Below are 57,671 nucleotides of genomic sequence, written 5' to 3'. Positions count from 1 at the left end.
CCCCCCTCCATCAGCGCATTTATTTACGGATATCGAAGTATTAGAACATGTACCCTGCCCGCGATGCGAAGGGGTAAATACTGACTTAAAAAATCCATTTGGCCCTACCTTATGCCGATCTATACATTATTGTAATGATTGCAAGGAGGCCTTTGAACAGTTTAAGCCCATTTCATAATGCTTTGCGACCGAAATCTTAGTAAATGTTACGCAGCTTATAAAAAGATGATGTTTCGCACCAACATTTTTCTACTTTAGCCCGTATTGTAATCAAACCAGAGCCCGATTCAATGTTTAAAATCGCTTTCGTAGGCAGTACAAGTTTGCTTTTAGCATGTTTGCTAAGCTGTAAAGAGCAGAAGTCAGACAGTGCAGAAGTACATTTTACCAAAGAAGATTCGATTACAGATCGTTATCTGGTGCTGCAGGACAGCCTTTTGTATGTCTGGAATCTCATGATCAATGATGATAATCAAAAACTGAAGGCCATGAGTAATGTACTTCATGAATTATCCGTTGGAAAGCAGGCCAATGAAGAAGACATTGATGTACTTCAGAAACGTTTGGAACAACTTTTACGTATCCGGTTTACACAAAGAACAATGTCAAATCCGGATGTTATTGAAGAATATGATTTTGCCTCTAATAACATTATGTCAGAAATCATTTCACTGACGACCGGATCGCCCAATTACGGGCAAAACACCACTTTGCAAAATCTGGTTGAAATCATTAACCTGGCCGACCAACGCACCCTCTTGTACCGCGCTGATTATGATGCTATAGCCAGAAGTTACAATAGCTTTCTGGAACGAAATCAAAAGTCATTGAAAACAATTGATGCTTCTTGTTCACTAGAAAAGAAAGCACTTTTTGAAATTTCGCCAAGCGAATAATTCATTTACTCACCCCGAGCGGGGTGAGTAAACAAATATCCTGTATTAATTTATTTAGAACGTCTCTCTCTGCCACCGGCTGAAGGACGTCTGTCATTTCTATCACTTGAGTAAGAACGTTTTCTTGAATCTGAGGAACGCGATTCGCCACTCCCAGACCTTGAATCAGAACGAGACTCTCCACCATATGATCTTCCTCTTGAAGAAGATGAGGAGGAGGAAGAATAAGAGCGTTCGCGTGAACCACCTGAGCGGCCACCACGGCTTGCACCGCCTTCGCCTCCTCCTGCAGTAATTTCAACACGCACCATACGGCCTTTATATTCCATACCATGCAAGTTGTCTTGCACCAGTTTAGAAACCTCCTTGTTTACTTCAATGAAAGAGTAAGCACCCTTTAAGTCAATACGACCAATCGCATCGCCTTTTACACCACAACGGTCACACACCATGCCTAAGAATTTACCGGCATCAAGGCCATCCATTTTTCCAAGGTTGATGAACAAACGGTCTCCGTTTGTAAAACGCTCTCCGCGTTCTGCACGATCACCGCGATCGCTGCGTTCGCCACGCTCTGAACGCTCGCCCTTATCTGCACGATTCAAATCAGGTGCGTCTCTATAATAGTCAAGTAAATGATTAAATTCCAAGAAGGTAAAGCGTTTGATAACATCCTCCTTACTTAAATCTTTCATTTCTTCCATTACTGCTGGAAGAAATTTAGCTACTTCACTTTCTACCACCTGTACATCACGTAAACGGTGTACCAGGCTTACTAAACGCTGTTGACAAACTTCAGGCCCAGTAGGCACCTGCTTGCGTTCAAATTTAGTATTTACTACCTTTTCAATCTGGCGGATTTTACCAACTTCTCTTTTTGTAATGATGGCCATTGAAATGCCTTTTTTACCGGCACGGGCTGTTCTACCACTACGGTGTGTATAAAATTCAATTTCATCTGGCAAGTTCATGTGAATTACGTGTGTGATGTTACTCACATCAATACCACGCGCTGCCACATCGGTTGCCACTAAAAATTGTAAAGTCTTTTCTTTGAAATTGCGCATTACCTTATCGCGCTGTTGTTGCGTGAGATCGCCATGCAGTGCATCTGCATTGTACCCGTCTTTAATAAGGCTTTCTGCAACTTTCTGTGTATCAATTTTAGTTCTACAGAAGATTACGGCAAAAATATCCAGGTTAAAATCTACGATACGCTTCAATGCAGGGTAACGGTCTCTGTCGTCTACCAATACATACTGGTGTTCGATGTTTACGTTACCTTGATTTTTGGTGCCCATGGTTACTTCGGCAGGGTCAGTCATATAATGACTGGCAATGGCACGCACTTCACGAGGCATGGTTGCTGAGAACAACCAAACATTTTTAGTATCAGGTGTATCTGCTAAAATTGTATCAATATCTTCTTTAAAGCCCATGTTTAACATTTCATCGGCTTCATCAAGTACAACAAAGCGGATAGAAGAAATATTAACTGCTTTACGATCCATCATATCCATAAGGCGACCTGGAGTTGCCACCACGATATGTGCACCGCGTTTTACTTTTTTAATTTGCTCCATGATGCTGGCTCCACCATAAATGGCCACAATGTTAAGTGGCTTTACATTTTGGGAGAAGTTTTCCAGATCGCTGGTGATTTGCAAACACAACTCGCGTGTTGGTGCTAATACCAGGGCTTGGGTAGTTCTTACATCCTGATCTAAAAGTTCGATCAGCGGCAGGCCAAAGGCAGCGGTTTTACCTGTACCTGTTTGGGCAAGCGCAACCATATCTCTGCCTCCTCCTTCGAGAAGCACAGGGATCGCTTTTTCCTGTATAGGGGTTGGAGATTCGAAACCCATCTTGGTGACGGTTTCAACAAGGGCTTGTGACAAGCCCAATGCTTGGAAAGTTGACATTACTAATTTCTGTTAAGTGAAAAATATCACCTCAGGCAGAAAAAGTATGTCACCTATTTGCTTAAAACGGAGGCGGGCGAGCCTACAGAATATGGCAGTGAACGTGATTTCTGCTAAAAGTGTACGCAAAGGTAGCTTAATAAATCGGATAAACCTTAAGCTCGTTAAACAGTAGCCTAAACGTTGTGTCTGTTTGCAAGTCTTTTTATCCATGAATGTGTTATTGACAGTATCCTATTATGGCTATCGGACGGGAAGCATTGCAAATATTTGGTCAAAACATTTTTTACATTTTTGTATATTCACTCTATGCAAGCCCTTAAAAAGATCGGTTTCTACACCGCCTTCATACTTCCTGCTATCGCCATCTTTAGTTTTTACCAGGGTGGATGGTATCAGTTTATGCCGGCATTCTTTGTATTTATCTTTCTGCCTTTACTCGATCAACTGATTGGCATTGATAAAGAAAATGTAAGCCCCGAACATGTTCAGCAACGAAGTGATGAATTTTATTACCGTTTTGTTACCTATGTCTGGGTCTATGTCCAGCTTGCCTTTGTCTGCTGGGCAGTGTATGCAATCGCAACACAACCACCTGCTCACTTGTATGAATGGATAGGTTTTGTTATCAGCACAGGACTTGTAACCGGTGGCATAGGTATTACGGTAGCCCATGAATTAGGTCATAAGCAAAGCGGACTGGAACGCTTTTACAGCAAAGTTCTTTTAATGTCTGTCTGTTACATGCATTTCTATATTGAACACAACCGCGGACACCATGTTACTGTTGCCACACCACATGATCCTGCTACCGCCCGACAAAACGAAAACTTTTATGCCTTCTGGTTCAGATCGGTATTTGTTGGTTATGCGCACGCCTGGACATTGGAGCATGAAAGGCTGAAGCGCAAAGGCTATGCGATGTTGAGTGTACACAACAATATGATTGCTTTTACAATCCTGCCTTTGCTTTTTTGTTTTTTGCTGCTGGCGGGGGTCAGACTGATTACCGGCTTGTGGCACGAAGAGATTATTGTATTTTTCTTTAGTCAAAGTATTGCTGCCTTTACTTTGCTGGAACTTGTCAATTACATTGAACATTATGGTATTGTCAGAAGAGAGCTTGCTCCTGGGAAGTATGAAAGGGTAAACCCTTTGCATTCCTGGAATGCCAGCCATCTGCTTAGTAATTTCTTTTTATTTCAGTTGCAGCGACACTCCGATCACCACGCTGCTGCTTACAAAAGATATCAGGTGTTGAATCATTACGATGAAAGTCCTCAGCTACCCTTCGGTTATCCAACCATGATTGTACTGGCGATGGTGCCTCCGATATGGTTTTCATTCATGAACCCTCGGCTGGAGCAATGGAAGAAATCCAATCAATACAACACTGCGTAGTCTAATAGTAAGATGGACACTCCAGACCTCTGTGCAAGCTTGGAATTTTGATTCGATAGTTAATCATGATTTCATGGGTGCCGTTAGAGAACCTGGAGATATCTGACAGGGTGAAGTCGTAGGCATAGCCGGCATGAAAATTTTCATTGATCTGTATTTCAAACAGACCTACCATAGAATCACCCAAGCGATAAGAAAAGCCAAAGCCTACTGCATCATACAATACAGTCATCAAGTTTAAATCAAGGCTCAGTGGCGCACTCTCTTGAATGCGTACAAGCGCAGAAGGCATCAGTTTTACATCAGGAGCGATCTTTTTAGTAAAACCTGTATTGAAGTAATAGTAACGGTATTGTTGTGCGGTACTTGAAAATACTTCCGCATTAATAACCTGATTATTTAAGATGTATGGAACAGACAATCCGGCATAAAATGATTTATGTTTCAGAAAAATACCAGAACCAAAATTCCAGGTCATATTCCTTTCGATAAGGCTTGCAAAAGGGTCGTTCTGGTCTTTCGGATTTAAAATACTAAAATCAGATTTTAAATTATTAAACCCACCCTGTAAACCAAATGACACATAGGAATTCTTATTGTACTTTGAAAAGGGAATACGATAAGAATACATAAAGTATAAAGTATTCTCCCTGTGTATGCCTATCTGATCATTAGAAGCCAAAAAACCTACCCCTACCCTTGCCTTACGGAAACCAGAATGTGCACTGGCTGTAAAAGTCTTGGGTGAGCCCGGAAAATTGACCCATTGATTTCTATAAATCGCAGTTGCACTCAGTTGCACCTGAGTGCCTGCATAAGCTGGGTTAATCAATAGCGGATCAAACATATAGAGTGAGTGCACAGGTCTTTGCTGTGCACGCACCGTAAATGTTGCCAAAGTTAAAATCGATAAGATGAATAGCTTCTTCATTAGTGTACCAATTCAAGATAACCCGTTACAGGCTTTGAGCCATCACGTTTATCGATTATGTAAAAATAAGTTCCATCAGGCAAATCATTACCCAACGTATACAAACCATTTTCTCCTATACCTCTGAATATCACATCGCTGTTGTTGTAACCATCGGCTTCAAAAACTTTAACGCCTGACCTGTTAAAGACCTTCACATTATTATTCGGAAAATTCTGAATACAATCAATGTTCCAGAAATCATTTGAGTTATCTGAATTTGCCGATACCAGGTTGTAAGACAATATTTCAGTACCCACTTCTATTTCTGCTTCTCCTTCGCAGCCTTCGAAGCTTACAAATTCAGCGCGGTAAAATCCTGCAAACAATTCATAGGTAGCAGAACCTATTCCGATTTGTCCACCTGTGGTAAGATCAAACCAAGTAATGTCTGTCAGTATTACATCATCAGCATTTAACAACTCCAGGTTAACACTTCCAGTTGCATTTAAACAATAAGATGGTGTGCTTGTAAGTGCAACCTCTGGCAACACACGCAAGTCAGGCACGGCTATTACTGAAGGTAAGGAAACACAACCCGTAATAATATCAGTTGCTGTTACTGCGTAGTCTCCGATATCTCTGTCAAAATAGTCAATACCAACAAAGTCTGATGTTGGTGTTGTCGCATTGCCATCGTACCAGTTAAAGATATAACCCAGCGTCTGGCCGTCTACATCAACCGTAACAATTCCATTAGGGATTACGCAACTTGTTCTGCCTTGTACCAACGATGCGTCTGGTGCTGGTGGATCAACAGTACCATCCGTAATTTCTCCTATTTCATCCTGCTGACAGGCCGTAATTAAGTTAGTAACTAACACGGTATAGTTACCTGCAGTCTGGCCTGTTAGTATATTATTACTACTAAGGGTTGTACCGCTGGCTGTGGTACCTGCAAACCATTCAAAGTCATACCCACCTACTAATCCACCATCAGCAGTAGCAGATAGTTGTCCGTTAGCACGAGCCGGGTCGCAATTGATTAAAGGATTATCCTCCACAATGGCAACCGTTGGTAATATGCGACCATCTTCCAGGTCTACTGACTCAATGGTTACACAGCCTGTATTCAAGTCTGTCAGTCTTACGGTGTAATTACCGATATCCAAACCTTGTCTTACAAAATTAGACGTGAAGGCGGGGAAGTTAGGATCGTTGGCCATCAGACCTAAAGCCGGAGTAATAATTTCAGCTTCATAACTATAAGGGAAAGGATAGTTATTCAATGGCTGATTTGGATCTATTGCAAATGGAATTCCGCTGGCTGACAGAGAACCATCATTGATATCACATCTTGTTCTGTTAAACGTTGACAGTGCTAACTGTGGTAAGAACTGGGGCGCAGCATTGGGCACAATAAATAAGGCCGTGCTGGTACAATTCGTTGCCTGATTTAAAACTGTAACCGAGTAATCACCCGCCAAAAGATCTGATATGGTTGAACTCGCTGGAGCCGTAGCAAATACAGGTGGTGTGCCATCCAAGGACTGGAACCATTCAAATACGTAGTTTACGTTCGTACTTGTTTGCCCGTTATCAACCGTTGCCACAAGCTCGGCTGTGCCAAAGCTCGCATCACAACTAATCTGTGGCAGGCTCTGCCTGATAGCTACAGTAGGATAAACAATGTCAGTATCGTCAATCACTACTTCTACCGGTGCTGATAAACAATTGGTAAAGAGATCGCGTACCAGTACAAAATAAGTATCCGGTAACTGGTTAGGTAGAGTCGCCAGAGTCTGACCTATAATTTCGTTTGCTGGGAAACTATTCTTGTACCAGATGTAATCAAAGTCTGCATCTAATTCAGGCTGGCTGTTTACTGTACGCACACCTCCAATAGTAATTTGAGTTACAGCTGCGCTTCCTGTAGGGAAACAGTTGAGTGGATTAGCTGGAATTACTTCTACGATATTCGGCAGGCTGAGCTGCTGATCCAGAATGAGATTCAAGTTTGTATCAAAGGTACAACCTGTGATAGTGTTAGTCACTTCCAGGCTATACAAACCATCAGGTGCAAGCGTAAGCGTGCTCTCTGGTGTCAAGTCTGCTTGTACTGTAGCTGGATGAAGTGCACCATTATTGAAGTCCCAAACGAAGGTATAGTTGGCTGTGCTGCCATCGCGTTCCGCGGCCAATGCAATAATTTCACCATTGGGAGTACCGCCCACACAAGATGAATTGGGTGTAGAAGTGAAGTCAACGTCTGGATCAACACTCATGTCGTTAATGACTACTTCATACGGTGGTGTTTCACAACCTGATCCTGAAGCCGAGCCTGGATTCTTAATACCTACCACGTAATAAGTGCCTGCACCCATCTGTGTAAAATTTGTCGCATCCAATACCGGAGTTACAATGGTCGCACTGCCAGCATCTTGTAGCGGGGTAGTTGTGGGTGAATTACTAAACCAGTTATAAGTATATTCCACCGGTGCGCCATTGTTCATGGTTAATACGGTAATGCTGCCATCAGCAAAACATATATCCTGATCTTCTTTATTGATACTTACGATTTCAACTGGCTGCGGATTATTAACCATGGTAACTGTGGCTTCTGTAAAGCATTGTGTTTCTCTATTGGTTACCCGAACTCTGAATTGACCTGGGCCAATTATATCTGTTAAAGGTGTGGTATATGAAACACCTACGTTGGTGGCATCTGTCAATGTATTGAGTGGCGGTACACTTACCCAATCGAGATCATAATTAAAACCAGCACCCGGTGCCTGCTGGTTAGAGGACAATACTGTAATACGTCCGTCAAAATTATTATCGCAAGCCGTATTCGCCAATGTTGTAAAAGTTACGGCTGGATTTTCAGTATTCTCGATAATTTCAACACGGAAAGGAGCTGATGAACAACCAGCACCGGGAACACCCAGGGTGCGTCTGGCCACTACAAAGTAAGTTCCTGCTCCAATGTTTGGTAGTATAGTGGAGTCTAACTCTGTACCCACATAACCTGGAGGCTGAGGCAAGGCAGGATTAGTAGTCGCTACCACATTAGCTATCGTGTTTCTTGACCAGATGTATTCGAAGTCGCCCAAAGGTCCATTTTGCGTTACACCATCACGATCATTAAAGGTAACCTCAACCACATTTAAATTACCACTACCTATCGGTGGACAATACATCTGTGGAATCATGTTTACATCCTGTACAAACACTGGGGTAGTATTTTTTATTATACGCGTACTACCCACAGCCTGACAATTGGTAATCTGATTCTCTGCCGTGAGGATATACTGACCTTCACCTAAATTTTGATACAGATTATTAAGTCCACTTTGCGCAACATCATTTGGAGGCAAACCACCAGCAGGTACAGGCGTTCCGGCAGACCATGAATAGTCGTAGTTAAAGGCAATACCAAAATCAGGATCTCCGACCGCTTTCGGAACAGATGCATCGGCAATATCGATTTCAATCTCCCCCTCAAAAGCAAGCGTACATGATGTGTTGCTGAAAGGTGTTAATGTAATGACAGGGTTTTCTGTTTCATCTCTGATCTCGATTAGGATTGGAGCTGAGGAACAGCCACGTCCGGGCCCGGAAATCAGATTACGAGTAGCAACAACCGAATAGATACCCGAACCTATAGTCGCGAAATTAATTGAATCCAATACAGCAGTTGCATCTCCTACAGGAGTTCCACCCAACGACCAGGCAAAATCAAAATCTGCAATCGGAGCTGGCAAGATATTTCCATCGCGATCTTCAAAAGTAATGCCCGTCACTTCAGCACTACCACTTGGATCGCAATAGAATTGGGGTATGGCTGTTGTAGTAGTAACAAATATCGGTGTAGCATTTTTAACAATAGTAGTTACCGCATTTGCTGAACAACCTGTAATATTATTGAAAACCGTTAGGCTGTATTGACCTTCTCCTAAATCCTGATAAAGATCTGTGAGCCCTGTTTGATTTATATCATTGGGTGGTAATGCACCGGTAGGAACCGGAGTACCTGCGGCCCAAGTGTAGTTATAATTAAAGGCCAATCCAAAATCAGGATCCCCTACCGCTTTAGGCGCTGATGCGTCTGCTATATCTACCTCAAGCTGACCTTCAAATCCACCGATACATGCCGTGTTACTAAATGGTGTAAGGGTAATGACTGGATTCTCTGTTTCATCTTTTATTTCTATTATAATTGGTGCCGATGCGCAACCCAGACCTGGACTATTAAATGCCCTGGTTGCTATTACAGAATAAAAACCTGCAGCGATAGTTGGATGGTTCACTGAGTCAACCCTTACTCCTACTGGAGCAATGCCACCACCACCGAATGACCATGCGTAAGAAAAATCTGGCAGAGGCGCTGTATTTTCAACACCATCTCTGTCTTCAAAAGTAATTTCTGTAATTTCTGCATTACCACTTGGCTCACAATAAAATTTAGGTGTTACGGTAAAGTCAGTAATGAAGATCGGTGTGGTATTCTTTACAATAATTGCATTATCTTCTGCCTCACAGCCTGTTTGTATATTGCTTACTTCAATGGAATAACTTCCTTCTTCAAGATTCGTAAAGTTGGCATCAACGCCAGGTAAGATTGCATAGGGATTGGTGAGCGGGCCTGGAGGAGTTGTACTTGTTACAGCAGTCCATGTATAGTTAAAGGTAAATGGTCCTGCCACCACAGATGCATCTGTTACCTCAACATCTAATTCGCCTTCAAAACCGCCCACACAGGCGGTATTGCTAAATGGAATCAGGTTGACAATCGGGTTAACATGTTGGTCGAGTATATCTACACGCAATGGAGGCGTTTCGCAGCCAAAACCTATAACAGGTGCCACACCCGTGGCTATGCGTTCGGCTATTACATAATAAGCACCTGCGCCTATCGTATTATACTCTCCGGCAGCCGGTAACAGATTACCTGTTAATAATTTGTCTTCAATATTAACCGCTCCCGGATCTTGCAGACGAATGGCAGGATTAAATGTATTCGGTGTAGCCACAGCAGCCCTGTGCCACCTGAATTCAAAACTGTTGTTAAGATCTGCTGCTGTTGTAAAATTGATTGCACCACCTGACGCCAAAGGTCTGTTAATTACAATCTCAGTAACATCAATATCGCCATCAGGATTACAAATGAGTTGATCATTCTTCGTAGCTGTTATTGAAAGTGTATACGGATTTGATAGAATAGTAACATTATTATTCACCAAACAGCCACTTACCTCGTTAGTTGTGGTTACTGTATAAGCCACACCTCCGTTTTGCGTAAGTGATGTAAATAAGAAAGGAGTTGCTCCGGCATTGTTGTTATCAGGGCCTGCTGCATTAGGATCAGGCGTGATATCATAAGTATAAAGCGCAGTATTAACGGCAGCATTTACTGAGGCTGTTGAGGCCGTAATTGAAATACTACCCTCACCTACTGCGGGATCGCATGAAGTAGTAGGTAGTGGTGTTAAAGATGCAACAGGTACAATGTGTTCATCTAAAATTACACGAGTAACCGTGGGCGTTGGACATCCGACACCACCACCATTAATTCTTACTCCTCTTATATAAACAGTTTGATTACCATAACCTCCACCAGCCGTTCCTGCAGCATAACCTGCCTTGGTTGAATTAAACACCGATCCAGCCAAGCCGTTATCCTGATACAATTGTGTCGTTAATGCTGCATTTGAATACCAGGTATATTGATAATCATTGACGCCTGCAGGGTTCACACTGTTAACTGTTGCACTACCATTTGATAATGGACTACAGAAAGTTTCAGGAACAGTTGTTACATCTATAATTTGCGGAATAATTGGTTGATCCGGAATATTTACAAATTGTTCTGTAATACAACCTGTGTTCGTTTCTTCCACCGTTATGGTATAGGTTTGAGGACCAAAGCCACCATTAAATGTAAAGGGTGGATTTTCAAATAAATTCTCTGTAATACCTTCTCCGATTGGCAAGGGCATTAATGCCGGATTAGTGGCTGGTGTAGGCGAAGCAGCCGTAATAGATGTAATGTTGTAAACAGGTGCTAATACGGTTTGATCTAGCGGATCTTTAGTAACTGTAATCTCAACACTACCATCGGCATCACCTGTCGGTGTGCATGAAGTATTTGGCGTAATCGCACCAATGGTAATTACTGGTTTAACAGCATCAACATCAATTAAAGCATTATAGAAAAGCGAGCAACCTGCATTATGATCAATGATTTCAATTGTGTATCCTGCGGGATTTAGTGATGTAAAATCTAAATTAAAGTCTGGAACACCATTAAAACTTGAATTACAATCTGAGTCCGCCAAATCAATATCTCCGTCTCCATCATTGTCACTACCATCTGTACAGTTCTCACCCGCTAAATACGTTGAGGTTGGTGGATTTAATCCATTTCTTAACAAGTATGAATAATTGGTTGATCCTACTACAGCACTTACATCGACATCAATTTCAACTCGTCCGTCACCGGCAAGAGGATCGCATTGCGTAGAATTAACGGGCGTTATCGTAACAACAGGTGCATCTTGAAATGGAACAGATTCTGTCAATATGGTTCCGCAACCTTTGGCATCCTCGACTACAATAGTGTAGGCACCAACTCCTAAGTTCCAAATGTCTTCTGGAGAGGCACAAGTAGGACAAGTACCAGGAGGTGGAACGCCCGGCACGATTGGAAGACCTGAAAACATTGGCTCGTTCTCATTATTAATAAAAATGAATGGGCCAGCATTTGTGGGCCCACCTGCAAACCAATTAACAGTATAAGGCCCTGTTCCACCTGTAATGTTAACATTAATACTACCTTCAGTTGTGGCACAAAAACTTGCCTCAACAATTGCATCAACAGTAATTGTAGCGGAAATTGTAAGATCCTGCACCAACACTAACTGTGGTTGTGATTCACAATGGGTAATCTCATCTCTGACAAGCGATGCATAATGACCCGGGCTCAAATTTCCCTGTACTAAAGAAGCAAGGAGTTGAGATTCGATTCTGCCAGCGTCAGTCTTAATAACTGAAGGGTCTGATGTGTTCTCTCTTAGGAAGAAGATTGTAAAGTCATTATCCGCTAAATTTGTTACAACCGGGGTTGCTGTTATTTCACCGTTAGGATTTGTACATTCATCAACTGCATTTGTTTCTGCTAAGGCTAATGTTGGCAAAACAATATTCTCATCCAAAAACCTCGATTGTACTGCCTCACAGCGTGTTGTTGTGTTGATAGCACGAACAGTATACTCCGCAGAAGCTAAATCAATTATGGCATTACTAGTACTGAAACCTGTTCCGGTAACTCCGGCACCAACACCGTTAAACCATTCAAAGGTATGACCGGCAGTGCCGACTACGGCAATAGTGGCAGTAAGCTCTCCATTAGGATCACCAGGATCGCAAGAGGTTTGAGCTACTTCACTTACCTGTAAATCCGGTAAGGTTATATCATCTAGCACAGGCACACTTACCGGATCTGATTGGCAATTGTCTGCAACGTTTAAGATAGTAAAGGCATAATCACCCACACCCAGGTTTGTTAACTGGTCAACGTTGAGTACGCCATTGAAACTTAATGTAAAACCCGTATAAGGAGCGGTTACTGCAGCACCCCTGTACGTTACAGCATTTAAAGTAGCGGTACCACTAAACGGTGCTGTACAATTTTCGTTATTGGTTGAGCTCAACGGAGCCACTACGGGTAATTCACTATCATCTGCGATCAAAACAGTTTCTACACTTGAACAGCCTGTTGCTTCAATAATTACTTCTACTGTAAAATTAGCGGTGGCTGAACCTTGTAAACCTGTAATGTCAACATCATCAACGTTTGCATTAATCGTTGCACCCGTTGCTGTGGCGCCCGCGTACCAATTGAAGTCGTGACCAGTTAATGCCGGTAAAGTAACGGTAGCGGTTCCATTAGCAGTACCACCCACACAATTGGTAGATGGTGTTACTGCAGTGGTAATGACAGGGAAAGTAAGAGCATCCAATATCTCACGAATTTCTGACGTTGAAGTACAGTTAAGTCTGTCATTTGTAATGGTTACTGAATAGAATGCGTTATCCAATAAATCATAAGCAGTTAACGCTGTTGTCACATTGGCTTCCGCAACACCAGCAATCAATTCATCCTCCGACCCTATTACAGGTGTTAAAACAGAACCATTATACCAGCGTATGGTGTAGGTATCGGCTACCGGAGAATTAACATCCGTTAAACTGGCAATAGAAATTGAACCATCAAAAGGTGCAACACATTTCTCATTGTTATCTACCGTTAAAGTTATGCTCGGCACAATACTAATATCTGCCAATGGCATGGTTAGGGTGCTTTCACAACCGGTAACATCATTAATGACTTTCGTGGTAAAAAACACATTGGTACCACCCTGCAATTGCGTTGCTGTTGTAATATTACCTGTATTGGGTGCTGGCAATGCCACTGTTGCAGCGGCATCGCTATACCAACTAAAAATCATCGGTTGATTCGTTGGGTTATTTTGTACGCTTACTGAAATGCTTCCGTTAGGTGTACCGCCAGCACAATTGGTTGAGCCACTGGTTATTCCTTGCAGATCAGGCAGCGTCAGGTTGTTTTGTACTTCACGTGTTACTGGATTTGATGTACAATTGAGACGCACGTTTCTTACTGTTGCTGTATAAAACAAATCTCCGTCTAGTCCATCCAATAATGAGGTGGTTTCCCCTCCAATAATTGAAGTCATATCATTACCATTAGACCATGCAAAAACATAGACATCAGCAGGCAACACATTTACATCGGCAGTTACAGTGCCTTGTAGACTTCCGTTAAAGCCCTTAGCAGGATCGCAGACCGAATTATCAAAGTCTTGCAAACTTAATACCGGCACTTCACTGATATCGGCCAACGCTTGCGTAAAGGTTGTTTCGCAACCTGTATTGTCGTTGTACGCACTTACTGTATAATTGAAACCACCTTGCAATTGTATGACTGTAGCGGTGTTTCCCTGATTCGGAGCCGTGGCTACTTCATCACCCGGTGTAGCCGTATTTCCTTCATACCATTGAAAAATGAATGGATCAGTACCGGCATTGGTTACAGAAACACTTATCTGACCATTCGCAGTACCACCCGGACAGTTGGTAGATGGGCTTGGTGTGCTATCAATAATGGGAAGAATTAAATTATTATCAACCTCAAGAGTAAATGGATTTGAAGTACAGTTAAGACGTGTGTTAGTGACTGTAGCCGTATAAAATAAATCACCATCCAATCCATCTAACAACGAAGTAACTTCTCCCGCAATAATGGATGTCATATCATTACCGTTTGACCAAGTAAACACATAGGCATCACTAGGCACAGCATTCACATCGGCAGTTACTGTGCCTTGCAAGCTTCCATTAAAGCCTTTGGCAGGATTACATACAGAGTTATCAAAATCCTGTAAGCTAATAACAGGCACTGAACTGTTATCAGCAATAATCTGAATCTGTGTACTCGTGCATCCACTGGCATTGTTTCTTACCTGCACTAGAAAATTATTAGCGCCTTGTAAGTTAATGGCGTTGGCTGTTAAGCCACCATTCGCCACGGGCACCACGGGATCAGTAATAGCAGTGCCCTGGAACCAACTGAAACTATAACCTGCTGTTGTTGGCACACCACCCACATCCACTGTAGCCGCAGCAGCACCATTGGGTGTTCCACCTGCACAGTTTGTTGAAGGTGTGGGCACAATCGTAATCACGGGAAGCACTTGCTGGTTGAGTACTTCGGTGGTTGCAAAGGATGACGTACAACCCAGGCGATTGTTCGTAATGGTTGCGCTGTAGAAATCATCTTCCAGTCCGCTTTGCGATGACGTTGTACCTGCAATAGGATTGGTCATATCCTGACCTCTGCTCCAGGCAAAAGTATAGGTATCACCAGGCAATGCATTCACATCTGTTAAAGTCTGTTGAAAAGCTGTACCGTTAAAACCAAGCAATGGATCGCAAATAGAATTTGGTGTTGCATCCAATACCAATATGGGTAATTGCTGGATGTCTGGTATGGCGGTAGTGGAAGTGCTGCGACAACCCGTATTATTGTTGGTAACACGAACTGTATAATTTAATCCGCCTGCTACTGCTGAAAGCGAAATGCCATTACCACCATTGCCATTAGGCACTACAGGATCTCCCACATCATCACCGGCAAACCATTGGAAGGCATACGAAGAAGCACCGGCATTGTTAATGGTAACTGTTGCTGCACCATTGGGTGTGCCAGCAGCACAATTGGTTGAAGGTGTAGTGGCTGGCGTAAGATCAGGTAAAATTTTAATATCGTCTACCAATTCTGTTTCAGGTAAGGAAGCGCAACCCAGGTCAGTTCGTTCTACAACCAAGGTATAGTATCCATCTGCAAGACCAGTTAAAGAAGAGTTTGTTTCCGCTCTTGGTGTTGGTGTAACAGAAGAACCATCATACCAGGTGAAACTATAGTTGGTAAAATCAGTTACGGCTGCACCATCAAAAGTAACAGCTGCTGTCATAGTACCACCAAAAGCTGTGCCCGCCAAAACAGGATCGCAAATACCGTTCGGTGTTGGTGTTAAGGTTACCACAGGCACATTGATGTCTTGGGAAACCGTAATCTCACCTGTAACAGAACAATTCAACGGTGTGGTTACACGCACCGTATAGGTTTGACCGCCAGCGAGCAAACTTTCAGCGACATTGCCTAAACCTCCATTTAAATTAGAAACGCTATTATGAGGATTGGTTGTAGTTTGTTGGCCAACAAACCATTCAAAGGTAAAGTCTGCCTGGTTATTCGAATTAGCACTAGATCCTATTGCCAATACCCTACCGTTAGGTGAGCTTGCATCGCAGGATGTTTGGGGTGCCAGTTCTGTAAAGCTTACTGTGGGTAAAACGGTAGTGGTTGTTATTTCTCTTACAAGCGGGGCAGATTTACATTGTGTTGCATTGTTAACTACTTCAACTTCATAAAATCCTGCGGCCAGTCCTGTTCTATTTGGGCTTATATTATTTCCTGGTGGTAACAAGCTGCCACGACTGCCATCTCCAACATTATGAAAATACCAGTTGAAAGTAAAATCTGCAGGGTTTTGTAGTACACCACCAACTAATGCCACAGCGGAAACTGTTCCGCTTAAGGGCGCTGAACAATCGACAACGGGCGTTGTTGTGGCATCAACATCTGGTTCAATGGCTGAGTCACCAACGAAGGCACTGGTTGTACTGAAACAACCATTGCGTGACACGGCCACCTGATAGTTGCCGGTGGCCAGGTTAGTGGCTTCCGGTGTTGTAATACCAATAGGAGCTGCGTTGCTAAACCACTCAAAAGTAAAGCCGGTATTTCCACCCACTACACCTACCTCTATTGATCCATTGGGCGGTGCACAGGTAGTTTGCGGAACAATGTTCAACACTGTTACTTCAGGTAAAACAATAGTGTTTGTGATGGTGGTAGTGAAAGGTAAGGTGGTGCACCCTTTAGAAACATTGGTAGCTACAAAAGTATAATCACCTGCATCGAGTCCGCTCAGTGTAAGATTAGTGCCCCCAAGGTTTGCCGGTACGGGCGTTGAAGTGTCTGCTCCATAATACCATTGGAAAGTATAATCACTGTAATCAATTATTTCATTGGCAGCAATAGCATCACCTTTATAGATGTGACCTTTTAGTTCACCCACATTTGGATCAGCTGCCACACATTTTTCATTTTGCCTGATAATTTCTGTGTTGGCAGTAAATGGATCGGGTGTTACTACCACTGAATAAATATTGTTGCTAATGGTACAGTCGTTTGTAACCGAACCAAATGTAATCGGCAGCACAGAGCCGTTGTCGTTAAGCACGATGTAGAGTGTAAACACAATACCCGGGCCAGGAATGGTTAATTGATTTGATGTAAAAGTTGCACCTACCTGTAAATTATTAATGGGCAAGGAAGATTGCAGCAAGCGATCAGCTATTGTAGTGGTTGGGTCTTGTGGATTTTTAGAGAAGAAACTTACAGGAACGTTAGCTGTAATGGGCAGGTATCCACTGTTCTGTATGTTAAATACCACTTTGATATTTAGGTCACCACAAATGGGTGGTATTACTTGCACAGCGGGTGTGTAAGCTCCATCTCCATCGGTATCGCAACCTGGTAAAGTCGGATTGGCATTACAATTAGGATCGGGGGTATCGCCAAAGAAACCAAGATCAGGTAAAGGGAAAACAGGACAACCATCTGAACTTAAGAATGGAACCTGATTCAAAAAAACATTGAAAGGTGTTTGTGGCCCCGGCACACCATTAGGACAAGTGCCTGTACCAAATACCAAAGCTGGATCGAGTTGCGGGAAAGGAAGTGTAAGGTCATCGTTAACATTCACAACCTGATAACCAGGCTGGTTCCAAACTTTTCGGGTAGGTATCCAGGCATTACCATTGGAGAAAAACAGGCGCACTTGTCCAAGTGCCTGTTGTTGAATACCTGCATTAATATTAAAAGCGTTGGAAGTAAAACAGGTAACGCAAATATCAGTCGCGCCATCTCCGTTTACATCAGCAATAACAGGACCTTCTGTATAAGTGTGCGATTGGCAAATGGCTGACCATAATTTATTTACACCTGTTGTACCGTCTATGACAGCCAACTCTTGTGAATCACGATAAACCATTTCAGGGCTTCCATCATTATCAAAATCGTAAATGGTTACCGTAAGTACGCCTGAGCGTGAGTCATTAATGGTTCGATAGCCCAGCGGTATGGAGCCTGTAACATTTTTTTGGTTTTGTGTCCATACAGTCTGCAGTGCAGTACCCGGAGCATTAGTAGTGACACAATACAATTGTGAACCCGCAATAAAGGTCAGATCTAGTTTACCATCTCCATTCGCATCACCAATGTTTACACGACCCGCACCCCATATCCAACCTGTTGCATAATTGTTAAAATTATCTGTATCTGCTGGCAGTATGCCCAACTCCGTACTGTTGGGTGTTATGGTAGTAGATATTGTGTTCTTTTGTACATTCCAATAAAAAACAGCTGTACGACCAACGGATGAATTTATTGCACCTGTCATCACCACATCGATAAAACCATCTTTATCAATATCAGCTACGCTGGCACTGCTATGTGTATCAATACCATATTCAGCAGGATCGTTCATCAGCTTGACAAAATACTGGTCATTAACGCCATCACCATTAGCATCAAAAGTAAGCGTGTTCATGTCGCGCCATAAGGTAAGCGATCCGGGCGCGGCAGGATTACGATTCGTTATATTGGGAATTTTGTAAATGCGCGGGCCTGTTACCAATTCCATTACCCCACCATCTGCTCCTGCGCTTTTAACATCTACTGCAACAGGTGCCGAAGGAACATTCACATCCCAATCGGCAGTATTTGACATCAGCTTCCCTCCTGCACTGGCGAGCAGCTTACCATTTTCTGCTGCAAAAATTCTATCCCGGAAATAAACTTCGGCTTTACCATCGCCATCCATATCGGCAATGCCAAAAATACCCGGTCGGTCGGTACCTGCGAAAACAGGATACCCAGCCAGTGGAACAAGATTATCTGGCGCATATTTAAATCCGTAAAGGAAAAAACAAGTTGGCGGTGATTCAGGATTACCTGCCCGGTTACTGACAACTGTAAAGATCTCCCCTATACCATCTTTGTCTATATCGGCAATCAGTACTTCGTGTTCAAACAATAAACGATCTGCTGTTCCACAGCCGATATCTTTAAAGTCATTTTTCTTACCACTCAGGTTGTAATCAGATTTTACAAAGCCTGCAGATGTTCCATCTGCCTGTGGCCCGGTAGTGGCCACCACACGCACTTCAGAATTCCATTTTGAAGTAATAATGGCATCGGGAACACCATCGCCATCAACATCGCCCACCGCTACTTTTGATTGTGTATCGGCTGTATTTTGTTGCGATGTAACCGGCACACCTAAACCAACAAAAGGTGTGTTAGCTCCAGGTGGAACAATAGCACAACTGGAACCATCTCCTACGAAGGTTAATCCATAATAGGTGGCGCATTCAGGGTCGGCCTGATCAATTTTACCATCACCATCATTATCAACACCATCATAGCAATTACAACCTTTTTCAATGGTGGCTACAAACTGACAGTTTCCATCGAGACAGTCTGCTACACCGTCACCGTCATCATCCTGACCATTGTTACAGAGCACTTCTGTGACTTGTGCTTGTGCAAGGTTGATACAAAGAAAGAGTACAAATGTGAGTATTAACTTGAGAGGGAGTTGTTGGTCTTTTTGTTCGCTTCTTCTGTTAATCATCGTCATTTTTTAAGACTTTACTTCACTATTAAAACCGACCCTGTCATCGTCTTTCGACCTGGACAGGTAAATATGTAATAATATACACCCGAGGGTACTATCTTGCCATTAAAAGTTCCGTCCCAACCTGTGGGTTCAAAACCTTTCTTTTCGTAAACACGCATACCTCTTTCATCAAAAACTTTCATTTCACAATCAGATACACCTTGAATCCCGGCCACTATCCAGTTGTCGTTTTGGTTATCACCATTAGGTGAGAACATATTGGGGATAACAATTTCTGGTTCACTGCAATCGGCAACCTGTGTAATTTCAAGACTTGCACTTCCTTCGCAGCCATTGGCATCTATTGTTGTTACAAAAAGAAGTGCTGGCTCTGTAATGGTTATTTCTTGTGTGGTTCCACCATTACTCCAGGAGAAGCTGCTGAAGCCATCGTTAACACGCAGCACTGCCTCATCACCAGGACAAATCTCCGCTACATCGGACGTAATCTCAGGTTGTATGGGTGCATTAACAGCAATGGCCTTATCCACAGTGCTTGTACACGAAGCTACACCAGTATATGAAATGCTTAAAGAGGGGTTTTGGGTTGGAATTGTGGTATACACATGGGTCGGTGATTGTTCTATGCTTGTACTGCCATCTCCGAAGTTCCAAGAGTATACAACAGTGGCGGTGTTGTCTACCGTAGCGTTGTTGATAAAGTTTATCACTTCATCGAAACATGCTGATGATGGAATAGTAAAATTAGCGACAGGTTGGGTAAAGAAAGATACTGGGAAATCGGCTGTTTCTTCAGAACAACCACTGAAGGTAACTCTTAATTTGTAGATGCCTGCCTGCGTTACATTAAGTGTAGTGGATGTTTGCCCACCAATATCAACACCATCCTTTATCCATTGGTAAGTTCTTCCCGCTAAGGAATTTACGTTTAAGGTTACAGGGGTACCCTGGCAAACCTGACCTGCTACATTGCTACCGATGTTAACATTACCCACATCTACAATGGCTGCCTGTTCTGAATCTTCAGTACCTATACAATCGCCAATCTTCAGTTTGAGGGTATAGATACCAGCCTTGGCAGCATCGATATCAGTAATAACAAGTTGGGGCACGGCTGTTTCAGAAGTAAAACCATTCGGGCCGCTCCATAGGTATACTGCACCAGCTTGCGACACCGCTGTAATGGTTAGGTCTGCCCCCGGACAGGCCGCGGCAATGGGATTAATAACTGCATCTGTCGGAATGGAACCAGAACCTGACTCAACTTCAAAAGGTAGAGATATAAGCGTACAGGCCCCTGCTTCACCTACGGCTTCAACGGTATAGCTACCGGCAACAGTTATGTCAGCAAAAGCATCAGTACCTGGCCCTTTAAAATTGGCTCCATCTTTTTTCCACTCGTAAGTAAGTCCGGGTAATTTTATGGCCTCCAGTGTTACTGTCTGACCAGGGCAGATTTTTATCGGAGCTTCATTGGTTATCAATGGTTGATGACAGTTTATATTTCTTAAGATGGTGATGGTGTTCGCTCCGGAAGTAACGGCTTGAGTAAAAACAATATCCGGTTTTGCATCACCATCAAAATCTCCCACCCTGCTAAACCAACCATTTTTAAATGCATTAACCGGTGATGCAATAAAGCCTGGTGTAGTCAGGTTTTTGTTATGCAGGAAGATACTGATGTTGGTATTGCCACGGTTGTTGATGATTACATCTGGAAAACCATCGCCATTAATATCTTCTGTTTCAACGCCAAAGGGACCTCCGGCAGTAATCAGCGTAATGGATTCTGCAGGCACAGAAACTGTTGAAGGAAATGGTGTTGAGCCTGCATTAGATTTATTTAATAACACAAAAGATTGGGTTCCAAAAACACTGGTAACAGCCAAATCCAATTTTCCGTCTTTATTAAAATCACCTGAACTTATATCGTTGAATGTACCTGGCAGGTTAATCAATGTGGCTGGTGCAAAAGAGAGTGAGGTGCCACTTAAATTTTTTATAAAGAACAAATTAGATCCCTGATTCTGACTTGCAACAATATCCGGTCTTCCGTCACTGTCGAAGTCTTGTACCTCAAGCGCCAAAGTATTGGGAGCCCCAACCACCGGTACCTGCACGGGAGCGGCTGTATTAAAAATAATATTGCCACCACTGCTTTGGTTTTCTATTACATAAAGAAAACCTGAGTTGGCAGAGTTTGCAATGATTAATTCTGGTTTACCATCACCATTGAGATCTCGGATTTCAATTTGTCTTAGCGTTTGCCCTGCATTTAAAAACACTTCTACAGCAGGCGCAAAATCGGGTGTTGCACCACTAATATTTCTGAAGATATAAAAGCTGTTGGCTGAGGCACCTCCCCTGGACGCAATAAGATCGGGTTTACCATCTCCATTCAAATCGCCACAAGCAATGTTTTCTGTTGATTGATTAATATTCAACGAAGGCAGGTTATTTTTTTCATAGCGATCGAAAAGTGGTGTACCTATGGTGCTTTTGTTATGCAAAATAATTAGATCCGTCCCCGCCACATTTTTAGTACCTGCCAAATCCGGCTTACCATCTCCATCCAGATCACAAGAGCACATATCAAAAACAGGAACTGTATTACTTGAAATAATCTGGGACTGGAACTTTGAAGGATCAAAAGTCGCACCATTGAAGGAGGGCAGAAACTTGAGTTGAGATTTGGCTGAAAGCCTGGAGGTAACGTTAATTACTTCAACGTTTTCGTAACGCGCCTGAGGTGGTACAGTTACTTCTATAGACAAATCGGTGGCAACAATATTTGTGCCTTGCACGTGATCAAAAAACACCCTGAGTGAAGCAGCATTATTGCCAAAGCCTGTACCCGTTATGACCACACGATTGCCCGGAAAGGTTGGTGAAGGCGTTACGTTAGCAATAACCGGTATTTGCGCATAGGCTGCCGTTGCAAAAAACAGGGCAGTAAACGTGTAAATAAAAAAATTCCTCATCTTCTAATCATGTACGGTTAACAACCAGGCATCTCTAAACATTTTCATTTTCCTGTATTTGTCCCTTTCTGCTCTTGCTACTTCTATAGCGTCAGTCTTCAAAAGGTAAACATACCACAGGTTTTTAAGCGTTAAATGACCATAATCAGCGTTAAACTTCAAATTAGCCAATCCTTCTGAAAAATGCTTTGCATTGGCATCAGATTTAAATACACCAACGATAATATAATCACCATAATCCAATTCATCCTTGTGATTACCTTTTGGCACAAATTCATGTCTTTCTGCATGCGGATGTGCATCAGGTTCGTCACCATGGTGTTCTGTCGGATTATCATCGTGAATTTCCAAACGTGAAATACGTTCCGTTTCGCCATGTTCGTCTTCGTGGGGTGGAGGGGTTACTACTGCTGCAACAGCCTCTTGCCGCAGTCTGGGGCCACCTGTTTGCTGCTTGGGCACAGAATCCTTTTTTATAGGTTCAGGTTGAATTTTAACAGGCTCAGGTTGTTTAATGGGTTCTGCTTTTATTGCCAGTGCAGCCTGTCTTTTTGCTTCCTCAGCCTCTGCTGCTTGTCTGGCTATTTCTTGCTGTTTTCTCTCTTCCGCTTGTTTTAGCGCGAGTGCCTCCTCTGCTTGCTTTTTGTTTAAGGCTTCTTTTGCAGCAGCATCTTTTTTGGCCAGTTCCTCCTGTCGTTTCGCTTCTTTTTCTGCGGCTTGTTTTTGTGCAAGTGCTTCTTGTGCTTCCTTTTTAGCCAGTGCCGCCTCCTTATTCTTAAGTGCTAGTTCCTCGCGTTTTTTCTTCTCTGCCGCCAGTTGTGCAGCAGTTTTCTTTATCGTTTTGGGCTTCGTGGTCGATACAAATGAATAGACTTCCAGGTTCTTTATTTTGGGACCTAATAAATAACTCATCTGTAATTCGAAAGAAGGACTGCTCAGATCAGACACCCCTGTGTTGTTGAACGAAAATGAAGCACCCATTGCCAACAACTTATTCAACTTTACACCACCCAAAGCAGAAATACCAAAATCCTGCTTATAAGAAGCGCCAAACCAGAGTGTATGATTAAGATGTACAACACCGGCCGCTTCTAACTGTGCAGGCAATCCACTATTAATTCTGTAGAGTAAATAGGGTTCAAACACGTGTTTAAATTTTGAAAAATAAAAACGGTGGCTCCCATGAACGATAAAGGCCTGCAAGGGATTAACTTCCTCGATGGTGAAACTTTTTGTGCTTACATAGGTTGGCGCAAATAAGCTTGGTATGGCCACACCAATATGCGTATGCTTTAGGTGAAATGAGATTCCCGCATTGCCTAATAGGGTAAAACTATTTTCCAATGCATTGGCCAAAGCCGGATCGCTTGCTGCGTTATCGTCTAACTTTGCTAAATCAATATTATTCATGGCCGCCCCTGTGGAGAGTCCAAATCTGATATAGCGGTGATCACCAAAATCAAGCTCATACGCAAGGGATCCCTGTAAACCGGTATGGCTTAGCAAGCCACGCGTTTCGTTATTGATCAAAAAGCCCATATTGAGTCCTGCTTTTGCAGGCGTATGGAAACTAAGATTTATTGCTGAGGGGGACTCGTTAATGCCCAACCACTGTTTGCGGTATGCCAATGATAAAACCCTTTGTCCGTCCGCCCCCGCAAATGATGGATTGATTGTATAGGGATTAACAAAAAATTGGGTAAAATTGGCATTATTCTGAGCCCATGAAATGCACCCAATGCTAAGAAAGATTAATATGAAAGGTATCTTGATTACGTTCATTAATAACCATTAAATGTTTAATCTATCAAATTTACTTAAGTTTCAACAATTATACTCCATTAGGCAGCATAAGAGCCTTTTACAACATCATTAAACCTAAAATAATTATCGCGCCAAGAACGCCATTTTTCATGAAGCAACATACGCCCTTTATTTTATTTCTATTTTTTATCGTTAATCTGATTTCTTGTTTAACGGTTAAAGCGCAGGAATTTTCTTTAGGCGTTAAAGCCGGCCCCATTGTATCGCTTTCTGTTATCGCAGATAAATTTGACAGAGAAGAATTTTCGCAACGTTTAAAATTTGGTTATGCAGGTGCAGGTCTGATTAGTTTTCCGCTTAAGGACAATTATTATTTTGTGGTTGAAGGTGGTTTCTCACAACGCGGCAGAAGAATACTTTCAAATGATGACACCTGGAGGAATGTAGCGACTTACTATTTTGGGGATGCGACTATGTTGCTGCGTAAATCATTTCCCTTTCAACTTAAGCAAAACATCCCCTCCAAATGGTTTGTTAATGTGGGGCCCCACATAAGTTATTGGATAGGTGGTAAAGGAAAAATCGGCACCACAAAATACCAGGATTATAAAATTGTTTTTGAACCTATGCCTGTACAACCCCCGGGTACTGGTGCTGATTTTGATAAAATGTATTACTCCGATATTAACCGTTGGTTGTTTGGTGTAAACATCGGTGTGGGATTTGAGGCACCGTTAAGACGTAAACAGAAAATCACAACGGAGATCAGGTTTACCTCAGGCCATACCTTTTATGGAGACACCAATAGTGCCCAGTGGAGAACACTTGGCTTCTCTGACAACCTTCGCGCGAATGAAAAATTTCTTACCATCAGTGCCGCTTATGTTTTTGATTTCAATTTAAAAGAAGGAAAGATGGGTAAGAGTACCAAGGACAAGGAAATGAAGCGCAAGCCAGTAAAAAAGAGAAGGTAAGTTCAGGCATTCATAAAATCAGGCATAACCATTGGCACCGCTGTAGTGGACTGCACCGATGAATAATAGTACAACAAGCGCAGATAGTAAGATACCCTCCGCTCACACCTAACGATAACGATTGCGGTAAGATTTCCGCAATAATCCTTAAATGCAATACTTTAATTTTAATTTAGCGTCCGTTTATTTAAAAATTCAACATGCTACCAGCTATCAACCCAACTGACACCAGTGCCTGGCGAAAACTTGAAATGCATTTCATGATGATGCAGGCAACACATTTACGCGAATTATTTTCCGAAGATCCTGAACGATTTTCTAAGTTTAGTTTAACGTTGAATGATATCCTGCTGGATTATTCAAAAAATATTATAACCGAAGAAACTATACAATTGCTGACAACGCTTGCCGCTGAAACTGAATTAGCCACTGCTATTCAGTCGATGTTTACTGGTAAGGTTATTAATCAAACTGAAGGCCGTTCTGTTTTACACATTGCCCTGCGCAACAGAACTAATACTCCAATCTTTGTAGAGGGCGAGGATGTGATGCCCCAAGTGAATAAAGCACTTGAACAGATAAAAGATTTTTCTTCAAAACTACTGGAGGGCACTCATAAGGGCTATACCGGTAAACGCATTACTGATATTGTAAACATTGGTATTGGTGGTTCTGACCTGGGGCCGCTCATGGTTACGGAAGCATTAAAGCCGTACTGGCAAGGCATTACACCACACTTTGTTTCGAATGTGGATGGCACTCATATGGTTGAGACGCTTAAAAAGGTAAATCCCGAAACGACTTTATTCATCATTGCCTCCAAAACTTTTACTACACAGGAGACCATGACCAATGCCGAAACTGCACGCAGTTGGTTTATTGAAAAAACCAAAGACGCAAGTGCTGTCTCCAAACACTTTGTTGCTGTATCTACTAACGAAAAGGAAGTAGTAAAATTCGGCATTGATCCGGCTAATATGTTTGTATTCTGGGATTGGGTAGGCGGACGTTATTCCTTATGGTCATCCATCGGCTTAAGCATTGCCTGTACTATAGGCTTCAAAAATTTTGAACAACTTTTACAAGGTGCGCATGACATGGATGAACATTTCCGCACGGCAAGTTTTGAAAAGAATATGCCGGTGTTGCTCGCACTTATCGGCATCTGGTATAATAATTTTTATGGTGCTGCTTCTGAGGCCATCTTACCTTATGATCAATACCTGCATCGCTTTGCTGCCTATTTTCAACAAGGCAATATGGAGAGCAATGGTAAATCAGTAGACCGTAATGGCGAGCCTGTTTCTTACCAGACAGGACCAATCATTTGGGGAGAACCCGGAACAAACGGGCAACATGCTTTTTATCAATTGATTCACCAGGGTACTAAACTAACACCTTGTGATTTTATTGCGCCAGCAATTAGTCACAATCCTGTTGGTGACCATCACGATAAATTGTTGTCAAACTTTTTTGCTCAGCCCGAGGCACTTATGCAGGGTAAGACATATGATGAAGTGGTTGCTGAATTAAAGAAACAAGGTATGAGCGCTGATGAAATTTCCTTTCATGCGCCCTTCAGGGTATTTGAAGGTAACAAACCAACGAATACGCTACTGGTAAAACAGATTACACCGCAAACATTAGGATCACTCATTGCTTTATACGAACATAAAATTTTTGTTCAAGGAATCATCTGGAATGTATTCAGCTTTGATCAGTGGGGTGTTGAATTAGGAAAAGTATTGGCCAAGAAAATACTACCTGAACTTACACAACCTGGCGAAGTGAGCTCGCATGATGTCTCAACGAATGGCTTAATCAATCATTTCAAACGATTGAAGTTTCAATGATTAAGAAATTGTTAGGAAAGTAATACCCTTCCCGTATTTTTGGCGGGTTTCAATCTATGGCAAACGAAAAAATTAAGAGAATTGGCGTCTTTACATCCGGTGGAGATGCCCCTGGCATGAACGCAGCGATTCGCGCTGTAGTAAGAGCAGGCATCTACTATCAGAAGGAAGTATTCGGCATCATGCGCGGATATGAAGGCATGATTGATGGTGATATTGTAAAGCTTGGTGCACGTTCGGTAGGTAACATCATCCAACGAGGTGGTACTATTCTGAAGACGGCACGCAGTAAAGAATTTCGCACCAAAGAAGGGAGACTAAAAGCTTACAATAGCCTGAAGAAAGAGGGCATTGATGCCTTGGTCGCTATTGGTGGTGATGGGAGTTTTACAGGATTACATTATTTGACTGAAGAATTTGGAATTCCTGTTATCTGCATACCGGGTACTATCGATAATGATTTAACTGGTACGGATTATACCATAGGTTACGATACCGCCACCAACACGGCTGTAGAGGCGATTGATAAAATACGTGACACAGCACTCTCACACAATCGTTTATTTTTTATCGAAGTAATGGGACGCAACTCCGGATACATTGCTGTTAACAGTGGTATTGCAGGAGGTGCTGCAGCGGTGATTATTCCTGAAGAAACCATGAGCTTCGATGATCTAATGACCTTGCTCACAGCCGGTGAAGGCTCGAGCAAAAAATCAAACCTGATTGTCGTAGCAGAGGGCTCCAAAATTGGCGGTGCCACTGAGCTGGCTAAAAAAGTAGCCGAACGTTCTGATTACTTTGATATTAAGGTAACCGTGTTAGGGCATTTACAACGCGGGGGCTCTCCCACTTATTTCGATCGAGTACTTGCGAGTAAGATGGGTGTTGCCGCAGTTGAAGGTATTTTAAATGGTCAAACCGATGTAATGGTTGGTATTCGTAACAATAAAATTGTTTACAACAGTTTTGATACCATTATTAATCACATCCATGAGATAGATCAGGAATCACTTCGCATTGCAAAAATACTTTCCATTTAATGAATGCAATCGCCAATAACAACCATCGCATAAAACAAAATGATGCTTGTGTATTGGCGATTGCATCTGACCTCTTTAAACCATTATTAACAGATGAAAGCAGTAACAGTAGGTATTGATATTGGCGGCACAAATACAAAATTTGGTGTTGTGGATCGCGATGGAAATGTATTGACGCAGGGCAGCATCTCTTCTAAAACTCATGACGATTCTTTTGATGCGTTTTTTAAAGACATGGCTCAAGCCATTCGTAAATCGCTGAGTGAAATCGGGCCTGCTCAACTGCTGGGTATTGGTGTAGGTGCTGCCAATGGTAATTATTACCATGGCACCATTGAGCATGCTACGAATCTACCATGGAAAGGGATTATTCCTTTAGCGGATATGGTGAAGCATGAATTTAACGTACCCTGTATTGTTACTAACGATGCCAACGCAGCCGCTGTTGGTGAAATGGTGTTTGGTGCAGCCAAGGGCATGAAGGATTTTATTGTGATTACCTTAGGCACTGGACTGGGCAGCGGTATTGTTTGTAACGGTCACTTAGTAAATGGGAAGCACGGCATTGCTGGTGAAGTGGGGCATACCTCTGTTAACCCTGCTGGTCGTCATTGCAATTGCGGTAAGCGTGGTTGCCTTGAAACTTATGTTTCTGCTACAGGTATTAAAAGAACAGTCTATAAGTTACTGGCTGATCATTTAGAAGACAGTGTATTGCGGGAAATCAGTTTCGAGAGCCTGGACACTAAAATGATTACGGATGCTGCCTTGAAGGGAGATGTAGTAGCCAAAGCATGTTTTGATTACTCAGGCAGAATTTTAGGAATGAAACTGGCTGAGACTGCTGTTCATACTGATCCGGAAGCCATCTTCTTGTTTGGCGGTTTATCGTTGGCGGGAGATTTGATTTTCAAACCAACCATACACCACATGGAGGCTAACATCATGCCTATTTTCAAGGGCAAGATAAAGATACTACCATCAGGTTTACAGAATCAGGCAGCTTCAATTTTAGGCGCGAGCAGTCTGGTTTGGGATTATCTGGAGAAAAAGACTACTCTGGCGAACTAAGCCAAGAGAATATAAGATCAACTTGCTTATTGGCTCCTGAAAAAGGAACGAAGGAAAATAAAAGAGGCTGCCCGATGAAAGCAGCCTCTTTTTATAAGTATTGATTAACGATTAATTTTCAACACCAAGTTCTTTCAATGTCTTTTCAATTGCCGCTGCCTTGGCATCTTCGCCAAGATAGTAGTACATCATGCTTAATTTATCCAACACTTCAATACGAGAGTTGGTATCATCAATTTTCATAGTATTGGCTTTTTCCCAATAAGGAAGTGCCAACTTATACTTATCAACTAAAAGCTTATCTAATTCAAGCTTCTTCTTTTGATCTTCTTTTGTGATGCCAAGGTTGTTCATTTCCTTCTTCACTTTTTCTGCATCGATCAAATAGATTTGTGCGAGGTAGTATTGTGCATCAAAATAGGCAGGATCAATTTTCAATGCCTGGAGATAATTAGCTTTAGAATCATCCCACTTCTCCAGTTTAGAGTTAACATAACCCAAATAGAAGTGTAAAATTTTATTTTCCGGTTCTTTTGCTACTGCTGCCTCCAGGCCACCTTTTGCATCAGCGATCTTATTGAGGTCAATTAATAAACCAATTTCAACTTTAGGAAAATTTCCATCGGCAGGGAATTTAGCTTTTGCTGTTTGTGCCCACTTTAAAGCTTCTTCTTTATTTTCAAGTGGACCGCTGTAGGTATTAATAATCAATGAGTAGGCATCTACTGATTTTCCTCCTTTGTCTAAATAGGTTTTGAACTGATCTATTGCCGCCTGGTACTCTTCTTTCTGATAGTAGGCATAACCACCATAGAAATATGCTGTAGAATCATCAGGAATTATTGTTTGTGTTTTTTTGAAGCCAGCAATTGCTGCATCGAAATCATCTTCCTGGAATGCACTTGCGCCTTTGTTCAAATAAAAGTTTGCCAGCACAAGCATTTGCTGTGACTTCAACTGAGGAAGACCCATAGCATCCTGTACAAAGTATTCCTTGCCCTTAGACATGCCGTCAGCTTTTTCGAAAGCAGCCAAAGCAGTTGTTAGAGGTTCAGTGGCTAAAGCTTTATACTCTTCGTTAGAAGTAGTATCTAACGCTGCATAAACAAGACCTTTGTAGTAGAAAGTCTTGCCATCTAATGAAAGCTTAGGATCCGTTTCTGCGAGGTCAACCATTTCTTTAGCCTCTTTCAACTTTCCATCCTTCCAAAAGTTAAGGACTTTATTCAGGTTTGGCTTCACTGGCTTTTGCGCAAATGCCAAAGCCGGAGCCAGTAATAAAATCAGAATTGCTTTTTTCATTTTAGTTCAGGTTTATAATCAAATTTAGTTATTGGTTGTCGGTTTCTGGTGCCTCAGCTTCAGGATTTTCGGTATCAGGTAGTTTATTATCCTGCTCTGTTGCATCACCCAATTCAGTAGCTACTCCTTCTACTTTTTGTATTTTTTCAACTGAAGAAATGCTGTCATCATCATTCAATTTAATCAATCTAACACCTTGTGTGGCACGGCCCATTACGCGTAATTCTTCTACTTTAATGCGTATAGTAATGCCAGAGCGGTTGATAATCATCAATTCATCATCATCTGCTACTTCCTTAATTGCAACAAGCTTGCCAGTTTTGTCCGTTACATTAATGGTTTTTACACCGATACCTCCTCTGCGTGTAATGCGGTAATCATCAATGGGTGAACGTTTACCGTAACCATTTTCTGAAACTACCAATAAGTTAGCATCATCGCGTGTAATACACACCATACCAATAACCTTATCGTTGTCGGAATCAAGTGTAACACCGCGCACACCGGCTGCCATACGACCCATCGGACGCACATCGCCTTCATCGAAGTGAACCGCCTTGCCTTCTGCTTTGGCAATGATAATGTGGTTTTTACCATTGGTCAAAGAGGCGTTCAACAAACGGTCACCATCGTTAATGGTAATGGCATTGATACCAGCTTGTCTCGGACGTGAGTAGGCTTCAAGTGCCGTTTTCTTTATCACCCCTTTTTCGGTACACAAAATAACGTAGTTGTTATTGATGTACTCTTCATCTTCCAATGACCTTACATTAATAACCGCTCTTACCGTATCTCCGGATTCGATATTCAATAAATTTTGGATAGCCCTTCCTTTTGATACTTTATTTCCCTCCGGAATTTCATATGCCTTTTTCCAGAATACTTTTCCTGAATCGGTGAAGATTAATAAATAATTGTGTGCGTTGGCAATAAATAAATGCTCAGTGAAGTCATCATCTTTAGTGGCAGCACCTCTTGATCCAACACCACCCCTGCCCTGCGTACGGTACTCAGACAACAAGGTGCGTTTGATGTATCCCTGATTGGAAATGGTAATCACCATGGCCTCATTCGGAATCATGTCCTCTGTGGTGATGTCATCTTCGGCAGGAACAATTTCTGTTCTGCGTTCATCACCATAGCGTTCGCGCAATTCACCTAATTCATCTTTGATGATCTGCATACGAATACCTTCGTTGTTCAGGATCTCGTTGAGTCGGTCAATCAAGGCCATTACTTCTTTGTATTCTTCCTGAATCTTGTCGCGCTCCAGACCTGTTAAACGCTGCAAACGCATTTCCAGAATTGCTTTGGATTGTATATCGGATAATCCGAAACGCATCATCAACTCTGCCTTTGCTTCATCAGGATCTTTGGAATTGCGGATCAATGAAATTACTTCATCGAGATTATCCAAGGCGATTAAATAACCCGCTAAAATATGTGCGCGTTTTTCTGCTTCAGCTAATTCGTACTTCGTTCTGCGCACAACCACTTCATGTCTGTGCTCTACAAAGTACTTGATCAGTTCTTTTAGATTGAGAGTATACGGTCTGCCTTTTACCAGGGCAACGTTATTGATACCAAAAGAAGTTTGTAGCTGTGTATACTTAAATAAGTTGGCTAACACCACATTGGGTATAGCATCCTTACGCAAGTCATATACAATTCTATAACCATCCCGGTCAGACTCATCGCGCAGTGCGGTGATGCCTTCTATTTTCTTTTCATTGATCAGGGCCGCTGTTTTTTCAATCATCTGTGCCTTGTTCACCTGATAAGGTATCTCGGTTACAATGATCTGATCTTTGCCCTTTTCGTTCGTTACAATTTCTGCTCTCGAGCGCAGCATTACTTTACCGCGGCCTGTATGGTACGCTTCACGTACCCCGGAAACGCCATAGATAATACCGGCAGTCGGGAAGTCAGGCCCTTTGATAAACTGCATGAGGGCATCTATTGAAATATCGTTGTTATCGATATAGGCAATAACACCATCAATTACTTCGCGCAGGTTGTGGGGCGCCATGTTGGTAGCCATACCTACTGCAATACCTGAAGCACCATTCACCAATAGGTTGGGAAGTTTGCTGGGCAATACCGTTGGCTCAGTAAACTGATCGTCATAGTTCGGTTGGAAATCGACCGTATCCTTGTTTATATCGGCCAGAATCTCCTCTGCTATTCTCCTTAAACGCGCTTCGGTGTAACGCATAGCGGCTGGTGCATCACCATCCACCGATCCAAAGTTACCCTGTCCGTCAACCAGTGGGTAGCGAAGTGACCAATCCTGCGCCATACGCACAAGGGTGTCGTAAATAGAAGCGTCACCATGAGGGTGATACTTACCCATTACATCACCGACAATACGGGCTGATTTTTTATAAGGCTTATTGTAGTTAACGCCCAATTCCAACATGCCATAGAGTACCCTTCTGTGTACGGGCTTCAAGCCGTCACGCACATCGGGTAACGCGCGTGAAACAATTACCGACATCGAATAATCGATGTAGGCTGTACGCATTTCATCTTCAATGTTGATCGGGATGATACTCTGTCTGCCAGGTTGCAGACTACCAGTTTCTTCTGCCATGTATACTTAAGTGGTTAAGGCTGTTTTTTCAAGCGCGCAAGATAACAAATATGCGGATAGAATGCGCTGTTTAAAGACGAATTATAGAAGTATAAATGAATTGAAAATCAGTGATTTGTAGTAAGTAAAAAGTGTAGCTGGAAAGCCGTCAGCCATGGGCTTAATAGGGGTTTAATTTCCTGTTATTTCTGCCCTTGTATTTGATTAGCGTAGGATGGTTTTCTCCATAGTACGGATTCTGTTTTTTGTAGATCGGATGCACCTTGCTTCGGTACTGTTTATTGCCATGTACATGATTTACCTGCGCCCTGCAACCGTCAATGACACACCTACGCAATTCAGGGAAGCGGTAGGTAGCACCAACATTGATATACAAGGCATTGAAGCGATGCTTTATGCCAAGACCTGTTTCAGGTACGGAGATGGTGAAGTTTTTTATGTCGTAAGATGGGCGGACAAAAAGCCGGAGGTATTCACTCATATCCCGCTCTACCGTTAAACCCAGGTTGTAATAAATACCTTTCTGAATTTGACCAAGGTCAAAGGCCTTGCTGGGCTTATAACTGCCTATCTGCGCATCAACTACCAGCAGATAATATTGATATCGGTAGACGGCAACACCTGCCATACCAAAAATTTTACGCATGAAGCCGCCTCTGGCGGCAGGTGAAAATTCGGCAATCTCGTTTTTGTAAGTAAGTGGCCGGAAGTTTCCCACCGTCATGTATTCATACGAAATACCCCCTCCGATGCGGTAGCGCTTCCACTCGTAGTGTAAGGTGGCTTTAATGGGGATATTCAAACCTCTTCCTTTAAAACCTAAGCTAGCCGTATCGGAACTTACCCTGAAGCTGGCAGGCAGTACCGGGAGCGTATCGCGTACGGTAGTATTAAACCAGTTAGCATATTGTGGAAAGCTGTTGCCCGTATAGATTAGAGGGGCTTCACCGGGGTTCTGTTGTATACCGAAGCCATTCAGGTTGTGCTTGAAATACGAGATACCAGCCCCTGTGCTCAGGCTAAAAGTAAGCTTGCTCAACAGAGGAATTCCGGTTTTCTTGTTTTTAACGTAGAAATATTCAAGGGGAATGGTCGCCTGCTTGTCTGTTTCATACTGTGCAAACAGGTTGGGCATCCCCACAAGGGTAAGCAATAAGCACGGTATAAGCCTCCTTAATTTCAGATTATGAGTTGATTAAGCTTTAAAAATAGAAAAATTATGCGATAGTCGCAGTCCAAAAAGCAAAGACAATGCCCAATAAGGTAATGTAATGCTGAAACTTATAGGGTTTTTAGCTGCGCTATTACATCCATTGGCTTATCCGCACTAAACACAAAATTACCAGCAACCAGCACATTGGCACCTGCCGCTATCAGGGCTTTTGCGTTGTGCTGATTTACCCCGCCATCAATTTCAATTAAAGCCTTAGAACCTCTTGACTCAATCAGCTGTTTTAACTGCTTCACCTTGTCATAGGTACGCTCAATAAATTTCTGACCTCCAAAGCCTGGATTTACCGACATCAGACAAACAAGGTCTATGTCTTGAATAATATCTTCTAATGCACTAACAGGCGTATGTGGATTCACCGCCACGCCTGCTTTAATGCCTAACGCTTTTATCTGCTGAATATTTCGGTGCAGGTGCGCGCAAGCTTCAATATGAACTGAAATAATTTCGGCTCCTGCCTTATGAAAAGCTTCTACGTATTTTTCTGGCTGCACAATCATGAGGTGTACATCCAAAGGTTTTTTAGCGTGGCGTTTAATGGCTTCTGTCACTGGAATACCAAAGGAGATATTGGGAACAAACACACCATCCATAATGTCGATATGCATCCAGTCTGCTTGGCTCTCATTCAACATTTTTACTTCTTTTTCAAGGTTGGCAAAATCTGACGCCAGTACAGATGGGGCTATTAAAGCGCTCATGAATATAAATTTTGAGCAAAGATAGCCCTTAGACTTTAGCGAACGTTTATGATTTTAAAAATATCCGTTTGGCCTGCCTGATTAATTCTGACCTGGAACAATCCTACTGGAAATTCAGTGATGTCCATCCGTAATCGCCCCTCGCTCAACAACTTCGAACCGTCCAGCTGTTTGAGCAAGGTGCCCTTCATATCCCAAACCTCTACTTGCAGCGGTTGCGACTGAATTACCTGTACTGTTTCAATCATTACAAAACCGCTATCTGCCGGATTAGGATAAACAGCAAAGCGGGAAGATTCAGGGTTTTCCAAGCCTGCTACGAGCTCTAATCTTAATCTTACCTCTGCAAAGTTTGGAACACCATAACCCAACTGATTATTAGGACTTTCTGCCAACGAAGCCGAGGCTTTGAGTACTTCAACTATCTCATCTTTGGTGAGTGTATCGTAACGTTGAATAATACCCGTAACCAGGCTTGCCATTAAGGGTGAAGCTACCGATGTGCCAGAGGTAGTGCCTGTATTGCCCGTGTTGCGCACCACAAAAGTACCGGAGCCCATGGCGCAAAGATCTGGCTTAATTCTATTGTCGCTGGTTGGTCCGATGGAACTGAAGGCACTTTTAATTTCTGTGGAGGTAACTGAGCCTACTGCAATAACGCCTACAGCGTCTGCAGGTGGTGTTACCAGTTGCCAGGAATTATTGCCTTCATTACCGGCACTTACTACTACAACAATACCTCTGTCGGATGCCAATTGCGCAGCTCGGGTTACCACTGCTGTATTGCCGTCTAATTGCAACTTTGTATAATTCATGGTTGCATTATCGAAAGTATTGTAGCCGAGTGATGCATTGATGACATCGATCCCAGCACTATCTGCTCTTTCTGCTGCAAACAACCAGTTATACTCTTCTATTCTGTACTCCGACCCAACATCTTCTGTCAGGTATAAATGGTAATCGGCATTGTAGGCTCCTCCAATAAAACTGTTCTCGACAAAGGCGGCCATTACACTTAATACCTCAGTACCATGGTCATCATTGCGATATACATTGGTCTGCCTGTTTACAAAATTGTAAGTGTCTTTTATATTGTCCTGCAAGTGACTGAAAGGCGTAACTGTATTTACACCAGGAAAACCAGAATCAAATACGGCAACTTTAACACCCTCTCCACGAATATTTAATTCGTGCATGGCATCCAGTCCTAACATGCTAAGCTGGCTGGTCGTTTTAATTTCTTTAGTAGAAGAGGTTCTGGCACTCAGGAAAGAGGAGCTATTTGTTGCTGCATTGCTGTTTAAAACACCCGGAGCAACTAATTCAACCCTGTCTACCGAAGGAAGTGCCTCAATGGTGGGGAGCAAGGCTACATCGCATTGGATAAGTAAAGCATTAAACCAGCGCGAGGTATAAAAAGTGAGTGCACCTGTTTGTTTTACCTCACTTACATAACTTGCATTTACCGGTAGGTCTTGCGTTGTAACTTCAACTTCATTTTTGATTCGCCTGTTAATGGCACGTTGGGATAAAAACTGCTGTGGTGCTGCTATTGAGAAATTAGAATTGTTCTTGTCTTTAAAAAATACAACATAACGGTTAACCTGCGCTTCTGCGAATGAAGTGAGTGCAATGAATAGCAGCAGTAATAAGATTCTACAGGCGACCATATTCAAGTAATACTTGTTCTTTAATAACACCACTTTCAATGATTTGTTGCCCTATGCAGGACTGACTATTACTGCAATATACAATGGTTTCTACCCTTCCTTGTATTAAACCCACGCCCCGTGCGTATGTTTCACTGCGCACATCATTGCCTACAATAAGATCGGTTTCATCTTTCTGAACAACTTCAATTACATCAGTAAAATTCAGGTTGCCTACACGCAAAGGCTGTGCAAACAAACCTAACTTATAAATCTCTTCTCCATAAGCATTGTAAATATTCCCATCCCATGTTCGGTCTTCTGTTAAGGGCAGTGCCAGCTTTACGAAACTGATGTTGCCTTCCTGTACAATAACCTCGCGCTCATTAAACAAGGCCGACCAGGTTTCAGAAGGAACCCAGGGTTGGTCTGCAGAAGGTCTTGTGCTTAGTTGCATCACATAAGTAAAGTAACCATTGGTAGACGCTATTGAGTCGATTATTTCAGTTTTTAACTGGTAAGTAGTGCTCTCTCCTTCAGGTCCATTAACATATTCAGTCTCGGTAATGGCGTAAATATGATAAAGCCCCCCATGTAAGGGCATATATTCATGGTCTTTCAGCCGCACAATACCCTCCACATCCGCTGACTCGCATGAAAGCACCAGCCAAAATGCCAGTATAAAAGATAAACCCCTAAAACTCAGCTTCAAATTCATTCAATTGTAAATTCTGGAATTCATATTCTTACAAAGTTATTTTTTCTTTTCAACTTTGGCCATGCCTTTAAAAATGATTGTAAAAGTAGGTAAAGTGACCAACCTGAGCGATGCCCGCTATTGTGCGGGTATGAATGTGGATTTATTGGGTTTTGTAACTGTAGAAAATCAAGAAAATTACCTGGCACCCAAGGAATTTCAAGATATACGTGGCTGGTTATCAGGGCCTCAAATTGTAGCAGAGATTTACGGACTAAGCAGTGCTTCGGAGTTGGCCGACATTATTGAACACTATAAACCAGACTATCTGGAGCTGAGCAAAAAAGAACTCCCCTTAGTGGATGGCAGCCTGCCCCTGATTATAAGATGGACAGATGATGATTTTGATAAAGCAGGAGACCTTGTAAATCTCTATGCTTTAATTGTCGATAAGGCACAGCTAAACAACATGGGAAATACTAAAAAGAGTATTAAGTTGTTAGTTGAGGCAGAAAACCTAAGTGAAGTGGAAGAAGTTACAACCCAAACAGGTGTACACGGTATCGTATTGAATGGTACGCAGGAAGAAAGTCCGGGGCTAAAAGATTACGACCATCTTTCTGAAATATTAGAACGTTTAGAAGTTGAATAAGTATGACTGAAGCACAAGCTGTCAAAGAGATTCAGGTATTAACCGAGCAGATCAATTATCATAATGATTTGTATTATCAAAAGCATAAGACTGAAATATCAGATTATGAGTTTGATCAGTTATTAAAAAAGTTGCAAGCCCTGGAAGATCAGTTCCCGGCACTTAAGCTAATCGACTCTCCTACGCAGCGTGTTGGTGGTGCCATCACTAAAAATTTTCAGACAGTAATTCATCAATACCCCATGCTTTCTTTGAGCAATACCTACTCCGTGCAGGAACTCGAAGACTTTGATGGGCGTGTAGCCAAAGGGTTGGATGGTGAAGCGTACGAATACTTTTGCGAATTAAAATTTGATGGTGTATCCATCAGCCTGATTTATGAAGACGGTGTATTGGTTCGCGCTGTTACCCGTGGCGATGGTGTACAAGGTGATGATGTAACTACCAATGTACGCACCATACATTCTATACCCTTAAAAATAAAAGGCAATATCTTTCCAAAGAAGTTCGAAGTGCGTGGAGAAATTTTTCTTTCCAAAGAAATTTTCCTGCAACTGAATAAAGAACGCGAAGACATTGGCGAAGAAAAATATGCCAACGCCCGAAACACTGCCTCTGGCACTTTGAAGATGCAAGACTCTGGTGAAGTGGCCCGCAGAAAACTTGATTGTTTTGTTTATTACCTGTTGGGCGAAGACGTAAACAGCAAGACACACGAAGAGAGTATACACAAACTTGAAAGCTGGGGCTTTAAGGTCTCTCCTACTTATAGCCAGTGTGCCAATATTAAAGCTGTTACTGATTATATAGAAAAATGGGAGAAGAAACGCCTGGAACTTCCCCTTGAAACTGACGGTGTAGTAATTAAAGTGAATAACCTGGAGCAACAACAGCAGTTGGGTTTCACCGCGAAAAGCCCACGCTGGGCAACTTCATTTAAATACAAGGCTGAAAGTGTCAGCACAAAACTAAATGCCATTACTTATCAGGTGGGTAGAACAGGTGCCATTACACCTGTGGCAGAACTTGAACCGGTGTTTTTAGCAGGTACTACGGTGAAGCGTGCCTCCTTACATAATGCTAACGAAATTGAAAGACTAGGTTTGTGTCTTGGAGATTACGTATTTGTTGAAAAGGGTGGAGAGATTATTCCAAAGGTTACCAGTGTTGATCTTAGTAAACGTTCGGAAGGACTGAAGCCCGTACAATACATAAACCATTGCCCTGAATGCAATACCTTACTTGTTCGGGAAGAAGGTGAAGCGCAGCATTATTGCCCAAATACACTTGGCTGTGCGCCTCAGATTCGAGGTCGTGTAGAACATTTTATTCAGCGCAAGGCGATGGACATCGATTCGCTGGGTGAACAAACCATCAGGCAATTGAACGAACTCGGACTGGTTAATAGCCCTGCCGATTTATACGATTTAAAAAAGGAAGATTTATTAAAGCTTGACAAAGTAAAAGATAAGTCGGCTCAAAATATGCTCGATGGCATCAATGCTTCAAAAGCCGCTGCTTTTGAAAGTGTGTTGTTTGGTATCGGCATACGCCATGTTGGTAAAACTGTAGCTGAAAAAATTGTCAGGCATTTTAAAAATATCGACAACATTGCCAACGCCTCTCTGGAGGAATTGTTGAAAGCACCAGAGGTAGGTGAGAAAATTGCACAGAGCGTTTTTAACTTTTTCCGAGATGAAAGAAGTAAACTGGAAATTGAAAGACTGCGCAAAGCAGGCTTAGCAATGGAAAGCAGTGCCAAAGAACCAGAGAAAGAAAGCGATGTACTGAACGGGAAATCTTTTGTTATCTCGGGTGTTTTTCAAAATTATGAGCGCGACCAACTGCAGGACATTATACTAAAAAATGGTGGACGCATTTTATCTTCTGTGTCAGGCAAGCTAGACTATTTAGTGGCTGGTGATAACATGGGACCATCAAAGAGAGAAAAAGCAGAGAAGCTTGGGGTGAAAATTATCTCTGAAAAGGAGTTTGAGGAACTTTTAAAAGGCTGATTCGGCTGACTCCGATAAAAAATACTAACTTGACGTTTTGGCACATAACCCATTATCAAAATAACCAGCGGCCATACCATGTGTCCGGAACAATCAAAGCTTGATCAATGAAACTTACTTTCTTACGCTATCATACAAACAGTCAGGTTAAAAAGAATAAAACGCATCGCGAAAGCATAACCTTTGCCGGGGCACAAAGCGTAGGTATTCTTTTTTCTGTAGAAGACAGAGCCAAGCACGATGTTGTAAAGGAATTGATTAAAAAGCTGGAGGGCGAAGGCAAAAAAGTGACTGTGCTCGCTTTTCTACCTGAGAAAAAAGAAAACTTTGAATTTCTCTTCAACTACTTTACTGTAAAGGAGATCTCCTTTTGGGGCAATCTTCAATCGAACGATGCACTGAACTTTTCTAACATAGCCTTCGATTTTTTATACTGCCTTGATGAAACACCCAATTTAATGGTGTTGAATATTCTGGCACGTTGTAAAGCAAAATGTCGTATCGGCAAATATGTTGAAGGCAACGAAGTTTACTTTGAATTGATGATTGAAAGTAAAAGTGGTATTAAATCACTAGCAGAAGCTGCCTTGAAATATAGCCGGGAACTGCGCTGATTACCAGCGAATCATAATCGTGATACCTACCAGAAAAATACTTTGCGCCAATAACACAATGGCTGCCATTTTATTTTCCTCAGTCTTGGTTTTATTCAATACCCACAGCGCAACAAAGCTGACGACAAACCAGGAAATGTAATTGAGCAGTGGAATATTGCCTCCATCCCATTGCCAGAAGTTTAGGTGAATAGCAACAGGCTCTAATAAATAATCAAATAAGGTGGCTAAAGAAGCCGCTAAGGTGATACTCACTATAGATCTGTTAAGATATATAGGCCAGAATTTTGAGGAAACAATCAATTGCGACAAGGCATAGGTGCCTAATACCACCATGGCCCAATTGACGCCTATAATAAGTGGTACACCAAAAAGAGCAAAACCCAAAACATCGGAATAGGCGTAGTTACCAAAAATAATACCAGTGTTAACACCCAGGATTTCTGCGCTGAAACCGATCAGTATAACACTGAGAAAGGCAGCTATAAATTTTTTAGAAATCGGTTCGTGGTTAATCAATACCAGGATGGCCATGACTAATAAATTAAGAGCAGATAGCGCTGCCAATAAAGACTTACCCCATAGGGCAAAAGCTGCAATACCTCCAATATTAAAAAGTAAAGCAAGGGTAGCTGAAACCCCGAATTTAGGCGCAATCTGCTCAAATCGTTGTGCTAAAAAAGGCGCTATCATCTTTATTTCCTTATGGTTGGTAGCTTAACACATCAGTTGGCAAATTGTTCTTTTACTAAAAGTTCTACCATGCGGGCACTTTTAAGGCATAATGGAATGCCCCCACCCGGATGTACAGTGCCTCCTGTAAAAAACAAGTTTTTATACTGCTTGCTTTCATTGGTGTGGCGAAAGAAGGCAGCCATGCGGTCGTTAGAACTGGATCCGTAAAGCGAACCCAGAAAAGAGGCTGTATCACGCTCAATACCTCCCGGATGCCAGATATACTCTTGTTCAATGAAAGGAGCGATATCTGTTTTCAAGATGCGAGACAGTTTCTTGAGTACACTTATCCTTGCTGACTGTACAGCCTCCTCCCAATTGATCATTTGGGAGGCAGGGGCATTGATCATGACAAACCAATTCTCACTATTCAAAGGTGCATGATCCTTATCTTTTTTAGCAGTAATGTTGATATAAATAGTCGGATCAGTGGGAAGTATTTTCTTTACAAAGAGTTCATCAAATTCTTGCTGGTAATCATCAGAGAAGAAAATGGAATGTAAATCCAGTTCAGGAAAAGACTTTTTAATTCCCCAATAAAAAATAATGGCGCTGGTAGATCGCTCCTGCTTACTGATTTCAAATGCAGTGTTATTATCTTTCAATAATTGCTTGTAAGTAAAATAAACATCCATGTTACTTACCACCACATCTGTCTTTACAGTGCGTTGTTCAGTTTGTACAGCTTTGACTGTATCGGTACTTTTTTCAATCTCTTTTACTGCTTCATTAAAGTAAAACTGCACACCTAATTCTTTTGCCAGCGCATATAAAGCATTGGTAATGCTAATCATACCACCTTTAGGATAGAAAGCACCTTCATTGTGTTCCAAATGCGGAATCATGGTAAGCATGGCAGGCGCTACATAGGGATTGCTCCCATTATACGTAGCAAAGCGATTGAATAGCTGTTGTGCTTTTGGTGAAGTAAAGGCCTGCTTGTTTACCTGATCTACTGAATGTATTAAGTGTTTTCCCTTTACAACAATGAGGGCATTTAAAATACGCTTATGCAACCAGGTCTTTAGGCGATGAAGTGGATAGTCCAGAAAAATGAGGCCTACATATTGATAAAGCCTGGCTGCCTCCTTAAGATATTGTGTTGCTCGTCCTTTTTTTTCACCAAGCTTAGTAACTAACTCGTCATCAAATTTTTGTACATCAGTATAACCATGCACGATTGTGCCATCCTCAAAGAAGTAACGGTTAGCTTCCTTTAACTTTTCTATCTGAATATAATCCTGGGGATTTTTACCAGCCAGTCTGAAAAGCTCCAATACATTTTCAGGTTGTGTAAAAAGACTGGGGCCCCGATCAAAATGGTATTCACCCAATTTAAAATCGCTGAGCTTACCACCAGGAAAACCATTTTTCTCGAAAACACTTACCTCAAAACCAAGAAGTCGTAAGCGTATAGCGGAAGCAAGGCCTGCCACACCTGAACCAATAATGACTGCGCGTTTCATTCGCGCTTATAACAGTTTTTAACTGTTATTGTTCAGTAAATTTTTAATAATAAGAGTCTAATTAAAGGAAGTGATTATCAATCGAATACTCACGAGTATAATTAAAATTGCAACCACCAGCATCATTCTTTTAACGGGCAGCTTTCGGGTAATGCTGGCCGCAATGGGTGCAGCCAGTACCCCGCCCAAAATAAGTCCGACAATAATGGTTAGATGACTAATACCGATTACGAAGAAAAAAGTAATTGAACTCGCCAGGGACACAAAAAATTCTGTTAGGTTAACGGAACCAATCGTATACCGTGGGTCTCTACCATTGGCAATGAGTGTGGACGAAACTATAGGCCCCCAGCCTCCACCACCTACGGAGTCCATAAATCCACCGAAAACAGCAAGCGTCTGCACATGCTTCGTTTTACCTTTTTCAATTTTTCTGCCTATCGCTTTGCGCAAAATAAGCAGGCCTAGTACAAGTGTGTAACAAGCGACAACAGGTTTAAAAATATAGTTATACGCTTGAAGAGAAGATAAGATATAAGCACCTAGAATTGAACCTACTACACCTGGTATTAATAGGGTTAAGAACAACTTCTTGTTTACATTCCTGAATTTTAAATGCATAAAACCGGAAACACCGCTGGTGAAAATCTCCGAAGTATGAATACTGGCGCTGGTGGCGGCAGGCGGCACACCAAAAGAAAGTAAAAAGGTAGAAGCACTTACACCATAGGCCATGCCCAATGATCCATCAATCATTTGTGCAACAAAACCTGCTGCTACAAAAATGAAAAATGTTTCATCTATTGCAGGTAGTATTGTTTCAGTGTAGAAAGTAAGTATGGAAGGAAAGGAAAATACTATCCATGCGATAATGATAACTCCGGCAATTACCAGGAAATAATACAGGCGATTAATAGCAGGTTTTGTTTTTACCAATAACAGGTTTTCCTCCTTATACTTATTACTCATACTAATACTGCAGTTTAATTGCTTTATCCTCTACTAGAAAAGATGCTAGTAAGTATACCGCAGCGTTACGCCATAGGTAGCAGGATCGCCCAATACACCAGCATAATGCCCGGCATTGCCAGCCGCTGGTAACAATTGTTCAAAATAATCCTTGTCTAAAATATTTCTTCCCCAGACAAAAATTGATAAACCATCTGCAGCCCTGAATCCAAAACGGGCATTCAACAAAGTATAACCTTCAATATTCAGGTATTGTGAGGGCGATGCACTGGAAGAAAAAGAGGAACGATAGTAACTATCAAAAGCGACAAATAATTTTGCTTCCTGGTCAAGCAACGTAAGGCTATTCGACAACAATTCGCCCCCGAAAGAACCAGCCCAATCTGATATTCCCGGCAATTTTCCACCTGAGATATCTTTAAAAGCATTAGCGCCACCAGTTTCCTCTAAAGGTACTGGCGCATTTTTAAATGAAACATATTCACCATTGGTATACGCCAGTGCTCCATAAAATGAAAAATTCTTTCCAATACGAATGTTCGCGTCCAATTCAGCGCCTGTTACACGGACTTTTTCTGCATTGGATAAATAACCACGGTTTACACCAACTTCTGCTGTTTGTACTTGTGTTTGAAAATCATCGATGTCGGTGTTATGAAGTACTAGATTAACAGTAGATCGCGGAGTAGGATTGGTTTTAATACCAAACTCTACGTGTGTTACATATTCAGGTTTAATTCTTGCAAGATCGACCAGGGTTTCACCATTGGCTGTAGGTAAACCTCCTAGGTTGACGCCCACTGGTTTATAGCTTGAAGAATAAGTTGCAAAAGCATTTATTTGCCTTGAAGCTTTGTAGGCTAAGGTTAATTGCCCTGATATATTTGATTCATCAACATCAGCCGTAAAAGCCTGATCGGTATAGACAGCACGTTTCAAGGCTAGCAGGTCAGGATCTGTTGTTGCTAAACCACCATACGTTTGTCTGTTGAAATCAACCTCCTTCTGATCATAGTTATAGCGAATACCTGGCAGTATGTGAAAGTTGCTTACCACTTCCCAATCTACTTGTGCAAATACAGCTGCACCAAAAGTTTTTAATCGCGAGTTGGTTCTGATGCCGTAACCATCAAAAAGCCCGGGAGTCTGCCATAAATTGCTAGTGGTATTTTGTGAGAATCTCCATTGTGCAGCTCCTGATTCTTCAATGTGAAAAGGGTCTGTTTTTAAATCCTGACTGATCGCAAAAACACCAATTACACCACTGATGTTAGCTGATAAGTCACCGGCATAACGTATCTCTTGTGTCCATTGCTCATGCTTGGATGTTGCTTGTGATAAAGCAAGCACAGGTAATCCGGTAAAATCTCTGTCATTGGATGGATCCCAGTTCCAATAACGCCATGCAGTCGTTGAAGTAAGCGTACCTTGCCCCAATTTTGCATCAACATTAACGGAAACCCCACCCAACTCATTACCTGAGCGCCAGGGTGTGTCATGGTCCACTAATCTGTCAAAGGCATTTCTGCTGGGAAGTTGATAATCAAGGTCTGCAATAATTTGTTCGAATTGACGATAGGGTGCCCTAAGCGTTGGCACCACACCAGCCACCACTTGCGCATAGCCTTCAGGTCTTTGTCTCGTAGCGTCTCCCGCAAAAGTAATTTTCAGATTTTCAGTAGGTGTATATAAAAGTTGCCCCCGGAAACCTAAGTTGTTAAGGTCGTTGATATATTTTTGATACCTGACATTATAGATTAAACCATCGCGTTGGGTACCCGAAAAAGATAAACGCCCTGCTAATTTTTTACTGAAAGGCCCTGTAACAGAACTCTTCGCCTGAACAAATCCGTAATTACCATAACTTACTTCAAACGTAGCACCCGGTGTAAAGCTTGCCTCTTTTGTTTTTACATTAAATGCACCTGCCGTTGTATTCTTTCCAAAGAGCGTACCCTGCGGACCTCTTAACACTTCTATCTGTTCGAGATCAATAAAATCTAATGTTGTTGCTGCTGGTCTTGCATAGTAAACACCATCAACATAAAAACCAACACCAGGATCAATACCATCGTTGGTAAGTCCAAAGGTTGATCCAAGACCACGAATATTGAGTGTAGTGTTACGCGGGTTTGAAGAATAGAGTTGTACCGTGGGCACCAGCTCTTTAATACGGTTTACGTTAAAAGCACCGGCATCTTCCACCAAATCACTGCTTACCACAGATATGGGTATGGGTACTTGTTGAGCAGTTTCAGAACGCCTTCTGGCAGTAACAACTACCTCCTCTAATTCATTATCTCCTACTAAGGTCAGTTCAAGCGGGCGATTCAGTTCGTTTACCTGAAAGTCTTGCGCTTTAAATCCAACATAACTAATCCTAATAATAAAGGGTGGTCGCTCACTTACTGCTAAGGAGAATCTGCCATCAGCATCTGTTAATACAAATTTGTTGGTGCCATTAATTAATACGGTCGCACCTTCTACAGGCTGCCCTCCCTCTTCCCGCACGATGCCGCTCAACATACTTTGGGCCTTTAGCACATTGCTTGCGCAGATCAATAGAATAAGTATTGTGTATTTAGTGATGATTTTTTTCATGGATTTGATAATTATGGGGCAAATATATAATTAATTCTATAAGTCTATAGATTTAGTAGACTAATAAAAAATATTTTTATATTGCGGCATGAACACAGAAACTGAGTCACCCTTACCTGCCTATAGCTTAAGGGCCTTACTACTTTATTTTTTAAAACTTGGAAGCATCGGGTTTGGCGGACCTGTGGCCCTGGTGGGTTACATGCAACGAGACCTGGTCGACAATAGAAAGTGGATTGCAGAGGAAGATTTTAAAGAAGGAATGGCACTTTCTCAATTAGCACCAGGCCCTTTAGCAGCACAGCTTGCCATTTATATAGGGTATGTTCATTACCGGGTGCTGGGCGCAACGCTCGTTGGTTTTGCTTTTGTATTACCTTCTTTTCTTATGGTTTTGGCGTTGGGATATTTCTATGTCCGCTTCAATGGTTTTCCGATGATTGAAGCAGTTTTTTATGGAGTTGGTGCGAGTATTATCGGCATTATTACACTGAGCAGTTATAAACTAACCAAGAAAAGCATTGGTAAAGATTGGACACTCTGGCTGATCTTCATCGTATTGGCTGTTACGACTTTTCTTACCGAACAAGAAAACATCTGGTTGATACTTGGTGGAGGTGTCCTGATCTATTTCATCAGAATAAAACCAATACCTCAACTGCATGCCTTTTCTTTTTTAGCTCCATCGATGCTACAGGCATCTACATTTGTTAGTCATTCAAAGTCATTTGATCTGTTTCTGTTTTTTCTGAAAGCCGGTGCTTTTGTTTTTGGAAGTGGTTTGGCCATTGTGCCATTTCTGTACGGTGGTGTTGTAAAAGAATACGCCTGGTTAAGTGAACAACAATTTTTAGATTCAGTTGCTGTGGCCATGATAACGCCTGGTCCTATTGTGATTACCGTAGGTTTCATTGGATTTTTAGTAGATGGCTTTTCAGGCGCTTGTATCGCAGCGGGTGCTACTTTTCTTCCTTGTTACTTGTTTACCATTCTTCCGGCTCCCTATTTTAAAAAATACGGAAAGCATCCAGCTATAAAAGCATTTGTTGATGGTGTTACCGCTGCGGCCGTGGGAGCCATTGCCGGTGCTGTTTTAGTCTTATCAAAAAGAACATTAGTAGATATTCCTTCTGCATCCATTGCATTTGTTACACTGCTCTTGTTGCTTGGATTTAAAAAATTACAAGAACCAGTGCTCATCGTATTTGCCGCACTAACGGGGATACTGCTGAAACTATTTGTTTTATGATTACTGATCCAGCCAGTCTTTAAATTCCTGAACCCTTTCTCTGGCGACAATCACATCCTGATCGTCAGAATCTTTTAACACGAGGCGTAGGCGGCTGTTCGTATAACTGATAATGTCCTGAAAGGCCTTCGGGCAAATAATGTATTTCCTGTTGATTCGGAAAAAAGATCTTTTATCAAGCATTTCCTCTAATTGGTCGAGGGTATAATCCAGGATATAATCACGCTTATCAGTTGTATGACAAAAAGTGGTTTTATCCTGGCTAAAAAAGTAAAGAATATTTTCTACTTCAATGGTTCTTAAATGCTCGCCAACCTTAATAACGAAACGACTTTTACTTCGTTTGGTGAGCATCTGTACGGCTAACTCAATATTAACTAACCTGTTCTGCGCATCATCGGTATTAACAGTTTTTAATTTCAATTTGTCGATGGCTGTTTTAAGTTCGTCTTTATCAATCGGCTTCAAAATATAATCTACACTATTCACCTTAAAGGCTTTTAGTGCATATTCATCGTAGGCTGTTGTAAAAATAACAGGACTACTTACTTTGCACTGCTCAAAAATCTGAAAACTGATTCCGTCCGCCAATTGTATATCCATCAGCACCAAATCAGGCGCAACATTGTTAGTAAACCACGCAACAGCGCGCTTTACGGAATCAATCTTGTCGAGCACGATAACACCCGGTTCTAATTCCTTTACCAGACTTTCTATTCGCCTGGCGGCTTGTTCTTCATCTTCAATAATCAATACCCTCATAGTAATGGATTAATGATGGGTATTTTAACAACAAAAAGATCCGCACCTTCACTGATTTGCACTGGCTGATTGCTTAAAAACTTGTAGCGTTTCACAATATTATCCAATCCCAAACCTGAAGATTCTTCACCCGTATTGGTTTTTCTTTGCAAGGTATTTTCAACAATAAGAAATTGTTTGTCACTATAGAGACGGATGGTCAAGGGCCTATCTTGTGATATTTCATTGTGTTTAACAGCATTTTCAACCAGCATCTGCAAAGCTAAAGGAGCTACCATCGCTTGTACGGTGGAGAGAGCGTTGTCAATTCTCAATTTATCACCAAAGCGTATGTGCTGCAGGTAGGTGTAGGATTCAAGAAAACGCAACTCATCCCCTATTGGCACCAGCTCCTTATCTCGGGTTTCCAATACATACCGATACACTTCCGATAATTGCTTGATAAACTTGGCTGCCTTGTCCTGGTCCTCATAAACGAGATTGGTCAAGGCATTCAGGCTATTGAATAAAAAGTGTGGATTGACCTGATTTTTTAAACTCTCGTAAGTAGCCGTCATGCTTTCTTTCTGATAACGCTCTGCATCTACTGCCGATTTTCTCCATTGCAGCAAGAACTCACGTCCATGCATGGTCAGTGAAATGAAGAAAGTAATTAATAAGGATATAACAATAAAATCAGTATAATCATTGAATCGAATATTACGCGAATACTCCCACAACTTTAAAAGACCGATGGCAGCCAGGGTTGTAAAAATTACCGTTGAAGCAAGCCCTGTCCACAAACGTGTCATGGGCATTTTTACCCATGGAAATCTTGAACTTAAGAAAGATGCCAACTCCCCATTGCCGATCCAAAGTACAGCCCACATAACTGCTGAGAAAAAAGTGGTGAGCGTAAATTTCGATGCGTCACCACTACAGGAAGTGCATGTAAAATAAGTCAGAATTGTTGAGCCTACTATTGAAAGGATAAAAACGCTTCCGTATTCTTTTACTCTTCTGCTGCTATGGGTTATTGGCTTTTCCAAATTTGACTATTTTAAATTAATCTCCTCCAAAAAGTGAGTTAATCATGGTAATCGATACACTTTGCTTATCCTGTTCAAATTTAAAGCTACACTTTTCGAAAGTAGGGCCGCCCCAACGCGGTTTAAAATTATTGGAGAAAGCAAAAGGTTCAGTCGGTACGCCAAAGGCACCTGTATCCAGTTTACCATTGTCATTTTCGTCCTGATAAATTGCGATAGCATATTCACCAAAGGGTATATCCTGAAACTGAAAGCTGCAAACATTCGATTTGCATTCGCCTGTTTGAGTTTTTACAATAAACTTATCATCCGGAAATTCTCCACCTTCGCGATAGATGGCTACATTAATTTTACCGGTTTGGGTAATATTGGAAAGTGAGACCACTAAAGAACCCTTTGTTTCAGAACGAAAAGCTGTGGTCAACAACGCGACCAAAAGCAATGCTTGTATCGATTTCATATTTGTTTTAAAGTTAGTGTATTAAGTATGTTTTCAAAAAATTCGTTATTGACACTTCTCCTTCAAGCTTTGCGCCATATTTTTACCCCACACAGGACTCAACAAAGAAGTAGGCTTTTGGTTTTCAAATTTCTCCACGGCCTTTGATGCCGTAGCACAGGCCTCAGTAGTGGATGAACCAAAAAACTTAGCTGTGCCAAATTCCATTTGAGCCAATAGTGCCAAGGCTCTGGGATTTTCAGGATTCATGGCCACCGCTTTATTAAATGCCTGAAAGGCCATGCCAGAATATTGCTGACCACGTGAGGCAGGATCGACTGTTACACGTATCATGTGCACGAAGCCTTCTAAAGCTACCAGTTCAGATTCACCAGGTTGTAAGGTCTTGGCGCTCTCCAGTGCCTTTAGAGAGGCATCCAGCATGCCATCTTTTTTTGCTGCGTCTTTTTCAAAATTTGCCATCATGACATAGGCATATGCTTCATAGTAGAAAGCTTCCCATTTGGTTTTCTCTGCCTCTGCTATTCTGTGGAAAGTATTGGCCAGCGATTGAAATTCTTCTACACTTTTTGCCTGGTAAACAGCCTCAATGTTTTTTTGCATAATCTCAGTGTATTTATCATTAGCAAATACCAACTGCGCTGCCAATACAAGCAGTCCGATGATGAGGGGGATGATGTTTAAGTTTTTCATAGTTTTAGTTGTTAGGTTATAGTTGTTAGTTATCAGTAAATCGTAAATCGTAAATCGTAAATTTTAAATCGTAATTTCTAAAGTGATGGTAACATATTCATGCCCTTATCTTTTGAAAGCGTGATGAATACACCGAGAAATAAGAAGTTACGTGCAGGTTGACGAATAGCCCTGCCAGTATACACACCATTTACATCAGGTGTTGTTGTATATTCGTATCCGAAAATATTATCACGTCCCAATATATTTGTACAAGAGGCATAGACAATTATATTCGACTTCGGTAAATAGCTGATGTTAATACTTAAGTCATGGTACGCGGGTGTACGGCCATTCATAAAAGTGTTTTCGTTTGGATTATTAAAAGGACGCGGACTTGAATAGGAGTAAGTAGCGCCAAACTGTGTTTTCAACTTGGATACAAAATGCTTGTATACAAAAGAGAAGTTGTGTGCAGAAGCAAATGAAGGCATTACTTCATTTGTGTAATTCAAATAGTCGCGTTTGGTATCCAGATAAGAATAACTCACCCAATAATCAACTTTATCAATGCTCTGGTTATCGCGCCAGAATAATTCCAGGCCTTGTGCATACCCTTTGCCTGTATTGCTGCTTGCTTCTTCCTGATTCGTTGTGAATTTTACTAAATCTTCATAAGCCTTGTAATAGGTTTCTACACGAAAGGTTCTGTTATTGGAAATGTATTGGTAGTTGGCAATGTAATGTTGTGCTTTTTCCTGTTGCAGGTTGTTATTTAGTTTTAACCAATCATTTTTAGGGGCTTGACGAAAAGTACCATACGCCAAAGAAAATTGACCATCTGTATGAAGTTTGTAGCCAAGGGAAATTCTTGGATCCACGCTGACCTCATTTAACAAACTATTGTGCTCAGCCCTCACACCCAAGCGTGTAACAAAGGCGTTGGAAGCATATACATCACCTTCGGCAAATACAGCACTTACATTTTCTGTAAAAGCCAATAGCCGTGCCGTTGGAAAAAATGGTGAGCGCAACACTTGTTCATAGGAGCGTGCAATCACTTCTGCACCTGCTTTAATCTCTACCCTGTCGGAGAGTGAACCCTCTACAACGGTTTTGGCATGTATACCTTCTTCTCTTTCGTCAGCATTATTACCTTCTATATTCGCATCATTATCAATAAGCGTGTATGATAAGCCACCGCGTATTATCCATTTTTCTGACAACTGATCTTTGTAGAAAGTATTCACATAACCATAGTTATTATCTAAGGTCAGTAATCTTTTTTGTGAAGCATCAGCGATATCATGTTGGTATAAGCTGAAGGATGATGTATTGAAATTACCAAAGGCTTTTAACATACCATGCTTACCGATTTCTTTGCGGTAGGCGCTGCTACCTTCTAAAGAAGCAAAAGGTTTTTTCCAATCGACCTCCTGGTTGATTAAACCATAGTAAGGTCTAATATTGGTGTATTGAATTTTACCGGCCAATGAAGCACGATCCCATACTTGTGTGTGCGAAACGTCACCACCTACCGATAAAATACCAAGGTCTGTTCTGGTTACTTCCTGTTTGTCTTTCGAGTCAAGGGCCAGGGCTGAAGAAAGTGCCTGACCATATTCGGCAGAGTAGCCACCTGTACTGAAACTCGTTCCTTTAAACATAAAAGGTAAAAAGCGTCCGCGTGAAGGCGTGTTGGGTGCAGCCGGACCATAAGCATCGAGCACCACCATCCCATCAATAAACGTTTTGGTTTCATTGCCTTCCCCACCACGAACAAAGAGGCGACCGCTCTCTCCCACCTTTTGTGTACCCGGCAAAGTATTCAAAGCACCGGCTATGTCGGCAGTAGCACCCGCGGTGGTGGCGATATCCAAGGCTTTAAAAACCGTTCTGCGCGATTCATCGCTGGCGGTGAAAGCGCCTGCCGTAATGGTTACGGCTTCTAACTGATTGATGGTCTCTTTCAGTTGAATGCTCAATGTCAACGGGGTGCCTACCAATTCTATAGCTTGTTCATAATTTTTATAACCCACAAAGGTTACCAATAATACTTGCTTACCTTTTTCGGTTGAAGAAAAGCGAAAGCTGCCATCGATATTGGTACTGGCACCATCGTAAGTGTCTTTCAGGGATACATTGGCACCGGGTATGGCTTCTCCTTTTTCATCCGAAACTTTTCCGGAGATCAGGGTTTGGGCAAATCCTGCTGAAAAAGTGAGCAGGAAGACAAGGCTTGTGTGGAGTAGTGATCGAATCATGTTTCAAATCTTCCTCAAAAAGGCCTTCTTAGCTAAAAAGTGTTACTGAAGTGTCAGAGTAGCGGGATGAATTGTAAAGAGGGCGGATGAATTATTAGCCTTTGATTGAGACTAATGGCCAATTAAGGTAAGCGGGTTTTGCTTTTGCCTGTTGAATCTATACTTTTAAGACTTAACCTTGTTAACATGCGATTGTTATTTACCACGCTATTCATCATCTGCCTTTTTACTGCTAAGGCACAACAAGTCGACAAACACATCACGGAAGAAAATGTCGGCAGAATTATCAGCACCCTGGCCGCGGATGATATGATGGGGCGTCCTGCCATGCGACCTGAATACATGGAGAAAGCTACTGCTTTTATAGAAAGTGAATTTGAAAAAATTGGTTTAAAACCCCTTGCCGGTCAAAAAAGTTACCGACAAGCTTTTCAAAAACAATTGATTGTACCTGGTTCTGTAAAAGTGGCGCTTAACGGTCAGGCCTTGAGCAGTGATAAAGTATTACTAGCCACTGAAAATCTCAAGATCAATGCCAACAGTGGATTTGGCATGCTTCGCATCGACTATGACAGCACCATTGTCAACAAAAGACAAACACTGATCAGCAAAGCTTTTATGCTTAGTCGCGATACCAGCGCTGCCTTTGTTATTGTACACCCTGCTTACCTTGAAGTATTCCCTGACTTAAAAGGATATTTTGGTAAACGACTCATCTCTGGTCGTAAAGGCACGAAAGTATTTGTTGTTACCGATCAGCCTATCAATACTTACAACGTAGAGGCTACGCAAAGTATTGAAGCCATTACCATGACGAATGTTGTGGGTATGATAGAAGGAAAAAAGAAGAAGGACGAATATGTAGTCTTCTCCGGTCATTATGATCACATAGGCATCAGAGCGGCTGTGGATGGAGACTCCATCGCCAACGGTGCCGATGATGATGCCTCTGGTACGACTGCTGTCATTGCTTTGGCTAACTACTACAAAAAAATAAAAGACAATAACCGCACCCTAATTTTTGTTGCCTTTACAGCAGAAGAAATTGGTGGCTTTGGTTCACGCTATTTTTCTGAACAACTGAATCCAGATCAGGTAGTGGCCATGTTTAATATTGAAATGATTGGCAAACCCTCCAAGTGGGGACGCGACCATGCTTTTATTACCGGTTATGAGCGCTCTGATTTTGGTGAAATTCTGCAACGCAATTTGCTGGGCACACCTTTCAAATTTATGCCTGATCCTTATCCCAAACAAAATTTATTCTATCGTTCTGACAATGCCACACTGGCTAGACTGGGCGTACCTGCACACACTATCTCCACCGATGAAATTGACATCGATAAATTTTACCATACGGTGAATGACGAAGTAGAAACCCTGGATGTAAAAAACATAACGGTAACGATACGGGCTATTGCCTTAAGTGCCCGCTCTATGGTAAGCGGAACCGATGCCCCCAAACGTATCGATAAGGCCAGCGTACGTTAAAGCTGTTACCCTTCCTTTTCTCCAGATCTTTGTCGCTAAGGCACAAAGATCTGGAGAAATAGTTAGCGGATAATTAGAAAGGACGACCCGAAATCTCACCTTTATAATTCCTTTGCTTTCACTATTTTTGCGGTTCGCATAACATTGAACTGAGCAAAATGGCCGAATACAGCAAGGAAGAGATCAAGAAAATTGAGCAGAAATGGCAGGAGAAGTGGGAAAAAGAAGGAGCCTATAAAGTTTCTGATACTTCTGACAAACCTAAATATTATGTGCTTGACATGTTCCCCTACCCTTCCGGGGCAGGTTTGCATGTGGGGCACCCTCTTGGTTACATCGCATCGGACATCGTGTCCCGCTACAAGCGCAGTAAGGGGTTTAATGTGCTCCATCCTATGGGCTTTGATGCCTTCGGTTTACCAGCTGAACAATATGCCATTCAAACAGGACAGCATCCTGCTGTTACGACAGCTAAAAATATAGAGACCTATAAAAGACAACTCAGACAAATCGGTTTCTCTTACGATTGGAGTCGCGAAGTCCAAACCTGCGAACCCGCCTATTACAAATGGACGCAGTGGATTTTCATGCAGTTGTTTAATGCCTGGTACAACAAAAAGGCAATGGTCAATGGACAATGGACAATGGACGGTAAGACCGAACCCATCACTACACTTATCAGTGAACTAGAGAAGAACGGCAATAACAATATTGATGCAGTATGTGATGAGGACACGCCATCCATCACCGCTGAGCAATGGAAAAATTTTGACGAAAGAGAAAAAGAAGAATTTCTGCAACACTATCGCATAGCTTATCAAAGCGAAACCATGGTGAACTGGTGTGCTGCTTTAGGGACAGTACTTTCTAATGATGAAGTAAAAGATGGTGTAAGTGAACGCGGTGGCTACCCGGTAGAGCGTATTAAAATGTTGCAATGGAGCATGCGCATTACTGCTTATGCTGATCGTTTGCTGAAAGGTTTAGATACCATTGATTGGCCTGAACCTGTGAAAGAAATGCAACGCAATTGGATCGGTAAAAGCTTAGGTTGCCAATTCAAATTTGAAATTTCAAATTTGAAATTTGAAATTGAGGTCTTCACCACGAGGATCGATACTGTTTTTGGCGTTACCTTCCTGGTGTTGGCACCAGAACATGAACTGGTAAACAAGATTACTACTGATGCACAACGTAACGCTGTTGAGGCTTATGTAGAAGTGGCCAAAAACAGAAGTGAACGTGAGCGCATGAGTGAAGTAAAACGCGTGAGTGGTGCTTTCACGGGTGCTTATGCCATCAATCCTTTTAATGGCGAGCAAATTCCAATCTGGATTTCTGATTATGTATTGGCTGGTTATGGAACAGGCGCTGTCATGGCCGTGCCGGGTCATGATGAACGTGATCATCGTTTTGCCAAGCATTTTAATTTGCCTATACGACAAGTGGTTGAAGGGCCCAGTGTTGAAGAAGAAGCTTTTGTGAGTTGGGATGCGAAGGTCATCAACTCTGATTTTATGAATGGCTTAACTGTTGATGAAGCCATTGCAGCCGGTATTAAAAAAGTAGAAGCGCTAAAAGTAGGTAAGGGGAAAGTAAATTTCCGTTTACGCGATGCCATTTTTGGTCGCCAGCGTTATTGGGGTGAGCCCTTCCCTGTCTATTATAAAGATGGTTTACCTAAGCTTGTAGCAGAACAGGATTTACCGATCACGCTACCAGAGATTGATGAATACAAACCAACCGAAAGTGGAGAGCCACCATTGGCAAGGGCAAAAGATTGGAACTACAAGGGATTTTCGCATGAATTAACCACCATGCCTGGCTGGGCAGGCTCCAGTTGGTATTGGTTCCGTTACATGGATCCGAAAAACAATGAGGCTTTTGCCAGCAAGGAAAAAACCAGCTACTGGAAAGACGTTGACTTGTACATGGGTGGCAGCGAACATGCCACAGGACATTTATTGTATTCACGCTTCTGGTGCAAGGCCTTGAAAGATCTAGGTTATGTAGAAGCTGAAGAGCCATTTAAGAAGTTGATTAACCAGGGGCATATACAGGGGGTGTCTAAGCTCATCTATAGATTAGGATTTTATAATGAACATGACGGTTCTCCCGTAAATAAATTTGAGCAGAAGAGAACTGATGTTTATGTTTCCTATTCTATTGCCAAGAACATTAAGGAGAATCCTTTAAAAAATGAATTACTAAGAAAATATCTTGAAGAAAACAACCTTACAGACGAATTAGCCGACTTTCATAAGTATCCAAAATCCCTTTGTGACATACTTCATGTAGATGTAAATATTGTTGAGGGTGATGTTTTAGATACAGACAAATTGAGGAAATGGCGCAACGATTATGTGTCCGCAAAATTCATCCTTGAGGAAGGCAAATACATCTGCGGCTCCGAAGTCGAAAAAATGTCTAAATCAAAATACAATGTGGTTAACCCTGACGACATTGTAAGCAACTATGGTGCAGACACACTTCGCTTGTATGAAATGTTCTTAGGTCCTTTGGAGTTATCCAAGCCCTGGAATACACAAGGCATCGATGGTGTGTATAAATTCTTAAGACGTTTCTGGAATCTCTTTCATGATAAAAACGGGAACTTCAATATCAGTGAAGAAGCTGCAACACGTGAAGAACTTAAGGTTTTACACAAAACCATTAAGAAAGTCGCACATGATATAGAAAACTTCTCTTTCAATACTTCTGTCAGTGAGTTCATGATCTGCGCTAACGAGCTTTCTTCCATGAAATGTAACAAACGCAGCATTCTGGAACCTTTGTGTATTGTGCTGGCACCTTATGCACCACACATTACTGCAGAGCTTTGGGAGAAAATGGGACATGATGATAGTATTCTCAATGCTATCTTCCCAATCCACAATGAAGAATACCTGACGGAAAGCTCACACGAATATCCTATCTCCATCAATGGCAAAGTAAGGGGCAAAATGAATTTTGCACTGGATATGCCAAAAGAAGATATAGAGAAAATAGTGCTGGCTTCAGAAACGGTGCAAAAGTGGAGTGAAGGCAAAACACCCAAGAAGATTATTGTGGTGCAAGGAAAGATTGTGAACGTAGTGTTATAATTGACAATGGTCAATGGACAATTGTCAATGAGGTTGGACTAACTTAAAAACAGCGCCTCTTTGCGAGGAACGAAGCGCAGGTTGTGTGATGCGTGACGAAGCAATCTGACAAAATAATGATCAATTGAAATTGGTTGTTGGTTGTTGGTTGTTGGTTGTTGGTTGTTGGTTGTTGGTTGTTGGTTGTTGGTTGTTGGTTGTTGGTTGTTGGTTGTTGGTTGTTGGTTGTTGGTTGTTGGTTGTTGGTTGT

Annotated in this window: 34 protein-coding genes (1 of these 34 running past the window's edge); 13 read left to right on the top strand and 21 right to left on the bottom strand. The window is 42.0% G+C overall.

Going from position 1 to position 57,671, the window contains the following annotated elements; genetic code table 11:
* Together paaD and ACO1XM_RS13650 are read left to right on the top strand one after the other, a co-directional pair.
* On the top strand, window positions 1-178 hold the 3' end of the coding sequence (gene paaD / locus ACO1XM_RS13655) for a 1,2-phenylacetyl-CoA epoxidase subunit PaaD (RefSeq protein ID WP_486229893.1). Its footprint begins 308 nt before the window's first position; only the last 178 of its 486 coding nucleotides appear in the window; its start codon lies beyond the left edge, outside the window; its stop codon occupies window positions 176-178.
* A gap of 112 nt (window positions 179-290) precedes the next feature.
* Window positions 291-896 (top strand): hypothetical protein, encoded by a 606-nt coding sequence (locus ACO1XM_RS13650; RefSeq protein WP_486229891.1) that lies wholly within the window; start codon window positions 291-293, stop codon window positions 894-896.
* Window positions 897-946: 50 nt separating this feature from the next.
* On the opposite strand, the gene ACO1XM_RS13645 is transcribed toward ACO1XM_RS13650, so the two are convergent.
* Window positions 947-2,818, bottom strand: coding sequence for a DEAD/DEAH box helicase (locus ACO1XM_RS13645; RefSeq protein ID WP_486229889.1), 1,872 nt, complete (start codon window positions 2,816-2,818; stop codon window positions 947-949).
* A gap of 309 nt (window positions 2,819-3,127) precedes the next feature.
* Here ACO1XM_RS13645 and ACO1XM_RS13640 point away from each other — a divergent pair, with 309 nt between their 5' ends.
* Window positions 3,128-4,219 (top strand): alkane 1-monooxygenase, encoded by a 1,092-nt coding sequence (locus tag ACO1XM_RS13640; RefSeq protein ID WP_486229887.1) that lies wholly within the window; start codon window positions 3,128-3,130, stop codon window positions 4,217-4,219.
* 1 nt (window position 4,220) lies between these two features.
* Here ACO1XM_RS13640 and ACO1XM_RS13635 read toward each other — a convergent pair whose 3' ends face one another.
* From ACO1XM_RS13635 to ACO1XM_RS13620, 4 genes are read right to left on the bottom strand one after another with little or no spacing between them, the layout of a single operon-like run.
* The gene (locus tag ACO1XM_RS13635) at window positions 4,221-5,150 is read right to left on the bottom strand and encodes a PorP/SprF family type IX secretion system membrane protein (protein WP_486229885.1); all 930 of its coding nucleotides are present in this window, start codon (window positions 5,148-5,150) and stop codon (window positions 4,221-4,223) included.
* On the bottom strand, window positions 5,150-19,474 hold the full coding sequence (locus ACO1XM_RS13630) for a T9SS type B sorting domain-containing protein (RefSeq protein ID WP_486229883.1): 14,325 nt from the start codon (window positions 19,472-19,474) through the stop codon (window positions 5,150-5,152). The genes ACO1XM_RS13635 and ACO1XM_RS13630 overlap by 1 nt, the downstream gene beginning before the upstream one ends.
* A gap of 17 nt (window positions 19,475-19,491) precedes the next feature.
* On the bottom strand, window positions 19,492-22,461 hold the full coding sequence (locus ACO1XM_RS13625) for an FG-GAP-like repeat-containing protein (RefSeq protein ID WP_486229881.1): 2,970 nt from the start codon (window positions 22,459-22,461) through the stop codon (window positions 19,492-19,494).
* Between the two features lie 3 nt (window positions 22,462-22,464).
* On the bottom strand, window positions 22,465-24,243 hold the full coding sequence (locus tag ACO1XM_RS13620; protein ID WP_486229879.1) for a PorP/SprF family type IX secretion system membrane protein: 1,779 nt from the start codon (window positions 24,241-24,243) through the stop codon (window positions 22,465-22,467).
* A 131-nt stretch (window positions 24,244-24,374) separates the two neighbouring features.
* On the opposite strand from ACO1XM_RS13620, the gene ACO1XM_RS13615 reads away from it, so the two are divergent.
* From ACO1XM_RS13615 to ACO1XM_RS13600, 4 genes are all read left to right on the top strand, one after another.
* On the top strand, window positions 24,375-25,199 hold the full coding sequence (locus ACO1XM_RS13615; RefSeq protein ID WP_486229877.1) for an outer membrane beta-barrel protein: 825 nt from the start codon (window positions 24,375-24,377) through the stop codon (window positions 25,197-25,199).
* A gap of 200 nt (window positions 25,200-25,399) precedes the next feature.
* Window positions 25,400-27,052: a glucose-6-phosphate isomerase gene (gene pgi / locus ACO1XM_RS13610; RefSeq protein ID WP_486229875.1), complete on the top strand. Its 1,653-nt coding sequence runs from the start codon at window positions 25,400-25,402 to the stop codon at window positions 27,050-27,052.
* A gap of 56 nt (window positions 27,053-27,108) precedes the next feature.
* Window positions 27,109-28,095 carry a 6-phosphofructokinase gene (pfkA, locus tag ACO1XM_RS13605; RefSeq protein WP_486229873.1) on the top strand — a complete coding sequence of 329 codons (987 nt, stop codon included), beginning with the start codon at window positions 27,109-27,111 and terminating at the stop codon, window positions 28,093-28,095.
* A gap of 93 nt (window positions 28,096-28,188) precedes the next feature.
* Window positions 28,189-29,166, top strand: coding sequence for an ROK family protein (locus ACO1XM_RS13600; RefSeq protein WP_486229871.1), 978 nt, complete (start codon window positions 28,189-28,191; stop codon window positions 29,164-29,166).
* A 111-nt stretch (window positions 29,167-29,277) separates the two neighbouring features.
* Here ACO1XM_RS13600 and ACO1XM_RS13595 read toward each other — a convergent pair whose 3' ends face one another.
* The 6 genes from ACO1XM_RS13595 to ACO1XM_RS13570 form a co-directional block, all read right to left on the bottom strand.
* A complete protein-coding gene (locus ACO1XM_RS13595; RefSeq protein ID WP_486229869.1) occupies window positions 29,278-30,468 on the bottom strand; it encodes a tetratricopeptide repeat protein in 1,191 nt (396 codons plus the stop codon).
* A gap of 28 nt (window positions 30,469-30,496) precedes the next feature.
* Window positions 30,497-33,061: a DNA gyrase subunit A gene (gene gyrA, locus ACO1XM_RS13590; protein ID WP_486229867.1), complete on the bottom strand. Its 2,565-nt coding sequence runs from the start codon at window positions 33,059-33,061 to the stop codon at window positions 30,497-30,499.
* A 160-nt stretch (window positions 33,062-33,221) separates the two neighbouring features.
* Window positions 33,222-34,196 carry a hypothetical protein gene (locus ACO1XM_RS13585; RefSeq protein WP_486229865.1) on the bottom strand — a complete coding sequence of 325 codons (975 nt, stop codon included), beginning with the start codon at window positions 34,194-34,196 and terminating at the stop codon, window positions 33,222-33,224.
* Window positions 34,197-34,342: 146 nt separating this feature from the next.
* A complete protein-coding gene (gene rpe / locus ACO1XM_RS13580) occupies window positions 34,343-34,993 on the bottom strand; it encodes a ribulose-phosphate 3-epimerase (protein WP_486229863.1) in 651 nt (216 codons plus the stop codon).
* A 35-nt stretch (window positions 34,994-35,028) separates the two neighbouring features.
* Window positions 35,029-36,663 carry a S8 family peptidase gene (locus ACO1XM_RS13575; RefSeq protein ID WP_486229861.1) on the bottom strand — a complete coding sequence of 545 codons (1,635 nt, stop codon included), beginning with the start codon at window positions 36,661-36,663 and terminating at the stop codon, window positions 35,029-35,031.
* Window positions 36,650-37,360: a hypothetical protein gene (locus tag ACO1XM_RS13570; protein WP_486229859.1), complete on the bottom strand. Its 711-nt coding sequence runs from the start codon at window positions 37,358-37,360 to the stop codon at window positions 36,650-36,652. Before ACO1XM_RS13570 ends, ACO1XM_RS13575 begins: the two co-directional genes overlap by 14 nt.
* Window positions 37,361-37,433: 73 nt before the next feature.
* Between ACO1XM_RS13570 and ACO1XM_RS13565 the strand changes: the two genes are divergently transcribed.
* The 3 genes from ACO1XM_RS13565 to ACO1XM_RS13555 all read left to right on the top strand — a co-directional run bounded on the left by ACO1XM_RS13565 (window position 37,434) and on the right by ACO1XM_RS13555 (window position 40,620).
* A complete protein-coding gene (locus ACO1XM_RS13565; protein ID WP_486229857.1) occupies window positions 37,434-37,991 on the top strand; it encodes a hypothetical protein in 558 nt (185 codons plus the stop codon).
* Between the two features lie 2 nt (window positions 37,992-37,993).
* Complete coding sequence (gene ligA / locus ACO1XM_RS13560; RefSeq protein WP_486229855.1) at window positions 37,994-40,006, top strand: NAD-dependent DNA ligase LigA; 2,013 nt, start codon at window positions 37,994-37,996, stop codon at window positions 40,004-40,006.
* Between the two features lie 107 nt (window positions 40,007-40,113).
* Window positions 40,114-40,620, top strand: coding sequence for a DUF6913 domain-containing protein (locus ACO1XM_RS13555; RefSeq protein WP_486229853.1), 507 nt, complete (start codon window positions 40,114-40,116; stop codon window positions 40,618-40,620).
* Here ACO1XM_RS13555 and ACO1XM_RS13550 read toward each other — a convergent pair whose 3' ends face one another.
* The 4 genes from ACO1XM_RS13550 to ACO1XM_RS13535 are packed head-to-tail and all read right to left on the bottom strand — an operon-like array spanning window position 40,621 to window position 46,391.
* On the bottom strand, window positions 40,621-41,313 hold the full coding sequence (locus tag ACO1XM_RS13550; protein ID WP_486229851.1) for a carotenoid biosynthesis protein: 693 nt from the start codon (window positions 41,311-41,313) through the stop codon (window positions 40,621-40,623).
* Window positions 41,314-41,345: 32 nt separating this feature from the next.
* Window positions 41,346-42,821, bottom strand: a complete 1,476-nt coding sequence (gene crtD / locus ACO1XM_RS13545; RefSeq protein ID WP_486229849.1) for a 1-hydroxycarotenoid 3,4-desaturase CrtD — start codon at window positions 42,819-42,821, stop codon at window positions 41,346-41,348.
* Window positions 42,822-42,878: 57 nt separating this feature from the next.
* Window positions 42,879-43,790 (bottom strand): sulfite exporter TauE/SafE family protein, encoded by a 912-nt coding sequence (locus ACO1XM_RS13540; RefSeq protein WP_486229847.1) that lies wholly within the window; start codon window positions 43,788-43,790, stop codon window positions 42,879-42,881.
* A gap of 45 nt (window positions 43,791-43,835) precedes the next feature.
* Window positions 43,836-46,391 carry a TonB-dependent receptor gene (locus ACO1XM_RS13535; protein ID WP_486229845.1) on the bottom strand — a complete coding sequence of 852 codons (2,556 nt, stop codon included), beginning with the start codon at window positions 46,389-46,391 and terminating at the stop codon, window positions 43,836-43,838.
* Window positions 46,392-46,479: 88 nt separating this feature from the next.
* On the opposite strand from ACO1XM_RS13535, the gene ACO1XM_RS13530 reads away from it, so the two are divergent.
* Complete coding sequence (locus ACO1XM_RS13530) at window positions 46,480-47,640, top strand: chromate transporter (RefSeq protein ID WP_486229843.1); 1,161 nt, start codon at window positions 46,480-46,482, stop codon at window positions 47,638-47,640.
* Here ACO1XM_RS13530 and ACO1XM_RS13525 read toward each other — a convergent pair whose 3' ends face one another.
* From ACO1XM_RS13525 to ACO1XM_RS13505, 5 genes are all read right to left on the bottom strand, one after another.
* Window positions 47,641-48,402 carry a LytR/AlgR family response regulator transcription factor gene (locus ACO1XM_RS13525; protein WP_486229841.1) on the bottom strand — a complete coding sequence of 254 codons (762 nt, stop codon included), beginning with the start codon at window positions 48,400-48,402 and terminating at the stop codon, window positions 47,641-47,643.
* A complete protein-coding gene (locus ACO1XM_RS13520; protein ID WP_486229839.1) occupies window positions 48,399-49,430 on the bottom strand; it encodes a sensor histidine kinase in 1,032 nt (343 codons plus the stop codon). Before ACO1XM_RS13520 ends, ACO1XM_RS13525 begins: the two co-directional genes overlap by 4 nt.
* A gap of 16 nt (window positions 49,431-49,446) precedes the next feature.
* Entirely contained in the window at window positions 49,447-49,890 is a 444-nt protein-coding gene (locus ACO1XM_RS13515) for a DUF2141 domain-containing protein (protein WP_486229837.1), read from the bottom strand.
* Between the two features lie 45 nt (window positions 49,891-49,935).
* Complete coding sequence (locus ACO1XM_RS13510) at window positions 49,936-50,583, bottom strand: hypothetical protein (RefSeq protein WP_486229835.1); 648 nt, start codon at window positions 50,581-50,583, stop codon at window positions 49,936-49,938.
* Window positions 50,584-50,660: 77 nt separating this feature from the next.
* A complete protein-coding gene (locus ACO1XM_RS13505; protein ID WP_486229833.1) occupies window positions 50,661-52,826 on the bottom strand; it encodes a TonB-dependent receptor in 2,166 nt (721 codons plus the stop codon).
* Between the two features lie 186 nt (window positions 52,827-53,012).
* Between ACO1XM_RS13505 and ACO1XM_RS13500 the strand changes: the two genes are divergently transcribed.
* Both ACO1XM_RS13500 and ACO1XM_RS13495 read left to right on the top strand, forming a co-directional pair.
* Window positions 53,013-54,317 (top strand): M20/M25/M40 family metallo-hydrolase, encoded by a 1,305-nt coding sequence (locus tag ACO1XM_RS13500; protein ID WP_486229831.1) that lies wholly within the window; start codon window positions 53,013-53,015, stop codon window positions 54,315-54,317.
* Between the two features lie 158 nt (window positions 54,318-54,475).
* A complete protein-coding gene (locus ACO1XM_RS13495) occupies window positions 54,476-57,421 on the top strand; it encodes a leucine--tRNA ligase (RefSeq protein WP_486229829.1) in 2,946 nt (981 codons plus the stop codon).
* A gap of 38 nt (window positions 57,422-57,459) precedes the next feature.
* Here the strand turns inward: ACO1XM_RS13495 and ACO1XM_RS13490 are convergent.
* Window positions 57,460-57,671 (bottom strand): hypothetical protein (locus tag ACO1XM_RS13490; protein ID WP_486229827.1); only part of this gene is annotated, 212 nt, incomplete at its 5' end.

The organism is Chryseotalea sp. (assembly GCF_057350905.1).
The sequence above is the reverse complement of the archived record's forward strand: the minus strand, read 5'-3'. Positions and strand labels throughout refer to the sequence as shown.

Excerpts from the sequence above, each read along its gene's own strand:
- ACO1XM_RS13570 (WP_486229859.1), bottom strand. The coding sequence starts at position 37,360 with ATGAATTTGAAGCTGAGTTTTAGGGGTTTATCTTTTATACTGGCATTT.
- ligA (WP_486229855.1), top strand. The coding sequence starts at position 37,994 with ATGACTGAAGCACAAGCTGTCAAAGAGATTCAGGTATTAACCGAGCAG.
- ACO1XM_RS13530 (WP_486229843.1), top strand. The coding sequence starts at position 46,480 with ATGAACACAGAAACTGAGTCACCCTTACCTGCCTATAGCTTAAGGGCC.
- ACO1XM_RS13515 (WP_486229837.1), bottom strand. The coding sequence starts at position 49,890 with ATGAAATCGATACAAGCATTGCTTTTGGTCGCGTTGTTGACCACAGCT.
- rpe (WP_486229863.1), bottom strand. The coding sequence starts at position 34,993 with ATGAGCGCTTTAATAGCCCCATCTGTACTGGCGTCAGATTTTGCCAAC.
- ACO1XM_RS13620 (WP_486229879.1), bottom strand. The coding sequence starts at position 24,243 with ATGAACGTAATCAAGATACCTTTCATATTAATCTTTCTTAGCATTGGG.
- ACO1XM_RS13540 (WP_486229847.1), bottom strand. The coding sequence starts at position 43,790 with ATGAGTAATAAGTATAAGGAGGAAAACCTGTTATTGGTAAAAACAAAA.
- ACO1XM_RS13535 (WP_486229845.1), bottom strand. The coding sequence starts at position 46,391 with ATGAAAAAAATCATCACTAAATACACAATACTTATTCTATTGATCTGC.
- ACO1XM_RS13575 (WP_486229861.1), bottom strand. The coding sequence starts at position 36,663 with ATGGTCGCCTGTAGAATCTTATTACTGCTGCTATTCATTGCACTCACT.
- ACO1XM_RS13625 (WP_486229881.1), bottom strand. The coding sequence starts at position 22,461 with ATGAGGAATTTTTTTATTTACACGTTTACTGCCCTGTTTTTTGCAACG.
- ACO1XM_RS13565 (WP_486229857.1), top strand. The coding sequence starts at position 37,434 with ATGATTGTAAAAGTAGGTAAAGTGACCAACCTGAGCGATGCCCGCTAT.
- ACO1XM_RS13555 (WP_486229853.1), top strand. The coding sequence starts at position 40,114 with ATGAAACTTACTTTCTTACGCTATCATACAAACAGTCAGGTTAAAAAG.
- crtD (WP_486229849.1), bottom strand. The coding sequence starts at position 42,821 with ATGAAACGCGCAGTCATTATTGGTTCAGGTGTGGCAGGCCTTGCTTCC.
- ACO1XM_RS13645 (WP_486229889.1), bottom strand. The coding sequence starts at position 2,818 with ATGTCAACTTTCCAAGCATTGGGCTTGTCACAAGCCCTTGTTGAAACC.
- ACO1XM_RS13585 (WP_486229865.1), bottom strand. The coding sequence starts at position 34,196 with ATGCCCAACCTGTTTGCACAGTATGAAACAGACAAGCAGGCGACCATT.
- ACO1XM_RS13635 (WP_486229885.1), bottom strand. The coding sequence starts at position 5,150 with ATGAAGAAGCTATTCATCTTATCGATTTTAACTTTGGCAACATTTACG.
- ACO1XM_RS13595 (WP_486229869.1), bottom strand. The coding sequence starts at position 30,468 with ATGAAAAAAGCAATTCTGATTTTATTACTGGCTCCGGCTTTGGCATTT.
- ACO1XM_RS13500 (WP_486229831.1), top strand. The coding sequence starts at position 53,013 with ATGCGATTGTTATTTACCACGCTATTCATCATCTGCCTTTTTACTGCT.
- ACO1XM_RS13615 (WP_486229877.1), top strand. The coding sequence starts at position 24,375 with ATGAAGCAACATACGCCCTTTATTTTATTTCTATTTTTTATCGTTAAT.
- ACO1XM_RS13525 (WP_486229841.1), bottom strand. The coding sequence starts at position 48,402 with ATGAGGGTATTGATTATTGAAGATGAAGAACAAGCCGCCAGGCGAATA.
- pgi (WP_486229875.1), top strand. The coding sequence starts at position 25,400 with ATGCTACCAGCTATCAACCCAACTGACACCAGTGCCTGGCGAAAACTT.
- ACO1XM_RS13650 (WP_486229891.1), top strand. The coding sequence starts at position 291 with ATGTTTAAAATCGCTTTCGTAGGCAGTACAAGTTTGCTTTTAGCATGT.
- gyrA (WP_486229867.1), bottom strand. The coding sequence starts at position 33,061 with ATGGCAGAAGAAACTGGTAGTCTGCAACCTGGCAGACAGAGTATCATC.
- ACO1XM_RS13630 (WP_486229883.1), bottom strand. The coding sequence starts at position 19,474 with ATGATTAACAGAAGAAGCGAACAAAAAGACCAACAACTCCCTCTCAAG.
- ACO1XM_RS13505 (WP_486229833.1), bottom strand. The coding sequence starts at position 52,826 with ATGATTCGATCACTACTCCACACAAGCCTTGTCTTCCTGCTCACTTTT.
- ACO1XM_RS13640 (WP_486229887.1), top strand. The coding sequence starts at position 3,128 with ATGCAAGCCCTTAAAAAGATCGGTTTCTACACCGCCTTCATACTTCCT.
- ACO1XM_RS13495 (WP_486229829.1), top strand. The coding sequence starts at position 54,476 with ATGGCCGAATACAGCAAGGAAGAGATCAAGAAAATTGAGCAGAAATGG.
- ACO1XM_RS13510 (WP_486229835.1), bottom strand. The coding sequence starts at position 50,583 with ATGAAAAACTTAAACATCATCCCCCTCATCATCGGACTGCTTGTATTG.
- ACO1XM_RS13550 (WP_486229851.1), bottom strand. The coding sequence starts at position 41,313 with ATGATAGCGCCTTTTTTAGCACAACGATTTGAGCAGATTGCGCCTAAA.
- pfkA (WP_486229873.1), top strand. The coding sequence starts at position 27,109 with ATGGCAAACGAAAAAATTAAGAGAATTGGCGTCTTTACATCCGGTGGA.
- ACO1XM_RS13600 (WP_486229871.1), top strand. The coding sequence starts at position 28,189 with ATGAAAGCAGTAACAGTAGGTATTGATATTGGCGGCACAAATACAAAA.